The sequence below is a fragment of the Rhodococcus ruitaii genome, from assembly GCF_055230935.1.
This window is the reverse complement of record NZ_JBUYWC010000002.1, coordinates 399663-457333: the sequence shown is the minus strand read 5'-3', so window position 1 is coordinate 457333 and position 57671 is coordinate 399663. Positions and strand designations below refer to the sequence as shown.

Annotated in this window: 33 protein-coding genes and 3 pseudogenes (2 of these 36 cut by a window edge); 7 read left to right on the top strand and 29 right to left on the bottom strand. The window is 64.4% G+C overall.

Going from position 1 to position 57671, the window contains the following annotated elements; translation table 11 throughout:
* Together ACZI8W_RS03015 and ACZI8W_RS03010 are read left to right on the top strand one after the other, a co-directional pair.
* Window positions 1-5234, top strand: partial view of an anti-phage protein ProA gene (locus ACZI8W_RS03015; RefSeq protein WP_463366986.1) — the 3' portion only. 778 nt of this gene lie to the left of the window's left edge; 5234 of the gene's 6012 nt are visible here — the last part of the coding sequence; the start codon falls outside the window, past its left edge; its stop codon occupies window positions 5232-5234.
* A 216-nt stretch (window positions 5235-5450) separates the two neighbouring features.
* Entirely contained in the window at window positions 5451-6221 is a 771-nt protein-coding gene (locus tag ACZI8W_RS03010; RefSeq protein ID WP_463366985.1) for a replication protein, read from the top strand.
* A 16-nt stretch (window positions 6222-6237) separates the two neighbouring features.
* Here ACZI8W_RS03010 and ACZI8W_RS03005 read toward each other — a convergent pair whose 3' ends face one another.
* Window positions 6238-6471, bottom strand: a complete 234-nt coding sequence (locus tag ACZI8W_RS03005; RefSeq protein ID WP_463366984.1) for a hypothetical protein — start codon at window positions 6469-6471, stop codon at window positions 6238-6240.
* A gap of 20 nt (window positions 6472-6491) precedes the next feature.
* On the opposite strand from ACZI8W_RS03005, the gene ACZI8W_RS03000 reads away from it, so the two are divergent.
* Complete coding sequence (locus ACZI8W_RS03000; protein WP_463366983.1) at window positions 6492-7787, top strand: IS256 family transposase; 1296 nt, start codon at window positions 6492-6494, stop codon at window positions 7785-7787.
* Window positions 7788-8582: 795 nt separating this feature from the next.
* Here ACZI8W_RS03000 and ACZI8W_RS02995 read toward each other — a convergent pair.
* Window positions 8583-9920 carry a phospholipase D-like domain-containing protein gene (locus ACZI8W_RS02995; protein WP_463366982.1) on the bottom strand — a complete coding sequence of 446 codons (1338 nt, stop codon included), beginning with the start codon at window positions 9918-9920 and terminating at the stop codon, window positions 8583-8585.
* Window positions 9913-13314 (bottom strand): AAA domain-containing protein, encoded by a 3402-nt coding sequence (locus ACZI8W_RS02990; protein WP_463366981.1) that lies wholly within the window; start codon window positions 13312-13314, stop codon window positions 9913-9915. Before ACZI8W_RS02990 ends, ACZI8W_RS02995 begins: the two co-directional genes overlap by 8 nt.
* A gap of 1164 nt (window positions 13315-14478) precedes the next feature.
* On the opposite strand from ACZI8W_RS02990, the gene ACZI8W_RS02985 reads away from it, so the two are divergent.
* Window positions 14479-14634 carry a hypothetical protein gene (locus ACZI8W_RS02985; RefSeq protein WP_463366980.1) on the top strand — a complete coding sequence of 52 codons (156 nt, stop codon included), beginning with the start codon at window positions 14479-14481 and terminating at the stop codon, window positions 14632-14634.
* Between the two features lie 140 nt (window positions 14635-14774).
* Window positions 14775-15104 (top strand): annotated as a pseudogene (locus ACZI8W_RS02980) (DUF1016 N-terminal domain-containing protein); the annotation flags it as partial.
* A gap of 153 nt (window positions 15105-15257) precedes the next feature.
* Here ACZI8W_RS02980 and ACZI8W_RS02975 read toward each other — a convergent pair.
* From ACZI8W_RS02975 to ACZI8W_RS02955, 5 genes are read right to left on the bottom strand one after another with little or no spacing between them, the layout of a single operon-like run.
* Entirely contained in the window at window positions 15258-15479 is a 222-nt protein-coding gene (locus ACZI8W_RS02975) for a hypothetical protein (protein ID WP_463366979.1), read from the bottom strand.
* A complete protein-coding gene (locus ACZI8W_RS02970; RefSeq protein ID WP_463366978.1) occupies window positions 15463-16089 on the bottom strand; it encodes a hypothetical protein in 627 nt (208 codons plus the stop codon). The genes ACZI8W_RS02975 and ACZI8W_RS02970 overlap by 17 nt, the downstream gene beginning before the upstream one ends.
* Window positions 16090-16136: 47 nt before the next feature.
* On the bottom strand, window positions 16137-17972 hold the full coding sequence (locus tag ACZI8W_RS02965; protein WP_463366977.1) for a tyrosine-type recombinase/integrase: 1836 nt from the start codon (window positions 17970-17972) through the stop codon (window positions 16137-16139).
* The gene (locus tag ACZI8W_RS02960; protein ID WP_463366976.1) at window positions 17969-18736 is read right to left on the bottom strand and encodes a tyrosine-type recombinase/integrase; all 768 of its coding nucleotides are present in this window, start codon (window positions 18734-18736) and stop codon (window positions 17969-17971) included. The genes ACZI8W_RS02965 and ACZI8W_RS02960 overlap by 4 nt, the downstream gene beginning before the upstream one ends.
* A 43-nt stretch (window positions 18737-18779) precedes the next feature.
* Complete coding sequence (locus tag ACZI8W_RS02955; protein WP_463366975.1) at window positions 18780-19115, bottom strand: hypothetical protein; 336 nt, start codon at window positions 19113-19115, stop codon at window positions 18780-18782.
* Window positions 19116-19219: 104 nt separating this feature from the next.
* On the opposite strand from ACZI8W_RS02955, the pseudogene ACZI8W_RS02950 reads away from it, so the two are divergent.
* Both ACZI8W_RS02950 and ACZI8W_RS02945 read left to right on the top strand, forming a co-directional pair.
* Window positions 19220-19990, top strand: a pseudogene (locus ACZI8W_RS02950) (PDDEXK nuclease domain-containing protein); the annotation flags it as partial.
* Window positions 19991-20459: 469 nt separating this feature from the next.
* Window positions 20460-20750 carry a hypothetical protein gene (locus ACZI8W_RS02945; protein WP_463366974.1) on the top strand — a complete coding sequence of 97 codons (291 nt, stop codon included), beginning with the start codon at window positions 20460-20462 and terminating at the stop codon, window positions 20748-20750.
* A 5-nt stretch (window positions 20751-20755) separates the two neighbouring features.
* Here the strand turns inward: ACZI8W_RS02945 and ACZI8W_RS02940 are convergent, their stop codons facing one another.
* From ACZI8W_RS02940 to ACZI8W_RS02840, 21 genes and pseudogenes are all read right to left on the bottom strand, one after another.
* Window positions 20756-21694, bottom strand: coding sequence for an HNH endonuclease (locus ACZI8W_RS02940; RefSeq protein ID WP_463366973.1), 939 nt, complete (start codon window positions 21692-21694; stop codon window positions 20756-20758).
* Between the two features lie 1245 nt (window positions 21695-22939).
* Window positions 22940-23605: a recombinase family protein gene (locus ACZI8W_RS02935; protein WP_463366972.1), complete on the bottom strand. Its 666-nt coding sequence runs from the start codon at window positions 23603-23605 to the stop codon at window positions 22940-22942.
* A 64-nt stretch (window positions 23606-23669) separates the two neighbouring features.
* Window positions 23670-23744: pseudogene (locus ACZI8W_RS02930) on the bottom strand (recombinase family protein); the annotation flags it as partial.
* A gap of 257 nt (window positions 23745-24001) precedes the next feature.
* The gene (locus ACZI8W_RS02925) at window positions 24002-25087 is read right to left on the bottom strand and encodes a UvrD-helicase domain-containing protein (RefSeq protein ID WP_463366971.1); all 1086 of its coding nucleotides are present in this window, start codon (window positions 25085-25087) and stop codon (window positions 24002-24004) included.
* Window positions 25077-26687 carry an ATP-dependent nuclease gene (locus tag ACZI8W_RS02920; RefSeq protein WP_463366970.1) on the bottom strand — a complete coding sequence of 537 codons (1611 nt, stop codon included), beginning with the start codon at window positions 26685-26687 and terminating at the stop codon, window positions 25077-25079. The genes ACZI8W_RS02925 and ACZI8W_RS02920 overlap by 11 nt, the downstream gene beginning before the upstream one ends.
* Window positions 26688-26887: 200 nt before the next feature.
* Window positions 26888-30001: a type I restriction endonuclease subunit R gene (locus ACZI8W_RS02915; RefSeq protein ID WP_463366969.1), complete on the bottom strand. Its 3114-nt coding sequence runs from the start codon at window positions 29999-30001 to the stop codon at window positions 26888-26890.
* A gap of 3 nt (window positions 30002-30004) precedes the next feature.
* Window positions 30005-31363 carry a restriction endonuclease subunit S gene (locus tag ACZI8W_RS02910; RefSeq protein ID WP_463366968.1) on the bottom strand — a complete coding sequence of 453 codons (1359 nt, stop codon included), beginning with the start codon at window positions 31361-31363 and terminating at the stop codon, window positions 30005-30007.
* A complete protein-coding gene (locus ACZI8W_RS02905; protein ID WP_463366967.1) occupies window positions 31360-33333 on the bottom strand; it encodes a type I restriction-modification system subunit M in 1974 nt (657 codons plus the stop codon). The genes ACZI8W_RS02910 and ACZI8W_RS02905 overlap by 4 nt, the downstream gene beginning before the upstream one ends.
* Before the next feature lie 140 nt (window positions 33334-33473).
* A complete protein-coding gene (locus ACZI8W_RS02900; RefSeq protein ID WP_463366966.1) occupies window positions 33474-35507 on the bottom strand; it encodes a hypothetical protein in 2034 nt (677 codons plus the stop codon).
* Window positions 35508-35617: 110 nt separating this feature from the next.
* Entirely contained in the window at window positions 35618-37729 is a 2112-nt protein-coding gene (locus tag ACZI8W_RS02895; RefSeq protein WP_463366965.1) for an N-6 DNA methylase, read from the bottom strand.
* 9 nt (window positions 37730-37738) lie between these two features.
* Complete coding sequence (locus ACZI8W_RS02890; RefSeq protein WP_463366964.1) at window positions 37739-38275, bottom strand: PIN domain-containing protein; 537 nt, start codon at window positions 38273-38275, stop codon at window positions 37739-37741.
* 325 nt (window positions 38276-38600) lie between these two features.
* Window positions 38601-41447, bottom strand: coding sequence for a TM0106 family RecB-like putative nuclease (locus ACZI8W_RS02885; RefSeq protein WP_463366963.1), 2847 nt, complete (start codon window positions 41445-41447; stop codon window positions 38601-38603).
* Between the two features lie 60 nt (window positions 41448-41507).
* A complete protein-coding gene (locus ACZI8W_RS02880; protein ID WP_463367044.1) occupies window positions 41508-42215 on the bottom strand; it encodes an ISAs1 family transposase in 708 nt (235 codons plus the stop codon).
* Window positions 42161-42637 (bottom strand): transposase family protein, encoded by a 477-nt coding sequence (locus ACZI8W_RS02875; RefSeq protein WP_463366962.1) that lies wholly within the window; start codon window positions 42635-42637, stop codon window positions 42161-42163. The genes ACZI8W_RS02880 and ACZI8W_RS02875 overlap by 55 nt, the downstream gene beginning before the upstream one ends.
* 231 nt (window positions 42638-42868) lie before the next feature.
* Window positions 42869-44032, bottom strand: coding sequence for a TRAFAC clade GTPase domain-containing protein (locus ACZI8W_RS02870; protein WP_463366961.1), 1164 nt, complete (start codon window positions 44030-44032; stop codon window positions 42869-42871).
* Window positions 44029-45045 carry a hypothetical protein gene (locus tag ACZI8W_RS02865; protein ID WP_463366960.1) on the bottom strand — a complete coding sequence of 339 codons (1017 nt, stop codon included), beginning with the start codon at window positions 45043-45045 and terminating at the stop codon, window positions 44029-44031. Before ACZI8W_RS02865 ends, ACZI8W_RS02870 begins: the two co-directional genes overlap by 4 nt.
* Window positions 45045-47771, bottom strand: a complete 2727-nt coding sequence (locus tag ACZI8W_RS02860) for a GAP1-N2 domain-containing protein (protein ID WP_463366959.1) — start codon at window positions 47769-47771, stop codon at window positions 45045-45047. Before ACZI8W_RS02860 ends, ACZI8W_RS02865 begins: the two co-directional genes overlap by 1 nt.
* 1 nt (window position 47772) lies before the next feature.
* A complete protein-coding gene (locus ACZI8W_RS02855) occupies window positions 47773-49770 on the bottom strand; it encodes a SaeA-related protein (protein WP_463366958.1) in 1998 nt (665 codons plus the stop codon).
* Between the two features lie 14 nt (window positions 49771-49784).
* Entirely contained in the window at window positions 49785-52511 is a 2727-nt protein-coding gene (locus ACZI8W_RS02850) for a magnesium transporter (protein ID WP_463366957.1), read from the bottom strand.
* 1 nt (window position 52512) lies between these two features.
* Window positions 52513-56085 (bottom strand): tubulin-like doman-containing protein, encoded by a 3573-nt coding sequence (locus tag ACZI8W_RS02845; RefSeq protein WP_463366956.1) that lies wholly within the window; start codon window positions 56083-56085, stop codon window positions 52513-52515.
* 45 nt (window positions 56086-56130) lie between these two features.
* Window positions 56131-57671: the 3' portion of a vWA domain-containing protein gene (locus ACZI8W_RS02840; RefSeq protein ID WP_463366955.1), read on the bottom strand. Its footprint extends 1183 nt past the window's final position; 1541 of the gene's 2724 nt are visible here — the last part of the coding sequence; the start codon falls outside the window, past its right edge; it ends in the stop codon at window positions 56131-56133.

Below are 57671 nucleotides of genomic sequence, written 5' to 3'. Positions count from 1 at the left end.
GTCATGCCTTCTCCGGCTTCCTACGAGACGACGTTTCCCTTCCTCATCCGACCATCACCGAACCGAACGCACTCGTCAATCTCGTCGAGTCCGGCAAGGCCGTCGCCGTGGATGCGGTCTACTACGACCAGACCGGCGCCGGAGACTTCAAGAGTGCAATGAAGCGCGCTCGGGAGTACTTTGCATCTCCCGACACGCTGAACGGTGTTGTCGATGTCGCTGCGGCGAGGAAGAGCGGTATCCGTCCGCTGCTCTCGACCGATGACGTTGCGCCCAAGCCCCAGCCTCGGCCGACGGATCTTCACGACGTCGTCCTAGCCCTTCCCGACGAGCTGAAGTCCCGTGGGAATGCCGACGACGTAGTCCTCGACACCACCGATCACGCGCCTGCGCGGGTGCGCAAGTGGAAGCGAGCTCTGCTCGATCTGAGTACCCGAAACCGCCTGTTGAACTTGAGGCCGTCGGCGCAGGTCATCGACCTTCATGTACCTCAGGACGGGCTTCCGTGGCTCGACGACATCATCCATGCCGGTGACGCGATCACTCTCGTCCCGCACGACGAACTGGCGTCGATTCACGAACTGCAGGGTGCGCGGCGCGCGTCCGAGATCGAATCCGACGTGCTGCTGTCCTATCTCACGGACGACCGCCGCATGTACGGGGCGATTTCGCGTGACCTGTATGCGAAGCGGTTCAAGGAACTCTCTCGCACGGCACGCACCATGCTCGAGGAAACCGGCAGCGCCAACCTCTACTTGACGCTCGGTGCGCTCATCCACCGAACGTCCACGGGTGCGGAAGCCCGCGCTCCCCTCTTCTTGTTGCCGGTCCGTATCGTCGGCGGAACCGGGCGCAAGCCGTTCCAGATCACCGTCGATACCACCGAGGTGGCCACCCCCAACCATTGTCTCGTCGAGTGGCTTCGTCTCAAGCACAACGTGTCGATCGACGCTCTCGAATCCCCGAAGCTCGACGACAGCGGTCTCGACATCGTTCATGCGCTCCGCGGTATCCGAGCGGCCCTCGTCGAGAACCACATCGACCTGCGGGTCGACGAGGTTGCCACCGTCGCGATCTGCCAGTTCGGCACCTTCGGGATGTGGAAGGACCTCAACGAGCACTGGGACGTTCTCGAGCAGAGCCCGATCGTCCGACACCTCACGCACCATGCCGGCGAGTCGTTCCGCGACCCGCACGGCGACGAGAGCCTCGACAGTGCGAAAGTGGACGAGGCGTCTGTCCCCGTCCCCATCCCTGCGGATGGATCGCAGCTACGGGCGGTCGCGTTGGCTGCATCCGGACGCACGTTCGTCATCGAAGGCCCTCCCGGAACCGGCAAGTCCCAGACCATCACCAACCTCATCGCTCACGCGCTCGAACGCGGAAAGACCGTGTTGTTCGTGGCGGAGAAGCAGGCCGCGCTTGACGTGGTCAAGAAGCGCGTGTCGAAGGTCGGCCTGAGCAACTTCACGCTCGATCTACACGGCAAGAGTCAGAGCCAGAGCGCAATTCGCGAACAGCTCAAAGCTGCCATCGACAACAACGTCTACTACAACTCCCACAACTGGGACGCGAAGGTCGCCGAATACAGGTCGAAGTTGGTACCCCTCGCCGACTACCCCAACAAGATCCACAGCCGTAACGGCATCGACCATTCTTTGTGGCGGGCGTTCGAGTCGATTCTGGAGGTCCGCGACGGACCGCTTGCTCCGATCCCCAGCTGGTATGTAGCGCGACCCACTCAATCCTGGGCCACCGTTCGCGACACCCTCGAACTCTTCTCGCGTGCCGCCCAGACTCTGGAGATCCGCCCCGGCTCGCCATGGTCGCTCGCCGGGTCCATTCCGCAAGGAATCGAAGACCAGCACGTCTCCCTCGCTGTGCTCCGCTTCGCGGATGCGATCGACGCAGCTCTGACGAGTTCCCGCACGCGCGCGCTTCTCGAACGGGTGCAGGCACCGGACGATGTCGTCGCACTGCTCCCCCAGGCACGCCGTCAGCTCGGCCGTCAGATTCCCGACGGGGCAACCCTCGCGTGGATGCGTAACCCGCAGTTCGCTGCGGCACGTGAAGCTCTGTTCGTCGACATCGACCGCGCACATCAGAACTGTGCGCCCGTATTACGCACCTTCGTTCCGATGTTCTTGGAGTCGGGCGACGTCGATTTCTTCATCGCAGAGGCGGAGGAGTGCGACAAGGGTCTCTTCGGCAAGAAGAAGAAGGCCGAGCAGTTCCAGCGGAGCCTCGCACCGTTCGCCAACCCGGATGCCGACCTCGCACCCCAGGCCGTGCTTCCGTTGCTGCGGATGATCCCCATGGCCCGCGAGCAGGTCTCCCACCTCCGTACAGCCGTGCGCGATCTCCTCGGCCCTTTTGCTCCGGCCACCTGGAATCCGCTCGCTCCCACATGCGCCGACGAGCTGCGGCCGGTGTTCGAATACATCGACGACACCATCCGCTTCGTCGACGAGGCACCGGGGTTGTGGAAGGAGCTCGAATCCGTCGGCTTCTTGACGGAGCACGAGATTCGCGCGCTCGACGAAACTGCCGGCGCCTGGGTGAGCGTGCGTTCAACTCTCGGAACGTCCGATGCCGATGTAGCGCGTTGGGCAAACGGCGACCACTGGCTCACGGCATGGCAGCGAGACAACCGCGCCGTGCGAGAAGAGGCGCAGTACGGCGGTTCTCAGCGATTCTTCGCGTGGTCACGCATGTCTGCATATCTCGAACCTCTGCGTCACGCAAAACTACACGACTTCGTCGAAGCCCTGCTCACCGGACGGATTCCGGCGGCAGAAGCGCCGGTCGCATTCATCCGCGGCGCGGCGCGCGCTTCACTCGAGGAGCGGCGACGTACCACCGGCGTCGTCAACTTCACCACCGCCCTGCGCGACGGTGAGATCTCGGATTTCGTGCGGAGTGCAGAGGCACTACGCGACGAGCAGGTCAAGGCGCTGCCGGCCACGTTGCTGTCGCGGCGGCCGTTCCAGGCCGGTGCGCTGCAGGGTGAAGTCGGCGAACTGCGCCGGGCGCTCGAACGTAAACGCGGCGGCGCGACATTCCGCAACCTCATGGCTCGGTACTCACACCACATCCTCGCCGCGACGCCCTGCGTCTTCGTCAGCCCGACGTCGCTGGCTCAGTTCATCCCACCGGGCTCGGCCACATTCGACCTGGTCGTGTTCGACGAGGCGTCCCAGGTGACCGTCGCGCAGGCCATCGGGGCGCTCGGCCGGGGCCGCGCAGCTGTCATCGTCGGTGATTCACAGCAGATGCCACCGTCCACGTTCGGCCAGGTCAGCGCCGTCGATGACGACGAGGCGGACGAAGACGGAACGATCGTCCCGGAAGACCTCGAGAGCATCCTGACCGAGTGTGTCGAGTCCGGCGTTCCACGCCTGTGGTTGTCGTGGCACTACCGCAGCCAAGACGAGACTCTCATCAACTTCTCGAACCAGAAGTACTACGAAGGCCGGCTCGCCAGCCTGCCGTCTCCCGGAGGGGACGACACGGCAGGTGTCGAGTGGCGACGCGTCGATGGCCACTTCAACCGCGAGAACCGCAAGGAGGGGTATCGCACCAACCGCGTCGAAGCAGAAGCCATCGTCGAGGAGATCCGCACCCGGCTCGCAACCCCACGCCTGGCGGGTCAGAGCATCGGCGTTGTCACCTTCAACCTCCAGCAACGCGTCCTCGTTCAGGATCTCCTGGAGGCATGCGACGACCCCCTCGTCCGCGAACAGCTCCGTCCGGACAAGGAAGAGGGCATCTTCGTCAAGAACCTCGAGAACGTCCAGGGCGACGAGCGCGACGTCATCCTCTTCACCACAGCGTTCTCGAAGAAGCCCGGTGAGTCCCAGCTTCCGCTCCAGTTCGGTCCGTTGAGCCGGTCGGGTGGCGAGAAACGCTTCAACGTCGCCATCACGCGGGCGCGTCGCAAGGTCGTCATCTTCACGTCGTTCGATCCGTCCGACATCGACCTGTCGCGCACCAAGTCTGTGGGACTCGCGCATCTGCGTGGCTACCTGGAGATGGCGGCGCAGCGGGTGGCTCCCAGCCCGTCGGTGACCACGAACGACAACGTCGACGCCGTCCAGCGCAGCATCTGCGCGGCCCTCGCCGACCGCGGGTACGACGTCGCCACGAATTACGGCCTGTCCGAGTTCGTTCTCGACATCGTTGTGCGAGAGCCTGATTCCGCTCACTGGCAGGTCGCGGTGATGCTGGACGGCCCGCGTTGGGCCGGTCGCCCAACTGTGTCCGACCGCGACCTCACTCCCCGCTTGCTCGAAACTCTGATGCACTGGGGTTCGTCGGTGCGGGTGTGGCTTCCCGAGTGGATCGAGAATCCCGGAGCGGTACTCGACCGCATCGATGCTGCTGTCGATACTGCGCGCGAACGCCGGCGTCAGTACGAAGAGCAGCTCGCAAGGGAAGCCGAAGCACGCGCGATCGAGATCGCGGAGGCGGAAGCGCGCGCTGCCGAAGAACTCGTCGTCGAGAACCTGGAGGTGCTGGCCGACCTCTGCTTCGAGAAGGACGAGCCCGAACAGGTGCCTGTAGCCGGCACGGCCCTCGAAGAACAGCGCGAGCTCGTCGCAGGTGCCGCGACGATGCCTGCCCCGGCACTTCACTTCGACGAAGATGTGGTGCCGTCCTCCACCGAACGCGACTGGCACGGTCGAGGTGTCGCATACACCTGCGCCCCGAGCACGCCTCTCGGAGAACGCGAAGATCTCGACCGCGTCAACTCCGCGTCGATACGACGGATCATCACCGACGCGGTGCGTGAAACGGTGGAAATCGAAGGTCCGATCCTGCTGGACAGGCTGGCAAGAGACGTTGCGAGGCGGTTCGGTTTCGACCGAGTGTCGGCGGCGCGTAGAGAATTCGTTGTCGATTGTGTGCCGACCGAGTTGATGTCGACAACTCCGCTCGGAACGTTCGTATGGCCTCGGCAGATCAACAAGGCCGACTGGCGCGGGTTCCGTAAGACACCCGACGACGTCACTCGTCCCGTCAGCGATATCGCACCGGAGGAGATCCTCAACACGATGAGCTTCGCGTGCGAGGGACGAGAACTCGGCGTCGAGGCGCTCATCCGAGAAACGCTCGCCATCTTCAACCAACGGCGGTTGACGGGACCAACACGTGAGCGTTTGGAAGAGTGCCTGAACCTCGGGTTCAGGAGCGGCCGGTTGATTCCGGTGGGGTCGATGATCCGCTCCGGGTAGTTGACTCGCAGACTCGGCATCGACAGTCGAGGCTTCACGGTTCTATACCCAAACACGTTGCTCGCGCACAATATTGACGATTCTTCTTGCATCGAGCGCTATTCGATGCCAAGATTCCAAGATCGTCACCGATCCGCGTGGCGTCACAAGTGAAGAAGGCCCGCCAGGAGTTGCCGCTCCCGACGGGCCGGATGTCCGACTTACAAGGAGTCGAACGTGGCCAAGAATACCTTGGCTGGTGGTGTGCGTCGTGGACCGCGCCTGGCCAGCAACTTCACCATCCTCAGCAATGCCGTCATCAACGACGAGCGTCTGTCCTTCCGCGCCCGTGGCGTGCTCATCTGGTTGCTGTCCAAACCGGACGATTGGCGTACCCGGTCCGACTCGATCGCAGGCCAGTCGCCGAAGGAAGGGCGCGACGCGATCCGCTCCGCTCTGCGCGAGCTGGCCGAACTCGGCTACCTCATCCGCGAGAAGATCCAGAACGAGCGCGGCCAGTGGATCACCATTCAGACGATCTACGAGGAGCCGCATGTCCAGCCGGGGCCTGAAAATCCGACCCGCGGCAACGCGGACGTCGGAGAGTCAGGCGGTCTTTTAAGTATTGATTCACCAAGGACGGAAACCAACCGCACGTCCCGGGTCTCGAACGCATCGCACAGTCCCGAGGTCGCCCGATTGGCGGCGGCATGTAAAGAATCCGGCCTGACAGCAACATTCGCGTACCTCAGACCGGATGCCGTAGCCGCGATCGAAACGTTGATCGCGATGCACGGCGTCCCGACACTGGTGGCCGCAGCGAAGGCGGCGCACCGCCCCAGCGATCCGATGCGATACGCGCACGCGTGGCTACCGATGTGGCAGGGCCTGTCCGCTCCACGGATTCGACCGGCGAAGTGCGGGGAGTGCGACGAGTACGGGTGGCTACCCGACGACGAGCACGGCAGGGCGGTGAGGTGTCCCTGCCGAGCTGCTCAGGCGGCGTGAAGAGCCGAAACTGTGGCTACTCGCACAGGTTCATTTCGTCGAGATTCTCTGCCTCACTGATGCAATCGCTGTAGTCCTGTAGATCGGTCCCGATCTGGTCGAGATCGTTTCCGAGCTGGTCTACGGCGGTGAAGAACATGACGATGCCGACGATTCCGAAGGAGGTTGTCCCGGGTCTCGTGGAAGTTGAGGTGGCGGTCCCCAGCTCGAAACCTGCCGTGTGGTAGGTATCGGGCGTCTGCCAAGACACACCAACAGCAAGGGACCGCCATGAGCAAGAGTAGCCAGAACCAACCCGTGCACGCGACACCACCCGTGATGCCGGAACAGGTGAGTGTGGCGATAGCCGAGATCACCGAAAACATGCAGGAAGGACTGCTCCTGGCCGTCGGCGCCGGCCTGCAGGTCATGCAGGCCCTGATGGACGCCGACGTGACCGCACTGGCCGGCCCGAAAGGCCGCCACGACCAGGCCCGCACCGCAGTACGACACGGCCGTGAACGCGGCTCGGTGACCCTCGGTGGCCGGCGGGTGCCGGTGACCCGGCCGCGGGTGCGGGCCGCCGACGGATCCGGTGAGCTCCCGATCGACTCGTACGAGTTGTTCAGCTCAACCGAGATCCTGGGCAGGATGGCGATGGAGAAGATGCTCGCCGGCCTGTCGACGCGCCGCTATCCGGTCGACCTCGAACCGGTCGGTGAACGGGTGAACGAAACATCCTCGGCGACAAGCAAGTCAGCGGTATCACGGAAGTTCGTGGCGATGACCGAGACCGCCCTAGCCGACCTGCTGTCGAAGGATCTGTCCGGGCTGGACCTGGTCGCGTTGATGATCGACGGGGTGCACTTCGCCGAATCATGCTGCATCGTCGCCCTGGGCATCGACCTCGACGGGAACAAGCACCCCCTCGCGTTGGTGGAGGGCTCCACCGAGAACGCCACCCTGGTCTCCGGGCTGCTGGTGGATCTGCGGGAACGCGGCCGCGGCGTCACCCGTCCGATGCTGGTCGGTCTCGACGGATCCAAGGCGCTGCGCAAGGCGGTGGTCGACGTGCTCGACAAGCCGGTGATCCAACGCTGCCAGCTGCACAAGATTCGGAACGTGAAAGACCATTTACCGCAGCGCTTTCGGAGTAGTGTGGGCCGCAAGATGACCGACGCCTACCATGCGGACTCGGCGCTCGAGGCCGAGGCTGCGCTGCGGGCGCTGGCGACGGAGCTCGACCGTACCCATCCTGGGGCGGCGGCCAGTCTGCGTGAGGGTATGGACGAGATGCTCACCGTGCTGCGATTGGGTGTGCCGTCCACCCTCGCTCGTACGCTCCGTTCGACGAACGCCATCGAGTCGATGATCTCGGTGTGCCGCGAGCACGCGAGGAACGTCAAACGCTGGCGTGACGGGCAGATGGCGCTGCGCTGGTGCGCCGCCGGGATGGTCGAGGCCGGCAAGCAGTTCCGCCGCGTCAATGGTCACCGGCACCTGCCGACACTCCGCGCCGCACTGGAGCGCCAGTTCGCTGAAACCGTCGCATCGATAGTGCACAATAATCAGGTGAACGCAGCCTGATACTCATCGGGCCGCCACCGAAGTTCCACGGAACTCGGGACATCCTCAGGATATCGAGCGCTTTACCGTGGCAGGTCGGAAGAACCCGTCGCAGTACCTTAATTTCCGATGCGTTCAAAGACAGCCAGACGCCGCGATCCTCGGTACTGAACGGCACATAGTGTGGCCCGAGCTGCTCATACTTCTTTACGCGACCCAACGTTGCGGCTGTATCTGGCACGGTCCGTGCGACGCGAACCACGAAATTGATTAGCCGATGTCCGACGCTCACTGCGGTGTCGACGGCGCTGTCCGCCAAGTACCGCTGCGCAATTGCCATTCCGTTCGGCTCCTCGTCAGCTTCGAGCAGTTTGCTGTGCCAAACCGCTTCGACGTAGGCGGCGGCGCTGAGCATCAGAGATTCAGCCATCGATCCGGCGAGTGCGCACGTTTCGCGCCACTGGCTCCGTTTGAGTTCGACGTCCATATATGGCTCGAAATCGGCGCGGCTGTAGGTCCAGACCCGATTGCAAGATGCGTGCACCTCGACAAGGCCTAGATCCTTAGGATCGGGGCGTAAGTCAACGCGTCCGGCGCCGGCGTGCGCACCGATATGCGCAAGACGTGACCAAGCTGGCACGGACTTGCCAGCCGAGTTGCTCACTCACAATCCTTCACTGCCGCACCATTTTCTACTTACCGATAATCTATGCTGCGCCGACCTACGGCCACCGCCTCGTTCATCGGATACATCATCGCGCATCTGAATCGGGATGGGACGGGCCCTCCGATAGCACCTTGAGAGTCGTGAAGCCGCTACACGAGCCGCTGGTCGTCGATAAGTGCCCGGTATCGCTCGTACTCTTGCTGAACCCGGCTCGGGATGCTCACCAACGTTCCCTCCTCCATCCGGTAGGTCCGGTCGGGGTCGCCCCGGAAGGACAGCCAGTTGAAACTGGTGCTGACCCAGTACCCATCGCAGATGAGGATCTTGGCGTGGGTGTTCTTCACTCGCACGAAGGTGAACTTGTCGTCGAAGCGGGAGGCGAGGTTCTTGAGCCGAGTCAGAGCATATTCGTCCGACCCCGAGTCGTCGATGCCGTATCCATGGGCGATGGTAACCTCAACGCCTGCCCTGAGTCGTCGTTCCAGCTTCCCAAGGAAGTCAGTGGTTACCACCGCACTGCGAACCCACGGCGAGATGATCAGTAGCCGTTCTTTGGCGGTGTCGAGGGCTTCGGCGAGCAAATCAGCATGCTCGAACACGCTGACACTGCGGACCAGGGACGTGGCTCCATTGCCTGTCGGGGCTTGGTCAACCTCGTCGGCTGCGTCTGCCTCCGGCTCGACGTCCCTGGTGCGCTGATATTCCAACTCCTCGTCGAGGACCGGACGAGGTTCTGCCTCTCCGATCGTGAGCCCGAGCCGCTTGACCGCCTCGATGCGGTCAAGGGCAAGCCCGTGCTCAGTCGCCAAGTCATCATCGATGCAGACTGCCAACTCAAGCTCGCGCCGGCTTTGGTCGCCGTACACCAACAATTGCACCGGAAGGTAACTGTGCTTGGTGCTGATCACCTTGTGGATACGCAGCACCTGAATCTTGTCGACCTTGTCGTTCTTCAGGAGAGCGTTGAAGCCGGAAGGTGTGACGTCGTCGAGTCCGATCCGCGCATTGCGTTCTGCCGGAAGGATGGTCATGCCCAGTTCTTGGGCCTCCTTCTTACTGATCAGCGCGCGTTTCGGATAGTCGGCGAGAGTCCACGTCAACCGATCGAACACAACCGGCAACTGACGCAGTACCGGCTGAGTCGCCGCAAGGTTCCGGACGGCTTCGGTCCCGAGCTGGGTCAGTGCGAGCCGGCCGCCGGAGTGGCGACGTCGCAAACGAGTCTCGCTCAGCTGCGCGGCGGAGGCGTCCAAGACGTGCGTCGGCTCGAGACCCAGGTAGGCAGCGATCTCCTCTGGGGTGTCGACACCGAGGCCGACGAATCGCAGGGTGAACTCCTCGGTGATCGGAAGTTCCTTTTTCTCCTGGGCCAGCACGTCAGCGCGTACGACCGTCACCGGGATCGCCGCGTCTTCAACAGCGATGAGTTGCAGACCCGGACGAGCGTCACCGAACCGACGTTGGAGGATCTGAAACTGCCTAGTCACGGTCCGTTTTCCTCACTTCGCAGTCGACGGGGTGCTGCTCGATGTATTCGAGAACGGTCCGGAGAGCCCCGTCCGTTCCCCGGATGAACTCGGCATCCCCGATGATCGTCAGCCCGTAGCGCGCCCGGGACAGTGCGACATTGATGCGGCGCCAGTAATCCGCCCCCAAGAAGCCGAGCCGACCCTGTGGGTTGCTTCGGGTCAAGGAAAGGAGTGCCAGATCGGACTCGCGTCCCTGCACCGCGTCGACAGACAGAACGCTGGTAGTCAGATGCCGGTACGACTTCGGCGCAAGCCGACGCCGAAGCTCTTCGACCTGGCTCTTGTAGGGCGCGATCACCAGGACTTCCAGTCGCTTGTCGTCGGGAGGCTGGATGAAGCCGACGTCGATCGCCTTGTCGATGGTGTCCAGCTGCGACATCAGCAGCTTCGCCTCGGCACGGTTGGCGAAACTGTTGGTTCCCTGCTCCCGGCGACGTTCACCCAACGGACCGGTGTCGATCCACGTCACGGTGTGCCCCATGACCTTGTCGTAGCCTTTCAGGCCCTCGGCGCGGGGCGAGCGGAGCCGACCGTCGTAGAAGCAGGTCGAGATCAGGTCGCCGATGGGGCGAACCATTCGATACTGCTCCTCAAGCATGAGCTGGGAATGCTCGGGGAGGCGGTCGACGAGCCTTTGAAACAGTGTCTCCGTGACATCATCTGCGCTCAGCCCGTGCTCGTTGAGCACCTTGGTGTCCCGGAGGAGTTCTTCGTCCGTAGGAGGTAGTTGCCGGGTGTCACCGACCAGGATCCACCGCTTCGCGCGGGACATCGGCACGAGTGCTTCCGTCAGGGTGGCCTTGGATGCCTCGTCGACGATGCAGAGGTCGAATTCGAGTTGGCCGACCGCCCTGTTGCGGAGGAATCCGGTGCAGGTTCCTGCGAGGACGGACGTTCCTGCCAGGAAGATCGATGTCAGGCTGTCCTGCTCGACCTCGATTCGCTCCAGCCAGGTGGCCTGGAGTTCCCACCTCTGGAGCAACTCGCGAGCCTGTGGACTATCGCCGACCAGAGCGTCGATCGCGTGGCGCGCTTCGGCGCTCCCCATCTGGGTTGAGATGGTGAGATCACCGACCAGGTGGGCTTGGGCCTGCTCGGCGAGGTCCTGCCGCCGGTCCGAGAGCTGGTCGAGCTTCGACTGATACCGCTCGGCGGGATCTCCGTCCTCGACCACCGTGAGCAACTCCGACGAATCGGATCCGGCCGAAGTCAGGTTCGCGACATGCTCTTGTACCAGTTCGAGGTCTTTGGAGACAGCGGCGAGTTGCCCCAGAATCAGCGCTGCTTTGAGGTGATCCGGTTCGAGCTCCAGTTCGGTGGCTCGACGCATGATGTTGGCTTCAGCACGGGACCGAACACCATCGGCCCAACGCCGTATCTGCTTGTCCAGCAGAAGATCACGCACACCGGATTGGACGACTGATTCATCTGCACCCGCGAGACGAACGAGACCGCGAACTCCGGCCTGGTGCAGCCGCTCGACCGCGTTGTCCACGGCCACATGGGTTTGCGACGCAATGAGGATGCGTGCGTCCGGCTTCCTCTTGAGCAGCTGAATCACCGTCTCGGTGATGAAGCGGGTCTTACCCGTTCCGGGTGGTCCTTGAATAACCAATACGTCCGACACACCCAGGGCTAGTTGGACAGCTCGCTCTTTCAGCGAGTCGAGCTCGGAGTACCATTCGCTGACCTCTTCAGCCACAGGCTCGGCATTGGATGAGGGATCAATCAGCACGGCTCGAAGGTCGGGTCCTGGTGTCGTACCCTTCTTCACCGCGGTGACGGCACCGCGTTGCCTATCAAGCGAAGTCGCGGACGGCGCATCGTACGGAACGAGCGTAGCCGTCCGGGGCGATCCCACAAGCGGCTTGTTGGAGAGCAGGGTGAGCTGGTCGGCTTCTTGGTCAATGATCTCGCCATGACCGAATCTACGGCTGGACTGCTGGTCGACTATCTGCCAATCCGTACCGACAAGGTCGGTCTCATGTGCCTCGGTCAGCGTGAAGGTGCTCCGACGGCCGTCAACGCTGACCTTCTTGTAGTTCAGCGGCTGGTGTTCTCCACGGGTCAAGTCTTCTCGGGCATCGAGGACGCGGAGCCAGAGTTCGAAGAGCTCGTCTCCATCCTGCTCGCCGAGTTCGGTCGCTGGGTGGTCCTGGCGCTCGTAGAAGTCCTCAAGCAGTTCGAGCAGGGTGTCCCGAGCGCGCTCGCTGAGGGCCGGGTTCACCGGCTGCCGAACGGTCCAGCTGAAGATCGGTGGCAAAGCCAGGCTTCGCTTGCGGCCTCCTTCCAACTCTTCCAATTCCGGCGCAGGCGCTGCCGTCACCTTGAAGCGGGCACTGCCTTCGTCGGGCTTGAGGGTGTATCGATGCTCGGAACCGAACAGCAAGAGCATGTTGCGGTCACGGCGACCGGTCTCCCGATCGGTGCCGAACCGCACGAACACCTCCCCCGCCACGTCCTTCTGTAACTTGGCGGCGGCATGCGCCCGATCGACCGGTTCCCCTGCAAGGTGCTTCTGAGCCGCGCGGGTGAGGTCCAGCCACAGCAGGTTTCGGGGTTTCTCGTGCCTGGCGATCCGCCGCTGCTCGATCCTCTTGAACCTGTCTGCCAGATCACTTCCGTTGACGGGCCGCTCAGTGGGTTCCGGATTCACGCAGGCTTCGAGCAGAGCACGCACTTCCGGTCGCACGTTCACCGACTCGAGTGCTCGCCGCACATCGGGGAAGTCCCGAATGGGTGAGTCACTCAGACACTGCAGGAGCACTACTCCAATGCTGTAGACGTCGCGCACGTACGGGATGGGGGCATCAAGTTCCGGGGGTGCGTACGGACCGGAGCGGTAGTGCTGCACGGTCAGCTCACTGTGCGGTTCGTCTCCGCGAATCTTCGCGATCCCGAAGTCGGCCAGCAGCGGCGCGCCGGAATCGTCGATCAGGATGTTGCCGGGTTTGATGTCCCGGTGTTCGAGTTGCTGCAGGTGAGCATAGGCAAGTCCATCGACGATGGGCTTCGCGATTGCGTCGTAGAGATCGTCCCATCCCTGCCACGGCGGATCCTTGAGCAAGTCGTTAAGGTCCCGATCCACCCAGTCGAGTACGAGGTAGTAGGTCCCGGTCTCATCGACATCCGCGTCACGGAAGCGGACGATGTTCCGGTGGCTGAGGCTCCTGAGTGCACGGACCTCACGATCGAAGACCTTCCGCGCCAACTCATCGGATGAGCCGACCACAAATTTTACGGCGATAGACGAGCCGTCCCTGGTGTCGATGCCCTTTCGGACCATCGACAGTCCTCCGGAACGCTTGTCCGTATCCAACAGGACGAAGTGCTTACCGACCTGCTCCGCCATCCATTCCCTCCCGGCTCACCCGACTCTCAGCAGACTATCGGGTGCCCACGACAGCCCTGCGTGTCAGGGTGAGTTGAGTCCAACGGTTCACAGCAAACCCCGCCTGCAGGGTGAGATACGGATCAACCCCACAATGACAATTTCCAGCATGCTTCCGGTCGAGGACAATGACCGGATGGACCCCTCGCACCCCCGCGCCGACGGCCCCCGGCGGCGACGCACCTTCAGCACCGCCGACAAGCTCGCCTGAGGGACTGTCGCCCTCCCCGCCCGGCCAAGGCACTACCGCTACCCTCTGCGCGGCACCTCGAAGGCGACATCGTCGCAGCCGCAGGGGAAGCCATGAGCGACGCGGAACTCTCCGCCGCCATCGCCGTGCTGCATGCTCAGAACGGGAACACCCGCCGGTCGGAACCCCAGAACTGCAACGTTTGTTCGGGGCACGCGGCAATCAGCGGCACTTGAAGGTGCTGTTCTTTGCTCGGTCTGGCTACGCGCGGGGCGCGATCGGCTATGCCGACGAGCATGAAATGTCCCTGTTTACCTTTGACGATGCAGGCGTAATCCGACCGGTAAACCTGTCTGCTCGTACTCTTGCGACACCTCGAAGAACAGCTCAGACGACAGGAAGATCTACTGCCAAGTCAACGAAAGCCCTTACGCCTTACGAGGCCGAACGGAAAGCTTCGCTTGAGCGGCAGCACCACTACTTCGAAGTCGGATGCCAGATCGCAGAACTCCGAATGCGCGAGCTCGGCTTCAGCAGCGGAAACATGGTGAGGGGATACAGACCAGGCGAGTTCATGGTTCTGTTCGTCGACCGTGCGCTTGCGGGGATACGGGTCACCCGTGGGGCGGTAGGACATTTCACTCTGATGGATCTGATGAAGGTCGACCCGCGGCAGAGGCGACCAACTGTTCTACTTCAGCTGCGACGGATACAACCAGGATGCGATTGACTATGCCGATTCGTACGGCGTAGCGCTCTTCACCTATGGCCGCGCTCGCACGGCATCCCCGACCAACGGTCATGCCCGTACGCTGGTCCGCCGGACGCGCTGACCAAGTGTTGCGCATCATTACGGTTCACGCCTGAGCAGGGGCGGCTGGTCGTGGCCCCCGACCTGCAGGGCCGGGGACCAGGGCAGTCGACCGCTTGATGTGGTGGAAGAGCGGTTGCCGGAGCAGGTCACCGATCTGCGGTTGTTCACCGGTGAGCGCAACCTGCGGCTCTACTCCCGATTCGGGTACCGGGAAACGCACCGCACCCCGACCCCGGTCGGCTACGCACTGATCCATCTGGCGAAACGAGTGCGTTAACCGAACGACACCGATGGTGTGGGCTCGGCCGCCGGATGCGCCGGTATGCATCGGCCGGTCGTTCTGGTCGACGAGAACGTTGAGTTCAGCGAGGCTGATGGCGTTGGATCGACACGGTCGACTCGGTGCACGATGGTGCGGTGACCGATCCGACCGCCGCACTGCCCGACGATTACCCTCAGTTCCTCGACCAGCTCAAACACCAGGTCCAGCGCGCCCGGATCCGGGCAACACGGGTGGTCAACACCGAACTACTGCTGCTGTACTGGGACATCGGAGACGCCATCGTCGAACGCCAACACGTGCAGGGCTGGGGCGCGAAGGTCATCGATCGTCTCGCCGACGACCTGCGGTCGGCGTTTCCTCAGATGCGAGGACTGTCCCGCAGCAACCTCAAGTACATGCGGCAGATGGACTCGTCCTGGCCTCGATCGGCAATTGGTCAACGACCCGTTCTCGGTACTCTTCCTCACCCAACGCAGGCTGGCCAGCGACCCCACGTCGATGGGAGGGCTCATCGACGCGGGGCTGAGTGTGTATCCGACGCTCGGACCTGAATGACGCCCCTCGCCAGGGTTGTTCCTGAATGTCCTTGGCTGCCAGACGTGGAATCCCCTGCCTGGTCACTTCCCGGCGCCGCGGTGCAGGATGTCGAGGAGGTCCCGCACGGCGAGCATGAGTTCCCAGTAGGAGTGTTCATAGAACAGGGGCGTCATCTCCGCGGGGAGCACACCGTCGAGGTCTGCAAAAAGTTCCTCTACCTCGGTGATGCGGTCGTCGTCGGAATCGGCGGGCTCGTCGTCGTTCACTCGATGCGATCCGGGTTCATCAGCTGCTGAGGTCATCGCCGCATCCTGTCTCACGCGTGGACGGAATATGTGCCGGGCGTCGGCCGAGGTGAGCGCTCTGCTCTGTGCTGTTGATTCGTCGGGTGAGTTCGGTGTTGAGCCGGCGGACCGCGTCGAGTTCCTCGTTGCGGTCGGCGAGTTGTCCGGCCAGTGACCGATTCTGTTCGGATAGCTCTAGAATCCGTTGAGCATCACCAGATTCCGAGACGTGGGCGAGTCGGGCGAGCTCGGTCATGTCGGTGCGTGATTGCGTGCCGAGTACCTCGCCGAGACGATGTTCGAGGGCATGTATCTGCTGGCGCAGGCGTTGGTTGGCGGCGCGTTGGTTGGCCAGGTCGGCACGCAGCGATGCTGTCGTGACAAGTCCCTCGCGCGTGACGCCGGAGTCACGTGCCTCGGCGATGCTCTGCATCCGACTGCGGAAGTAGTTGATCGGACCGCCACCGAAAGTGTCTTCACAGAGTGGGCAGGGCTGTGCCTCGTGCCGGTAGAGGAAGGTCTCGGTGACTCCGGCATCGCGGGCGAGTGCGGCTGCGGGGACGACCCGACCGCGGGCCACACACCGGTCGACGGCGGTGCGCACCGCCCGATGCTTGTCTGCGCTCACGGCGGCTCGGTGGCGTCGCATCCCGTCGGTTCGTGGGTTCGACGCGGTCACCGCGCCACCCCGGTCGATGCTGTGGTGCCGGGTGACCGCAGCCGCTCGAAAGCCGAGGGGAACACGTCCGGGTCGTTGTGGCGGACGATGCCGGCCAATTCGAGTGGCACGATCCGGGTGACCTGGGCGCGGGCGGTGCGAACCTGGGTGATGCATCGGACGATCTCGTCTCGTTCGGTCGGTGTGAGCGCGTCGAGTTCGCCTTCGCAGCGCCGGATCAGGTGTCGGACGCGATCGATCTCCTCGTCGGTGGGTGTGGCGCTGCTGCGCACCCACGGCTCGATCTCGGCGGCATTGGCGGCGCGTATTCGTTCCCGGGAGATCAGGAGCTGGCTCAGGTGTTCTCGCAGCTCGGGCAGATACGACGGGTCGGTGCGGAAGTGGGTGCAGCCCAGGCACCGCATCCGGTAGGGACAGGCATGACCCCCGGCCTGCACGTTCGCCGGTTCGATGCAGATGCCGAACGGCACTGTGGTGGAGCCGATCTGGGTTCGCAGCTCCTCGGCAGGCTCAAGGGTTCGGAGTCCGGCCGAGGTCAGTGATCCGCGGTGGGTCAGCTGCAGCCGGCTCAGCCGTAGTACCGCGTCCCGTCGCCGAGTGGGGGTCAGCCGGTAGTAGACCTGTGTCGTAGTTGGTTTGGTGTGGCCGAGGAGGTCCTGCAGGACCTCAAGACTCGTGCCGCTGTCGGCGTGGTCCTGTGCCCACGTGTGCCGCAGCGCATACGGATAGATCTTGTCCCGCGGAAACGGCTGCCGACCCCCACCGACGGCACGGCCGGCACCGGCGACGCGACCCTCCTCGTCGAGGTCCGGGCACCATAGTTCGGGCAGGTCCATCACCCAGCGTCGGAGCACCGCGTGGACATGCCACGTCGGGACCGGTCGCTGACCGTCCGGATTTCGGTGTGGGGTTGGGAACAGTGGCAGCCGAGCCGGGTCGGTCATCGGGTAGTGCTGCCGCACTCGATTCTGCTGGTCTTCGATCACCGCCGCGGTGGCTGCGCTGATCGGCAGGCGGTAGCCGGTGACGGCGATCTTGGTCATGTCGTGCACGAGCACCGGGTGAATGTGCTCGCCCCCTTGGTCGTCGCGATGGACGCTGCGCTCGAGGCATCCGTCGAGCGGCAAGGCGCACAGCTCACCCGGGCGTCGTCCGGTGCCCAACGCGAGCGTGAACCAGTTCACCGCCCACGCTCCGGCAAGGTCCTCGAGCCGAGTCAGCGCCGCCGGATCGAGTAGCTGACGGATCACCGCCCGCGGTAGTGCCCGACTCGGCTCGTCGACGCTTCGGGCCCGGCCGGCCGGGAGGTCCGCTCGCAGCACCGCGAACGACGCAGGCAGACCGGCCGCGACGGCACCCGGCGCACTCAACCCCCATGCCTCGGCGTCCTCGAGTACCCGGGCGAGATACCGCACCATCCGCTGCTGGCCCTTGCGGGTCAACCGGCCTTCCTCCCGCAGGTGACCGAGCCGAATGAGATGGGTGGTGATGTCCGCCCGGCCGAGTGCGGTCGGGTGCACGCCGTGATCCTCGCAGTCCTGCAGCGTGGACGACAGCAGCGCCACCGCCAGGATCACCTCGTCCAGATACGCTGGGCTCACCCTGCGCAGTGCTGCGCGCAGCACCCATTGCTTCACCATGTCGAGAAGCCAGCCCTGGCCGATTCCCGTGGCGCCACGCTGTGCTCGATCGGCCCGGCCGCGGAACCTCGCCCACTTCCCCGGGTAACCGAAGGACCTCAGATCCCACACATCACACTCATATTGGGTGGCAACAGCTTTGGTTAGATCTGTATCGGCCGAGTCGAGTCGGACAAGGACGGGTTCCGTCATGATGTGGTCTCCTCGGACAGTCTCGTGGCCAGCCGGTCGACGGCGGCTCGGGTGCGGTCGGCCCCGACGTGGATGTACGGATCGGCCGAGGACGGTTGGCTCCACCCGAACAGTGCCTGCAACTCGTCGCGGCTGGTGCCCGCCGCCAGGTGTTCCGAGGCGGCGAAATGGCGCAGCATGTGCGGATGGATCGGCCGTAGTCCGGCGTTCGTCGCGAGACGTTCGACGATCTTGTGCAGGTTGCGGGGCGAGATTGCGTTTCCCTGCGTCGGTCCTCGCAGCGCCACGATCAGCATGTCGTTGTCGGCCGCCGTGGGGAAGCGGTCTCGCTCGTCCAGGTACCGGTCGTAGAGTGCCACCACGATCGGCGGCACCGGCACCACGAAATTGAACCGGGCCTTCGACCATGCCCCGTTGGGATTCGTCCGGCGCACCACGTGCAGATGCTCTCCGCACGTCCGGCACCGCGGTCCGGTGTCGCCGGGTACCGGAAGGCCCAGCGCGCCGGCGTCGGGCACGAAATGGATGTCCTGACGGCGCAGGCCCAACACCTGGCCCACCCGCAGCCCGGTCACCGCCATCAGCACCAGCATGAACCGGTCCCGGAAGGTGTGCGCCGACTCGACGAGGGTCACCACCTCGGCCGCGGTCGCCCCCTCGGGCGGGCCGCCTCGTCGCGTCTCCCTGCGTCGGTGCCGTACCCGCGGACCCGCCCGGCCCCGGAAGTCGGGCTCGTCGGGTAGGTCGAACAGATCACCGAGCACTGCGGCAGGAAGTTACTGCTCGGCCACGGCGAACCGGTAGAACTCACGGACCGCGACCAGGATCCGGTTGACCCGGCTCGCGCAGCGGGGGCGAGTCGCACTGCGTCCGGCAGTCAACGGAGTCGTGGCCAGATACCCGGCGAACAGGTGCAGATCCTTTTGCCGCAGCCGGCAGGTCTCGACCGGTCTGTTCTGCCCAGGTCAGAAACAACGCCACCGAACTCGCGTACGCGGCGCTGGTGGTTTCGGCCTGCGCCCGACCATAGAACCGAACCTCGAGCCATCGGGAAGCGAGTTCGTGGGGGCGGTAGTCGTCATCGACCACGCCGTAGTACGCACCCAGATCGGGGGTGGTGATCCGCAGTCTGCGGTAGCTCACGCCTCGAACGGTAGCCGCGCCGACCAGCGGTTCCGAGAACCATTGACGGTGTGTCGCCGAATCCCGACCTCAGCCAGTACCCGCCAGTCCCACCAAGGTACCGAGAACAGCCTGTTGGCCAATTGCCGTGGGGACACATCACCGTGCTGCTCGACAAGCTCGATGCTGCCGGAGACCGCGACTGGTACGCCGCCCAGGCAGCCGAACACGGCTGGTCCCGCCATGTACTCGCGCACCAGATCGCCGGAGGACTGCACCGGCGGATCGGTGCTGCCCCGTCGAACTTTCCCGACCACCTACCCCCACAGGACTCGGATCTGGCCCGGCAACTCGTCCGGGACCCGTACATCTTCGACTTCCTCGATCTCACCGGCCGGGTCGCCGAACGCGACCTCGAAACCGCCCTGATGACGCGGCTCGAGACGTTCCTGCTCGAACTCGGACACGGTTTCGCGTTCGTCGGCCGCCAGTACCACTTCGCCGTTGACGGCGACGACTTCTACATCGACCTGCTGTTCTTCAACTGGATCCAGTCACGATTCGTCGTCGTCGAACTCAAGATCGGCCGGTTCGAACCCGAATACGCCGGCAAACTCGGATTCTACGTGTCCTGGGTCGACGAGAACCTCCGGATCCCCGACCGGCATGCCCCGACCATCGGGATCCTGCTGTGCGCCGGCCGCAACGACAACGTCGTGCGGTACTCCCTCGCCGGGACCACCGCTCCGCTGGCGGTGGCGAACTACACCTACGACACCCTGCCCGACCCGATCCGCGCACTGGTCCCCACCGACAACGAACTCGCCACCGCGGTCGACGCCATCTGGGACGAGCTCGAGCCCGACACCACGCCCGCACCCACGGACGAGGAATAACCCCTACCCCCCGGCTCGCTCGACCGGCGAACTCACCGACGACACGACCGGTCAGGTGTGCTGGCCGCACACCAGAGTCGTGCCGGTGGCCCAACCCCGCTCCTCGAGCCACCGCACAATCACATCAGGCAGCGCTTCGCCGGCGTCGATACCGCTGATCAGCGGCCCCTGACCGCAACGCGTGCAACTGACCACCACGACCTGCTCGTGGGGCTGACATGGGGTCCCGGACAGCGGGAGGTCCTCTCGGGTCGGTCGCCGAACCACCCCACACACAGAACCCACCGGTGACCGTCCGCGCGGAGCACCCGTGCATGATCAGATGCCATGAGCACCCCCGCCCGACGACCCCCACCTCGTCGTCGTACCCAGCGAGACGGTCAACACCCGCCTGATCCTCTCGACGGCCTCGACTTCGAACCCGAACAGGACTCGGCCACCCGCGGCGCGATGCTCTGCCGAGTCCAGCGTGGACCTGTCCGAGCAACTCCGCCGCCGCTACGCCGACCTCGATGCCACCGTCGTGCAGCGACGAGCACGACCGGCCCCTCGGACTCGCAGCCACCGACGCTGCCGTGATGCGGATCCGGTGAACTTCTCTCCGTACTTCACCGAGGCCGTCCGGGCAGACCAGGCCATGTGCGAGGCATTCACCACCGGCGGCGTGACCAATCCGCCCGACGCGGCCCTCACCATGCTGCGGCAGTTCACGAAAATTGGGGGACCGCTGTGCCACAGCGGCCACGCGTCGGGGCGATGAGAACGCTATCCGCGATGCTCGGCCCAGTGGAGTCGCAGCCAATCTTTCTGCTTCTCGGTGAGGCCGACCTGCATGGGTTTGCCGTGCAGGTCAGCATAAGTGGGGAACGCTCGTACATCTTCGTCGACGTCGATAGCGCCGGAAGCATCGATGGCGATGTGCCCGAGGTCGAACAGTCGGTGCAGATCACGGCGGATCAGCAACCCGCCCTGGTCCTTGTGTTCACCGACCGTGGCATAGCTGTAGAGATGCGCTGCTTCCAACACAGCAGACGGGGCTGGGCCCGACAACGCACAGTGCTCGCCGTACTGATTGACGAGGGCCGCCCGGAAGGCCGGCTGCCCGATCCTCACGCGGACGGGCCGTGTCGTATGTCCGCCGGCGATCTGTTGTTCGGTGGCGGTAAGTGCACGAAGAGGGTCGCCGATGGTGACCTTGGCCAGGGCTGATGTGAAGAAATCCCAGCGGAGTGGACGGAAGCTGTTCTGCGACTTCGGTTGGACGCACAAGCTCCGCAGCGTGGCTCCATCGAGGAGCCCGCCGAGGTCTACCCACGCCTGATCGTGTGTGGACCTGTACGTCACGACCTCTTTCTCGACCTTGGTCGGGGCGGCGAACTCTGCGCGGCAATCGTCGCATCGGTACTTCGGCGTCATGGTCTTGCGGGCAACGACATTCGCGCGTGTGCAGCTCGGGCACCGGAACCCGGACTTGACCGTAGTTCCCGTGTCGATCCGTTCGATGACCGACGCTCCGATGAGCGTCGTCTTGTCCCACAGCACGACCACGTCACCCGGCCGAACATTGGCATGGTTCGGGACGGTGTTGTCCCAGCTGTAGTGCGATGAGGGATTGTCGTCGTACTTGTCGCTACCGACGATTCTGCGGTAGTCATCGGCGCTCGACAAAGTCAGCCACGCGCGATTTCCCTCGGGCAGGTCCACAGATCACATTCCTTCCTACAGCAACGATCCACACCGACAGACGATGTTGTATGCGGGTCGTTGTGTTCACCCGATGCCTCATCGCCTCCAGTAGTAGACACCCCACCTCCGACAAAGCAGACACCTATGCCCGCACCTGGATACGTCCATGAAGGTGACATCACCCCTCGCGCTCCCTGCGACGACTCTCGATCGGCCATGAGTGACCTGGGAGAACACGTCGAAGTGTCGGATGGCCGAGAAAGCGATGCGTCACTCGTCGAATCCACATGACCGGAGGTTCCGGTCGGAAGTGCAGCGTAGTTACCTGAACCGAAAACGGGTCGGGACCGTTGGCGAAGTTGCGGGCGTTCCGATTACTTGGCATGCAGGTCCGTCCGAAATCAGCACACCCCGATACGGTCCCGGTCCGGTCGATGGTGTGCTCAGTCGGATCGGCGAGCGAGTTCGAGAGCGCGCCGCAGATACGCTCTGCCCACCGAGTCAGGACGCTCGAAGCAGCTGACGAATCCGCCCGTAAGCCAGTGGTCGTTGCGGAAGATGCGATACAACACACGGACACAGTCCTCGGGTGTGGCGGTGGAGGCTTCTCCGATCTCCCTTCTCGGTGCGAAGGCCAGGGATCAGCCCTGCACGCTGCAGAATCCAGCGCAGGTCGTCGATGACGGGACTGTCCACGAAGTACGGCGACTCCTTGATTCCGGAGCTTCCTCGCGGCCGACGATCTCGTGCAGCGGCCCGTCATGGGTCTCGATACGTTCGAGCAAAAACTCCGGTACCAGTCCGCAGGGGCGACCTGGTCGAATGCGGCGCGAAACGCCGCGTCGTCGTCCTCGTTCACCCATTCCAAATCTCGCCACACGAGCTGGCCGAATCGTTCACCCCGACACCGGACGAGGTCGCGTGGACACGCGGCGGATCGAGATGACGCCGTCGAACTTCCCCGAGCGTCAACCCCACAGGACCCGGACCTGCCCCAGCAACTCGACACCACACACGCGGTTTCCGACAAGGCATAGCCCCACCCGGAGCATCCGGGGCAGCGGCGCGCCGGATCAGCGGTGGCGACCGCACACCAAACCCGCACCGGTGGACCACCCCCGCTCCGCGAGCCACCGCACCACCGCGGCCGGCAGCTGCGCCCCGGCCCCGACACCGGTGACCAACGGCCCGACCCCGCACCGCTGACAGACGATCTCGGCGATCGCGACGTCGTGCGGCTGACAGCGCGCACAGTGCCGCTGTTCACCGATCCGACCGTCGCTGTCGAGGTGCAGCCACACCGTGTCCAGGTCGTCGAGGTGCGGGATCATCTCCCGCCGCGTCGACGGACGATACCCGCAGGTCGGGCACTCGAGCCGATCCTCCGGCCCAGCCGCCGCATCCGCCATCGGAGCAGCAGTCGACGCCGACTTCGACGCCACGGCCGCAGCAGCCGGCGCGGGTTCGGGGGGATTCGGCGGCGGTGACCGGCTCGGCCGGCCGCGGCGGCAGACGCCGATACAACGTCGAACGGGTCAGACCGGTTCGGGCGACGATCTCCGCGACGGTGGCGCCGCCGTCACGCAGCGCGACCGCGTGCGCGAGCTGCGATTCGGACACCACCGAAGGTCGGCCGATCCGGCGGCCTTTCGCGGTGGCCACCGACCGGGCATGCGCGGCCCGTTCGAGACTGTAGGTGCGTTCCATCTGCCCGAACAGTGCCAGCAACACCACCGCCAGCTGCGCCATCGGATCCTCCGGATCCGACGAGTCGATCCGGATCGGATCGGCCAGGTTCCGGACTCCGACACCACGCTCGTGCAGGTCGTGGATCAGGTTCAGGGTGTCCCGCACGGTGCGGCCCAACCGGTCCAACGCATGTACGACGATGACGTCCCCGTCGCGGGCGTACCCGAGCAGCGCTGTCAACCCGGGGGCGGTCGGTGGTGGCCCCGGACTTCTTGTCGACGTAGATGCGCTGCGGGTCGACACCGGCCGCGGTAAGGGCATCGATCTGCCGGTCGAGGTCCTGCTTGGTCGTCGACACCCGTGCGTAGCCCAGCTCCATGCGTTGGAGCGTATCGAAAGCTGTGTCCGCATCATCGTTTCGACACACATTTGTGGACTCGATTTTTGAGACGCGTTCTCCTGGTATTTTACGCAGGTAGACGAGCGCAAGCGCACCGTCCCACTACTAAGGTTTTGGGACTGGCGTCGATACGGATTGTCGTGGTGAACCGCTGAGCCCCTCGGGCCCGAGGGGTCAACTGGCGTGTCCCGGATCATGGAGCAGACTTCACGTTTGCACGAGGGCACTATTTGAGATCACGGAGCCCAGATGGGAAACGGACTTTGTCCAGGCTTGTCCATGATGATTGCCACGCTTTGTTCCGCGCGAGTCACTGCGACATAGAAGCGAGCGGCCTGCTGAGCTTCAAGCACAGTTCCACGCTGTAGGAACTTGGTGATCGCGCCGGTGGGGTAGATCAGCACGCGTTCATGTCCGAGTCCCTTGGCCTCACCGAAGGTCATGAAGTCCAGATGCTCGAATGTCTTGCCTGAGCTGGCGGAGTAACGCAGCAGGAGAGGCGAGAACCTCTCGATGTAGTCCCCTACATGCTCGGTTGCAACCAAGTAGATGCCATCATGCCCGGTCACCCGATTATTCAGCGACACAGTGGGGTGGAAACCCCATTCATCGCCGAACAGAGAATCAGCGAGGGATGCGACGGCCGAGGTGCAGCGCCATGTCTCGCGTCGTTGCTCGATGACCATGCGGTCTTTCTTCTCCTCGATCTGGAACCAATTCCAGATGTTCATATACATGAACTTCTTGTTCTTGCGTTCTCGTTCGTTCGTGGCCAGGATGGCCTGCCTGATATCGCCGACCATTTCGACTGGGACGCTGGACTGCATCAGCAGCTTTAGTATCTCCAGGTCGTACCCACACAGGTCTTGGACCTCATCGATGTAGATTCGGTCGTAGATTCGTTCGATCCTCCGGAGACCCGCGCCCCTGGATGCCTCTTCAATTCGCACCACCAGTTGTGGCAGATGTACCTTTCGTGCCTCACCGTGCTCGTTGAAGTAACGCGTCCAAGACTCAACGTCGGAGTACTGCTGTGGCGCACTGTGGAAGTCGAATCCTTGGACCCGCTTGCCGTCAAAGAGAAATGGCAAGAAGGGGCGCACAAAGTCGTTGAGCAGAAAGGAGAACCATCCGCTCACCTCGATATTGGCGTGGTCGCCGGCCAATGTCGCTAGCCGATTGCGCAGTTCGGCTTGGTTGGCGTTCGTGTATGTCACGACCAAGATGCGGTCCGAGCGGTCAGCCGCAGCGCAACTGTCCACGATGCCTTGTGTCTTGCGTGAACCAGCGACCGCGAGGGTAAGGCGGTTCTCAGCTGCCATGGATGAACTCAATCGCGTCCGCAAAGTATTCGGGTGGCGCCAATTTTTCATCAGCCTGAGCGATCCGCAGTGCTGCCTCAGTCTTGTTGTTTGTCATCCAGGTCATCAGATTCGCTCGATCCGTTATCTTCAGCACACGCCGCATCTTCAGCTCGTCGGGATTGGCGGTCAGCACCTGTGGTTCGAGCGTCTGACCTAGATACAGGTCGCCAATGAACACGCGTCTCGACGTGTCTTCAGCCAAGTCACCGAGATCAGAAATCAGCTCTACAGCGGCGATGCCGTCGTTGTCTCGGAGCGCTGCGCAGCGCTTTCCTAGGGCTTTGGCCAGTTCGAGGCAACGGCGTAGGGAGAGTCCTCGCATGCTGATGACGTCGATACCGTTCTCGATCGGACGTTGGCCGTAGGTGTCCTGGTAGAACTTCTCGAACAAGATCTCGTCCGAGGGCCCCTCCACGAGTACAAAGCGATCTGCGAGCACCATCCTGAGGGTGTCGTAGCCGGGGAGCTTCTGGAAGTAGGCCACCGTGTCTGGAGTGAGTTCTTCCATCGAAGCGGCTTGGCCACCCGACAGGAACGTCAGTCCATCCAAACCGAGTCGGTTGAGGACGAAGGAGCTATGGGTGCTGACGAACAATTGCTGATCGTCACCGGCCAGTTCCTTGGTTCGTCGCAGGAGGGTGTTCAGGCTGGTATGAGAGAGGTGATTCTCCGGCTCTTCGATCATCACGACGCGTGCCGAGCTGGCTTCATTGCCCATCGCTAGCGCGATCTTGATGGCGGCCTGCTGTCCTTGGCCGGCCATTCCGAAGGGCAGCTCAGCAACGTGTGGGACTACGCTTGTATCCCACGAGCCCCGCGCTGACTGATCCATCGCGAGCGAAAGCTGCTCGTCACCGAGTGCCCCCTCAAGCTCCGCCATCTTGGTATTGACATCCTGGAGATGCTCGTTCGTCATTCTCTCCTTGACGGAACGGAAAGCAAGGGAGACAGCGGCCTTTTCGTCCGGCGCCAAGTGTCCATTGAGGATCTGTCGAAGGTGAAAGTCGACGCCGTTACTTGAACGTACAGTTCGGGAGTCGATGATCGCGGTGGTCAGTTCTTTTGGACGGGACGTAAGCACGGTGTCCCCGAACGAGCGCCACTCAACTTTGTAGTACTCGACCGGGAGGATCGAGCTGTCTGACTTGAGATGTGCCTCAATTTCCTTGGAGTATTCCGGATTGGGCACAACTCGTAGAGTGACGCCAGCACACTCGCGTGTTGGATTCTCGGAGTTGTGCGCGCCGAACAACGTCCGTTGGAACTCGTCCCGATCTGTAAGGAACAGTTCGATGCTGATTTCCGGCGGCGCGGCTGACTTCCCGTCCTGTCGATCACGAAAGAACTGGACAACCGTCTCACGATTGAACCAAAAGGGGTTCAGCTCCTCAGCGGCCGGTCGTCCGTTGATCCGGCCGGTCAGCGCCAAACCGACGGCTTCCAGGAGCGTTGACTTTCCGGACTCGTTCTCTCCGACGAGAATATTGAAGGTCGGGTGCGGCTCGATCTCGAGATCTCGGAACTTCCGGTATCCGCATATACGTACTTTTTCGATCACGACGCAAGGCCCTCGCAAATCTCGATCCGCAGTCTTCCGCGGTGCATCGACGTGCTTGAATTACACATCGGCCTCTCCAACGTCGTCATATTGGATTTTTCTCCCACCTCTGTGCCACGCTGCAACGTGACTATTTATCGCAAGTTAGCGCAGCCATCCGACAGGCCAGAAGATTCTTCAGAGAACAATCTTCTGGGCTGTCAAGCGTCGGAACGCTGCAGGGTGCTGTACAGCGATGGCAGTAGAGCCTCCAGGAGCTTTTGGGCGAGATCGGCGTTGTTGAGGATCTGTGCAGATAGGTCCATCGAGGAATCCATCGCGCCGATCACTGCACTGGTGAACTCACCCTTCAGGTCGGGGCTGGCTGAGAACTGCTCGAGGCTGTTGTGTTGGGCCTGTTGTTGCAGCGACTCGGACTCTTCGAGTCGGTCCTTCACATGGATGACGACGTTGCGGACGCTCGCATCCGGATGGTCACCGGAGAACAGGTCATTGATTTTTGCGATGACCTCGTCGAGCGCGACCAGCTCAGGGTCCTTGACCGTGCCAGTGCCGGCTTCCTTCGCAGGCTCAAGCCGCACACCAGTGGTGAGGGCGCCGTTCTGCTCCGCCTGCTGGTGATGGCCCAGGTAGTCGATGGTCACTGCGGACAGATCGATCGGGGTCTGCTGCTCGCCACCGGTCAGTTGGGGGACGAGGAGTTTGAGGTAGATCGCGAGCTTCTCGAGCCACGGGTTCTCGTAGTCGAACAGCTGGGACAAGAACTCGTACTGCCGCACGTAGGTGCGGGCGTCTTTACGGAACATGTCCAACACGTCCATGGCGGCGGTGTCGGACGCGTCGACGGCGTCCTTCATCCGCACGGTGTACCGCTGCGCGGCCGGGGCAATCCACTTCTCGAGGGCGCTGTTGCCCTTCTTCGCGAGATAGTCGGCGACAAGTCCGCCGACCTCAGAAGCCTCGTAGATGCCGGCGACGGCGAGTTTGCGTTCGGTGTCGTGGACGATGTTCGGGTCGGTGACATCGGCGAGGGTGGTGACCTCGTAGTACGGGGAGAACGCATCGACGATCTCAGTAACCTCGTTGGCGAAGTCCAGCACGAACGTCTGATCCTTCAACGGCGCGAACGTGCGATTCAACCGGGAGAGGGTCTGGACGGCCTGCACCCCGCCGAGCTTTTTGTCGACGTACATCGCCACCAGCTTCGGCTGATCGAACCCGGTCTGGAACTTGTTGGCCACCAGCATCACCTGGAATTCGTCGGTGGCGAACGCATCCCGCAGATCACGCCCCTTCAACCCAGGATTCATGTTGGATTCGGTGAACGGCTCATCCGTACCGGACTCAGAATCCTTGACCTCGCCGGAGAACGCGACGAGGGCAGCGACGTCGGTGTAACCGTGGTCGGCGACATACTTGTCGAACGCGAGCTTGTAGCGGACGGCGGCCTTGCGAGAGTTGGTGACGACCATCGCCTTCGCCTGTCCGTCCAGTCGCCCGGCGACGTTCTGCCGGAAGTGCTCGACGATGATCTGCACCTTCTGGGAGATGTTCGTCGGGTGCAGCTTCACCCAGTTCATCACCGACTTCACCGCCGCCGTCCGATCCACCAGGTCCGAATCGGATCCGGTGGTGGTGACGGCGACGGTGCCGTCACTGGTGTCGTCGGTGGCGTAGGTCTCGCCGTTGTGAGAGAGCCGGAATGCCGTTTTGTACGGGGTGTAGTTGCGCAGCACGTCGAGGATGAAGCCTTCGTCGATGGCCTGCTGCATTGAATACAGGTGGAACGGGCGGGGGAGCCCCTCCGGCCCTGGCCGGCCGAACGACTCCAGCGTGGTGGCTTTCGGGGTCGCGGTGAACGCGAAGAACGAAATGTTCGTTGCCTCTGCCCGGGCCTTGGTTTCCGCGGCAAGGATGTCTTCCGCGGACACGGTGGCTCCCTCGGCGATCTCAGCCAGTTCCTTCTGGGTGAGGACTTCTTTGAGCTTGTTCGATGCCCCGCCGGTCTGCGAGGAGTGGGCTTCGTCGGCGATGATCGCGAAGCTCTTCCCTCGTAGGGCTTGTTTGTTGGAGATCAGGTCCAGGGCGAATGGGAACGTCTGGATGGTGACGATGATGATGTGGGTTCCGGATTCGAGCGCATCGGCCAGCTCTGAGGACTTCGACCCGGTCAGCCCGTTGATGTGCGCGACGACGCCGGAGGTGCGGTTGATCTGGTGGATCGCCTCCTGAAGCTGCGCATCGAGGACGGTGCGGTCGGTGACAACGATGACTGACGAGAATACCTTCTCATCCGCCTCGTTGTAGAGGCTGGCGAGGCGCTGTGACAACCAGGAGATCGAGTTCGTCTTCCCTGAGCCGGCGGAGTGCTGGATCAGATACTTGTGTCCGGGACCTTCGCTGCGAGCAGCGTCGACGAGTTTGGTGACAGCCTCCCACTGATGGAACCGCGGGAACAACAGCGTTTCCTTGCGAGGCTTCTTTCCTGTGCCCGGATCCTTGGATTCGGTGATCTCGAGGTGTATGAACCGGTCGAGGATCTCGAGCCAGGTGTCGCGCTGCAGGATCGTCTCCCACAAGTACGATGACGCCGACCCATCCGGATTCGGTGGGTTGCCCGCGTGGTGGTTGTTGCCGCGGTTGAACGGCAAGAACCTCGTGTCCGCGCCGGCGAGCCGCGTGGTCATGTGCACTTCCTTGTTCGACACAGCGAAATGCACTAGCGCCCGGGTGGCGAAGGTGAGCAGCGGCTCGCCCTTCGGTAGGCGGTCCCTCTTGTACTGCTCAATCGCGTGCTGCACCGACTGCGTGAAATCGGTCTTGAGTTCCGCGGTGGCGACGGGGATCCCGTTGACGAAGAACACCAGGTCTACGGCCTTCTTTGGGGATGTCTTGGAGTAGTGGACCTGCCGCAGCACCCGCAGCCGCACCGCCTGATACTTCGCAGCAGTCGTCGCGTTCAGGCCCGAGTTCGGTTTGAACTGGCACATCGCGAACGACGCGTTGAAGTCCTTAAACCCACGCCGTAGCACCGCCAGGGTGCCACCGTCGGCCTTCAGATCCGCCGACAGTGTCTTCGCAAGACGCTGTAGCAGAGCAGCTTTTCCCTTGTCCTGCGCCACCGGATTGTCGGTGGGTTTAACTCGCTTCTCCCACTCTAGCGGCTGAGTCTCCGCAAGCCACGCGAACACATCTTCCGGGAATAGCGCGAGATCCCGGTCGTAACCGGAGTCGTCCGGCGAGTACAACCAACCGTGGGCGGCGAGGTAGGTGCAGATCTCGGCCTCGAGAACGGACTCGTGATGCTGCGGCATCGTCTACGCCACCCCCCGCACGTCGATCTTCCCGGTCACGGCGTCGGTAATGAGTGCGGAGCGGTACTCACGCAGAGCCTCGATCGACTCGGTCGACTTCGTGATCAGAGCGTCGATCTCGGTGCAGCGGGTGTTGAGGAACGTGACTGTTTCCCGCTGCTCATTGAGTGGGGGCTCAGGAATCTGGAAGGATGCCACCTGGTCAGGGCTGACATGAGGGACACTCACCCCCGTGAACATTGGAGTGAGGTGATAGACCAGCCCCTCCCCAGTCAGCAGGTACATCAAATAGTCCTGATCGAAGCCAGAGGTGGCTCTAAGTCGGAGAACTCGTTGTAGGAGGAGAGTCGGCACATCGCCAGAACTAACGCGAGCTATGCGCGTTCCCGCGCCAATGAAGGGGCGGTCCAGTCCCATCACGATGTCACCGACCCGAAGCTCATACTCGGAGAACTCCAGTGATGCACTCGCTGGCCAATAGACCACTGACTCCCAGTCGAGCCTCCCTACACCCACATTGATCCCTCGAAGAAGCGGCAGATCACGCGAGTTGTCGGTGAAGCCCTCGCTCTTGAAGGGGAAGCCTGTGAGCATCGTGCATGCGTAGCCAATCCGGGAAGAGCTCCAGTGAGCTGGGATCTCGCCGATCCACTCGACTCCCGAATCCTTCATTTCGGCGTTAGGGTCGAGGCCTTTGGTGACGGCCTGGGTGATCGTGGCGGCACGGTCCTCACGCAGGGTGGCGATGAGCTGCTCCTGCTTGGCGATCAAGGCGTCGATCTTGGAGGTCTCACAGTCAAGGAAGTCCGCTATGAGAACTTGCTCGTCTGCGGTAGGAAAGCACACGCGTTCGTCGAAATAGCTCTGCTGGTCAAGGTTCTGGATGCCGGATGTCTGTTTTATGGATGGCTGGGTAAGACGTGATGAGTACAGCCAGTGATGAAGGTAAGTCCAGAACCGTGGTTCCATTCCCGATCGAAGCGTAACCTTTGCAACAAAATTGGAGGTGACGGCAGGCTCATCCCGGTCGTATAGAACTACGAACCCGACTGGATTCTTCTCGCCTCCACCGGACTTCTCGAGGATGAGGTCGCCGTTGCGAAGCAGTCGCCCCGTTCTCTCGGACTCGCTCACCTTTCGATACGTGACATCACGATCATGGACGCCGAAGGTCGGCCGATCAAAGTCGGCTACACGGACACACCGAATGTCATCAGAGCCCCCATCAGCCTCGCTGCCCCAAATCCCGTTTTGGCTGCTCTCAACCGACCACTTGATTCGGTCGACGACCCAGTGATGAGGTACTTCACCGAGCCAGGGCGCGCCGGACTCCTTGTACTCTGCATATCCTGGCCAGCTCACGCGCCGACCTCCGCGAGCATCGTCTGGATTTCGCTGACAAGGCTGCGGAGGTCCTTCTGGATCTCTTCCAGCGGTCGGGGCGGGGTGTAGCGGTAGAAGTGTCGGGCGAATGGGATTTCGTAGCCGGTCTTGGTCTTGTCGTGGTCGATCCACGCATCCGGTACGTGCGGGAGGACCTCACGAGCGAGGTATGCGTCGATATCCTCGCTGAGAGGCACGTTTTCGGTGTCGCGGAGCGAGGAATCGGATTCGGGCTTGCCTTTGGTGGTGACGATGTCGGCGTCGGGGTCGTGCTGCCCGACGGTGGTCCAGATCGCCTTGACGACCGGTGCAGCGGGTTTGGCCATGCCGGCGGTCTTGAGGGCGGCTTTGAGGCCGGTGACGAATGTGTCGCGGTTGGACCACGACCGGCCGGCCAGCGCGGTCAGCGCGTTCCGGACAGCGGTCTGGTCCGGCTCAGGAAGCCTAGTGATGACCTTGACCGTGAGGACCTGCTCGACGGTGTCCTCTTGGACGTGGAAGGTGAGCTGGAGAGGGCGCTCGACGGTGATGGTGCGGTACCCGAAGTCGGTGTTGGCGAACACCTTCGACAGCGCCGGCTCGTCCGGGTTGGTGTCGCTGCGGAACTGGTCGTACAGCTCGCAGATCAGCGTGATGTCCTCGTCGCGCAGTTGCTTGCGCTTCGACCCGAGAGACTTGCGCATCTTGCCGAACATGTCGGCGGCGTTGATGAGCTGGACTTTGCCCTCGCGCTGGGCGGTCTTCTTGTTGTCGAGGATCCAGATGTAGGTGGAGATGCCGGTGTTGTAGAACATGTCGGTCGGCAGCGCGATGATCGCGTCGAGCAGATCGTTCTCGATGATCCACTGCCGGATGTTCGACTCGCCGGACCCGGCGCCGCCGGTGAACAACGGCGAGCCGTTCAACACGATCGCCAGGCGGGAGCCCTTGTCGTCGGGGTTGCGGACGGGACGCATCTTCTTGATCAGATGCAGCAGGAACAGCAGCGACCCATCCGAGACACGGGGCAGGCCGGGGCCGAAGCGGCCCGCGTGACCCTGCTGCTCGTGTTCGGCAATGACCTTCTTCTGCTGGGTCTTCCACTCGACACCGAACGGCGGGTTCGACAGCAGAAAATCGAAGTGATGGCCACTGAAGCCGTCGTCGGCGAGGGTATCGCCGAGGTAGATGTTGTCGACACTCTGGCCCTTGATGACCATGTCGGACTTGCACATCGCGTAGGAGCGGGGGTTGATCTCCTGCCCGTACAGGACCGGCTTCGCCTGGTGGTTCATGTCGACGAGGTGGTCGTAGGCGGTCGAGAGCATGCCGCCGGTGCCGGCGGCGGGGTCGTAGATGGTGCGGACGATGCCGGGGGCGGTGAGCTCGAGGTCCTTGTCCGCGTAGAGCAGGTCGACCATGAGGGCGATGACCTCGCGGGGGGTGAAGTGGTCACCGGCCTGGGCGTTGTTGGATTCGGCGAACTTGCGGATGAGTTCTTCGAAGATGTAGCCCATGTCGTGCCCGCTGACCCGGTCCGGGTGCAGGTCGACATTCGCGAATTCCTTGACGATCAGGAACAGCCGGTCCTTCTTGGCGAGTTCGTCGATGAGGGTGGGCAGGCCGTAGCCCTCGAACACGTCGCGGATGTTCGCGGAGAAGCCCTCGATGTAGTCGAGCAGGTTGTCGGCCAGGTCGTCCGCGTCGGCGGCGAGCTTGCCGAAGTCCCAGACGGAGGTGTTGAAGAACGGCAGCCCGAACTTCGACTTGAGCACCACGAACGGGTCGATGCCGAGGCCCTGGGTCTTCTTGTACTCGGCGAGCACCTCGGCCTTGTTTGGGGCGAGGATGGCGTCGAGCCGGCGCAGGATCGTGAACGGCAGGATCACGTCTCCGTACTGGTTGGGCTGGTAGGGGCCGCGCAGCAGGTTCGCGATGTTCCAGATCAGGCTGGCGTTGGTGGTGGTCATACAGGGCTTGTCCTTCGTGTTCAGATGAGGTTGCAGGCTATCTTGGGACACCGACAGCCGTAGTGGTCGATGGTGTCGGTGAACCCTCTGTTACTCGTCCCGCTCCATGACGTCATGACGGCATGGAGCGGGGTAGTCGGTCATGTCAGGGATGCGGTGACCTCACCGCCGGCTGCCTCGATCACCGTCATCAATGCAGCGATAAAGCTGTTCGAGTCGGACGGGGAATCGGAAACGTAAGAGTCGAAGATGTACTGCGCAATGTGCTCGGCGCGTAGTTGAGTGGACCCGGTGCCGTGAAGGACGTAGCTGCGCTGCCACTGCGGCTGCGCTTCCACGGAGAGTCGTTCACGGATCGGGTTGTTCAGTTTCCGGGCCACCGCTTGGGCGAATTCGTTGACGATCGCCGATAGGGCGGTGTCGTCGGGACACTGGCCTATCCAGCTGTGGGGATGTTCGAGCTGCTTGTAGAGCTCTTCCTTGATGAGCTCCCGCAGCTCCGCCGACGGTCGGAGGGTGTCGTACTGATCGCTGCTGGCTTCTGCGAAGCGTTTGTTCAGCGCTTTGATCCGCGTCCAGTGCTCCCGGGCCACGCCACGTTCGACCTTGAGTCCGAGTCTGGCGTCCCAGCGGCGGTGAAACTGACCGATCGCGGTGGTCACGGCGCGCCGTAACTCCGCCCTCTCGTACACCGGTCGACCCGGACCCGGGTCGGGGCGTTCGGTCGCGGCGTCGACGACAGCGAGGAGCTTGTGGAAGGACCGGATCGAGAATTTTCCCTCCGAGTCGCGGGCATCGAGCGGCTTGTCGATGCGGGAGAGGAACAGCGTGGCGGTGTCGAGTCGCCGGCGCAAGGCGTGTTCGTCTCGGGGATGGAAGTCGGCGCGGATGCTGGCGAGCAGATTGTTCGCGCTGCCGAGCACGTGCTGGGCCCGCTCCTTTCCGGTGGTGAGGTTGTCGCCGGTGACCTCGTCGAAGTGTGTGAAGCAGAAGACGAGTTTGTCGACGTTGCCGGAGGTGAGGATCGAGCGGATCGCCGCGGCGGGTGCAGCCTGCATCGGTTGGGCAGCATTGTCGACCAGAAGGACCACGTCGACGGTGTTGATCCGCTCGGCAACGGCTGTCGACAGGGCCGCCGCGGAGGTCGGGGTGTGGCCCAGGCCCTCCCCGTCGATGAGGACCAGCGGCGGGATCGCACCGTCGTTCCACTCGGGCACGAACGGTCCGGCGACGCGGATGCCGTCGACCAGGGGTGAGAGCAGGTGCCCGAACAGGGGGGCGTAGTTCGAGGAGAACCGGTTGACGGCCCGCAGGAATGCGGTGCGGTCCTCACTGGTCCAGTTCCAGGTTTGCGGCCAGCCGTTGTCACTGCGGTCGATCCGGCCGACCGACAGTGCCGTGAACCGCTTGTCGATTTCGGTCATCAGGGACGCGATGATCCGGTCGAACCGCGGATCGGTGCGCAGCAGGCGGTCCAGTTCTTCGCCGAGGAGATCGTGGAGTTCTTGCTCGTCGTCGGGATCGGTGACGCCGAGGTCCCGGCGGGCGGCGTCGCGGTGGGTCGCCACGAGCGTGTGCAGGGTGTCGATGGCGTGGTCGATGACCGCCTCGGTGCCGGCAAGGTCGATCGTGGGCAGGGTGCGAGGGTCGGCGCCGAAGTCGGCCGCGGCGGTGTCTGTGAGATCGGGTTCGGGGTCGTCGAAGATGTCGAACGGATCGCTGCCGGCGGGTTCGCTCGTCTCGGAGGGGTTTGAGGTGCGGCGTCCCAGAACGTAGCTGAAGCGGAAGCGTTGCTGCTCGTGGTCGAGCAGGTGCTCGCGTACCTGGGTGCGGTCGAGTTCGCGCAGGATCGACACTGCAGCGCGGCTTGCGCATTCTTCGAGATGGCGCACGACCTCGTCGCGGGGAAAGAACGTGACCACGGCGCGGAACGGTCCGGGGGTCAGCACGATCTCGGTGTCGGAGACGGTGGTCTTGGCGGTCGAGGTGGACGGGAACCGGTCGTTGTCCGGGTCGGTGCCGAGCAGTTGCCGCACGACGGTGGTCTTGCCTGCACCGGTGGTGCCGAGCAGCAGGATCTGCCGGTAGCCGTCGTCTCGGGTGGGCAGGGGAAGAAGCTGCTCGCGTACTGCGATGTTCGGGCGGGCTCCGCCGTCGGTGGTGGTAGTGACCATGGAAAGGCTCGTCCTTCGTGTTCGGCAGGGTGCGTACGTGGGTGGGCACTGGCAAGCGACACCGATGCTGTGGGCAATGACAGCGGGCGCCGCCGGGTGGTGGATGGCGGTCAGTCGGGGAAGGTGAGCGCTCCTGCGCCGGCTGCCGTCTCGAGCAGACGTGCCAGGGCGTGCCGTTGCTGGAGGTGGTGTTCGAGTGCAGCGGTGGTCTTCGCCAGGTGGCGGATCGTCTCGCCGAGCCGTTGCTGGGCCGATAAGGGAATGACGGGGACATCGATTCCCGACGGCAGGGTGCGGGGCAGTCGGATCCCTTCGTCGAGCTGGGTTCGCGTGGCGGCATTGATCACCGCCATCAGGTAGTCGGGGTCCGTGGCGGCCGTGGTGGGGTCGACTCGGATCAGAAAACCCGGTGCGGCGACCACCCAGCCGTCGAGTTCGATCCGTCGTGCGGTACCGGTCCCGGTGACGACGATGTCCCCCGGTTGGGTCAGCGTCGTATCCCGCACCTCACTGGGGGAGACGAAGTCCGTCGGCTCGGCAGTGTCGGTTTCGTGGAGCTGACGTAGCAGTGTGCCGGTCAGCAGGGGAACCCCGGTCCCGGATGCGGTGCCGGATCGGGCGGCTTTCCGCGCCTCGGGGGTGAGTGGGAGTCCTCGGTGGACGGTGACCCCGGGCAGCGCGGTCAGCTTTTCTCGGCGCACCGTTGCGGCTGGCCGAAAATCCGGCAGCACCGGTGTTTCGGGAATCGCTTCGTCGGCGACGAGCCGGTGGGCGGCTTCAATCTGGTCGAGGAGCTGTTCCGGTGTGGGGGCGTCGCGTCGCTTGAGCCAGGCTGTAGGGGACAGACCCGCCCCGGGTTCGAGCAGGTCGCGTACCGGGACGACGACCGAGTGCTCGGTGTCGTGGACGGCGCCGTTCTGCCGCCACGTTCGATACTGCTCGATCGCGGCGTCGAACACCGGCACACCATCGGCGTTGATCGGGCCGGTGACGTTGACGAGGAGCACCTGGTCGCGGTCGACGGTTTGTCCTGGCCGCGTCAGTACCCAGATCACGGGTGGGACGCGCGTGTAGGGCTCGAAAATCCCCTGGGGTAAACCGATCACTGCCTCGATTGCGCCTTGGCGCAGCAGTTCGTGTCGCAGCTTTTCTGACGAACTGCGCCACAACTCGCCCGGCGGGGTGGCGACGAAGGCGCGACCGCCGGCCTTGAGATGCCCGATCGCGTGCTGCATCCAGATACCCTCGGATCGGGGGCTGGGGCGGCCGAATGCCCAGCGTGGATCGTGTAGATCGACGTCGGGGCCGAAGTCCCGAAGGCCCCACGGCGGATTACAGATCACGACGTCGGCGAACACCCCGGCTGCCGGGTCGTCCCCCAGAGAGTTCCCGACCCGCAGGTCGACGGCGCGATTGGTCAGTACGGCGCGCCGTACTGCGGTGGCATGTGCCCAAGCGTTGAGATCGACACCGATGAGGGCGATGTTTCGGTGGGCACCGACGGTCAACAATGTGATCCCGGTGCCGACCGCCGGGTCCAGAACGGTGCCGTGGTCGATTGCGGCGAGATCGGCGAGGAATTGTGCCAATGCAGGTGGATCTGCATAGGTACGCCGGTAATCCTTGTGGAGAAGCGCGTCGTAGATCTCCACGAATTTCTCCGCAGCCAGATCCCGAAGCCCCCCGGTGAGGGTGATGACAAAGTCCAGGACCCGCCCGGTGGGGTCGGAGAGAGGTTCGAGCGCCAAGGACAGCTCCGGCGAGGCGGCACCGAGGAAGTTCAGCCACTCGGCCAGTTCCTCGTGGGACAGATTCGCCAGCGTGGAGGGTGCTGGTCGCTCCGGCCGGTCGACCTGCCCGACCACGGTGGCGGGTCCGTCGAGGGCACTGCCCGACTGCAGAGCCCGGGTGATGTACTCGGCCGTCAGAGCGGCCCCGACCCGGTCGGCGGCGTGCTGTTCGTCGGAGAGTCCACGAAGATGATCGGTCGCACGCTGCCCGAGTTCTTCGGGTGTGGGCTCGCTCCGGCGCGGTGTACGCAGGCGATTGGTTCGCTCGAGCCAGTGTTCGACCTCGGTGCGGTCGAACAAGGGACTGTCGGAATCGAGGCCTTCCTTCGGAGCGGGAAAGTCCTTGTGCCGCTTGCGCCACTGTGTCACGGCAGCGCGCGAGACACCGGCAATAGCGGCGATGTCGGCGGAGCGAACGAGAGGGATGGTCAAGACGATGTCCTATGCGTGTGATGCGGTGGGCAGAGTCGTCACTCGGTGAGCTGCCAGACGCAGCGCGGCCGACAGGCTGTGCTTGCGAGCAATGACGTGGGTCTCGGCACCGCCGTTAGCGAGAAAAGCCAGGTCGGCACCGAATCCGCCGTCGCCGGAGGCGAGGTAGACAACATCGAATCGTTCCGCGATTCGTTCGGTGCGGATTGCTTCACGCAGGGCGATGTCGGCCCCGTTGAGACCGGATTTCGGGGCCAGCAGACGGGCCCCGGGCCAGGCGGTACCGGCCGCGATGGCGTTGTGGTGCGAGCTGGCGATGATCACGTGGTCGCCCTCGGCGATCCCGGCGACGGCGTGATAGTCGCGCATCGCACGCTTGGCATCGAAGATTCGCACATGAGGTGCCCCACGCAGGTTCTCGATATCGATGAAGTGCACGGCGCGACCGCAAGCGCGGGCCGGAGCCGGGATCGGCGGCACATCCAGGGCGAGTGCCGGCGCACGACCGGACAGTCGCGTCACGATCGCTGCAGAGCTGAGCGTCATGGAGCCCTCCTTCGTCACATCCGTCGATGTAGACCGTAGCCGGGCAAGCAACATCCCGCAACTGTTAACCAGTTAAGCCTGCTATTGATCAGTTTATCCGGATGTATTAATCTCCTGGAGAATGGATAAATACCCCCAGACCTTCAGCTGAGTCCGCACCTTGCCCTGCATGGATGCTCTCCGCACGCCTGCGGACTGTTAATAACCCTTAGGGCTCGGAAGCAGTACTCATCGAGCCCTCGGCGCCTGTCCCGTTAACAGAACGCTGAAGTTGGGAGCAGGAATACGGCCGAGCCCTGGAAGCAGAAGCGCGACCCTTCCACGTTCAACAACGTGACCGTGCCGTCGGCGGCGTGCAGTCGATACCGGGGTCAGGGTCGGGGGTACGGAGAAGGATTACGCCCGGTGGCTGGTCAGACGCAGAAAGGCTCCGAGTTGGGTCATGCCTGCGGGGGTGGGGCAGGTAGTTGGTCAGGGCGTGTGAACGGATCACGACGGCTTTCCATTTGCCGCGGGAAATGGCGACGTTCAATCGGTTTCGGGACAGGAGGAAGGTCATGCCGCGGGGGATGTCTTCGAGTGCCGAAGCGGTCATCGAGACGATGACGACGGCGGCTTCGCGGCCCTGGAATTTGTCGACTGTGCCCACGTCGATGCCGCCGAGTCGTGCGTCGTCGAGGTGTCGGCGGATCAGGGCGACCTGCGCGTTGTAGGGGGCCACGACGAGGACATCGGATTCGGTCAGGGGGCGTGCGTTCTGCGAGTGTCTCGGATCGTGCCAGGCGGTGCCGAGCAGTTGCCGGGCGACGGTGAGGACCTCGGCGGATTCGGTGGAGTTGCCGTGATGTTCGACGAACACGGTGTCGACGCCGGGCGTGTTGTCGGCCAGTGAACGCTTGGCTGCCTCATCGTGGGCGTGGAGTTGTCCGTCGTAGGAGAGGTCCGATACTCGTGTGCACAGGTCGAGGTGCATCCGCCAGGTGCGGTCGAGGAAGTAGCCGTGTTCGGCGGGCAGGGCCCCGTTTCCGTGGGCCAGCCAGGCCAGGGCCGATGTATCGACCGGTTCCGGGTGGGTTCCCTGCGAGACCTGCGGGAGCTGTTGGGGGTCGCCGAGCAGTAACAGGTTCCGGGTGCTGGTGGCCACGGCGACGGTGTTCGCGAGGCTGAACTGTCCGGCCTCGTCGATGACCAGTAGGTCCAGGCTGTGCCGTGCGACAGTTCTGGTATTGGTGAAGTCCCAGGCGGTACCGCCGACGACGCACCCGGTCGTGGCGTTGTCGACGAAGTCGATCATGGCCGCCGACGTTTTCGCGGTCCAGCGGTGGTCCGGTGTGCGGTTCTTGCCCTTGGCGATCTGCTCGCCCGGTAGTTCGGCGTCGATGATCGCGTCGAGCATGTGTTCGACGACCGCGTGGGATTGTGCGACCACACCGATCTTCCATCGGTGGCGCCGGACCAGGTCGGCGATCACTCGGGCGCCGGTGTAGGTCTTCCCTATCCCGAGCGGGCCCTGTACCGCGACATACGAGTTGTCCAGGTCCAACAGGGCGTCTGTGATGGCGGAGACATGGTTGGCCGGTGCGGCGTCGGGCAGTCCGGTACCGGAGCGGGTCCTGGGGCGGCCACGCCGCAGCACGTCGACGGCTGCGGTGGCCGGCAGGGTCGGTAGCGACCGGCACATCTCGTCGGCGCACTCGGCGATGGCCGCCTCGATGGTCTTCGTGGGTGGCGGCGGTCCCGGGGCCACCGCCACCGGGAGATCGGTGTATTCGTCGGTGACGGCGTCGTCCAGCAGTTCCTCGACCACGAGCACATCGCGGAACGAGTCGTCGACGGACCGCTGTGTCACCGTCGCGGTCGTCCACGCGCGAGTGAACGGGCCGGCGTCCTTGAATCCGTCCGGGTGCGGCGGTTCGTAGAGCAGGAACACCGTCGCCCCGACCCCGATGGTGTTGCCAGTGGCGAACTGTCCGGTCATGCGGACGTGCCGGCGCTGCTTGCGCTGCCTCGGCGTCGAGGTGTGCCAGTCACGGTCCAGCTCGGCGTGCGAGGCGATCAACGTGTCGCGGGTATCGGCCCATTCGTCGACCGGGACGGCCAGTCGATCGAAGTGGGCCCACCAGAACGGCTTGTGTTCGCGGCGGTGGTAGCCCAGTGCCGCCGCCATCAATGCGGCAGCGTGTCGATCGTCGATGCGCTGTTCGCAGGGCGCATCCCCGACGTATTCGGCGAGCTTGATCTCGGTTGGATTCGGGGTGGCCGGCTCCGTGTCGCCGGTGAAGGACGGTACGACTGCCGGGGTCACTGCGTGCATCGATGCGCGGGTCAGCATCCAGTTGCGCAGACGCAGCGTGGAGATGCAGTCGGCCTTGTTGTAGTCGCCGATTCCGGCGAGCAGGTCGGCTGCCTCCGCTGTGCGGCCGTCGTCACGCAGTTCGCAGTAGTCAGCGTAGGCGACGATGGATGCGGCCGCGTTGGTGACGTCGCCGTCCCTACTGTCCATGTACAGCGGTTCGAGCTTTTTGATGCTGTACGAGCGTTGACCGATCCGCATCGCGCCTCGCACGATCGGATACAGATCCACCAGAACGTTCTCCCGCAGCAGGGTGTCGACGATGTCCTCGCTGACACCGTACCGGCCGGCCAGACGCAGTAGGGCCGTCTTCTCATACGGTGCGTAGTGGTAGATATGCATGTTCGGGTACCGCCGGCGGCGGACGGTGACGTAGTCCAGGAAATCGATCAACGCCTGCCGTTCCTCTCGGCGCGAATGCGCCCAGAACGGCCGGAACCGTGGGGCCTCGACCGGGCCTTCGACGACCCCGAACAGGTACTCCAGTCCCCAATCGGTACTGCCGTCCTCAGCCCACAACGGGTCGCCCTCGAAGTCGAAGAAAATGTCGCCCTCGTCGGGGTGCGGTACGGCGGCAAGCGCCTCCGGGTCGAAAACCTCGACCACCGGGTCGGTGCTCGTCTCCTGCCTGATCTGTGCCCGGGCCTGCGCGTGGAGCGTCTCGAGCGTGCGGTGCGGCAGCCCCGGCACCGGCTCCCGGTGTGTGGCAAGCTGATCGACGGTGCCCACCCCCGCCGTGATCAGCCGAACCCGCTGACTGGCCCGCATTCCCGCGACCATCAGCAGATCGCGATGGGCGACGACCTGTTCCTCACACATCTCGCATCGACCGCACGCCAGATGGCCCGGATCCCCCCAGGGTCCCGGAATTGCCGGGTTTCACGAGGTCAACGCCAGCGCGAGTGCCTGATCGGGATGACGGGCATGGTGCCGCAACCCGACCGCGATGTTGCCCCACCCCGCCAGACGCAACAGACCGACCGCAATGTTGCGGCACGTAGCCATGATCCGAGGGACTTGACCGGTACGAACCTGCGACAAATCCTCCCCGAACGTGACATCACGAACCCAATGGAGCCGATTCTCTATGGCCCAATGTTGCTGCACCCACGACGCCAAGACCTGCGGTGATGCCGCAGTGCGGTCGGCCGAAGTGATCAGGTAGACCACCTCGACGGTCCTCTTCCCGTCCTTGTTTGTGATGGTGCGCCGCAGCTGGGCGACCTGCGCGGCACCGGGAAACCCGACCCAATCGGGTACCGCAGCGACCTTGATCGTGCGGGTGATCGTGCGTCCACGGTCACGGGCCGTCGCCCGCGTAGCGGGGATGTCTTTCCACGGCAACGTCTTCAACTCATTGTGCAAGGTCGGCATATTGCCCTTGACGGTGAACACGTAGTCGCCGCCCGCATCGGTAATCAGGGTGGCGGTGTCGGTCTGGGTGTGCATCGCATCCATCGTCACGACCGCACCAGCGAGATCGAACTGCGCCAACAGTGTTCGTGCCGCCGGTATCTCGTTGCTCTTCTCCGCTACGGACACCTGTCCGAGGACGGCTCCGGCGTCGTGGTCGAACGCGGCGACCAGGTGCGGGGCAGTGCCACCGGGTCGGCGGCGGGCACCACGGACGGTTTGCCGTCCAGGGCGATCACTCGCGGCCCGTCGGCGACGAACGTACGAGTCCAGAACCATGATCCGAGTGCGGCGTCGAGAGCGTCGGCGTCGAGTCGGGCGAACAGCTCGCGCAGCGTCGACTCGTCCGGCGCCGAAGCTCCGGCAAGACCGAACGCGGCCAGGTGCTCGCAGGTGGAGGACGTGGCCCATTGGCCGATCGCAGCGAACGAGCGGGCGCCGGCCAGGGTCGCGGTCACGGCGAGCGCGAGGATGCCGGCCAGTGGATAGCGGACTCCACGTCGGTCGCGTGGGTCCGGGACGGTGGCGAGCACCTCGAGCAGTTGTTCCCGGCGGGTCGGGTTCGCAGCAACGGTCGGTGTCGCCGATGATGGCATGTGGATGTGGTCTCGGGGTTGGTTGGTTTGGTGGCGCAACCCCCATTCAATCCCGTAGGTCACATCCGTTCACAGTCGCCACGCCGATCGCATGGGCCGTAGATCCCGAGGTCACAGGGCTACGATCCGACCTTTCCGGAGCCCTGGGTCGGGATCCTTGACCGATCCAACGTCAACGGGTATGGCTACGCCATGCAACTACAGCAGCACGGACACTTCTCGACTTCTCGGCTACACCCACACCCCCCGCTGCGCCAGAATCCACCTCACCGGATCCAAACACCGAAACGGCGAGATCCCGTTGTGGTGCAACCTGTCCCCCACCGGCGACTCTCCCAGCGCCGAAACCGCAAAGAACCTGCTGTTCAACACCGCCCCGGTGTGTGGTTGATCCACCGCCATCACCATCGCCTTGGCTTCCAGCTTGTCCAGCAGGCTCCGCACTTCCTCGTGCAACAGCCGCCCGTCCATCTCGTTGTACGGCGCGTATTGCAGGCTCGGATCGCGGGAGAATGCCGCACCCGGGTGCCCCATGATTTCACTCCAGTCGCTGCCTTCGACGTGGTGGAGTGACTGCAACGCATCGAACTTCGACAGCACTACCGCGAGACTGGGTGTTTCGTCCCCGATGATCGACAGCACAGTGCGCAGCACCGACCGCGGATCGCCACCCACCCGATCCTGCACGGGCACAAGGTCGTGCAGCTGTTCTCGTACCGACTCAACACGGAGCGGATCGAACATGAACACCACGCCGTCGGCGTGCGCGAAGAAACGCATGTGCTGGACGTGGACGTTGTTCGGGTTCTCCAGGTCCTCCCCCGCCACATCGCGCAACACCAGGAATTGGCGTCGCCCGTTCCATACTCCGAGCGAGAAGATCAGCGGCTCCCGCTGGTACTGATTGCTCGTGTGCGCGGCCGGCGTCGGTTCGAGGATGCCGCGCTCCTCGTACAGCGGCTTCTCATACAGTTCCCGGTACACCATCTCCGTCTCGGAGGTCACCGGTTCCACGACGCAGTTGAGACGCTCACCGAGCAGCTGCAGAGCTTTGACGAGCACCGCGATGTACACGGTCTTTCCGGTTGCCCGGGCACCGGCCATCGCGATGCAGGTGGTCTGCGCGCCCCGCAGCCCCGCGGGGAGCCTGTAATGGCATGTCGGGCACGCCTCCACGGCCGGTCCGCCTGCCTTCTCTTCCACTACGTCGCTGTCCGGCGTCCAGTCGTCGCCTGCTGCGGCGGGCCGGTCCAGGTACACGACCTGACCGGAGCGCACAGGCGCGCCCTGGTACGCGGTTGCGATCGGGTCAGGCTCCACCTCCGAGGGCGCGGTGGGCACCCACGCGGTCTGTTCAGCAAGAAGCTCAGAGAAGCATCGGGGACATTTCGTCATCGATTCGCACCTTCTTGCTCGACACCGCTGGGCAACCCCGCCACGAGCGACTTCACCGTCCGAAACAGATCCTGGGGATCATCGAGCCACCCACGATTCACCCGACCGGCACCGGCCGACACCACGCTGTCATCCCACTCGAGCTGCTCTACCGGCCCAGCGCCGGCCTGCAGGACGATGGGACGACGTCGCACCCCTGGTGTAGGCGCGAGCGCGTGGTCTGCGGGTACAGCATCGGTGATCGTGAGGACCAGCGTGGGTTCGGTATACCGCGACCGGTCGACGATGGCCGATCGGAATCCGATTCCGAGTCCGGCCGCGTCGAGAGCGGACTGCACCGACTGCGCTGCGACTCGCAGTTCGCCGGTCGGCACGAAAGTCGCTCGGTGTCCGATCAGATTGACATACAGCTCTTCTCGACTCCCGATCACTGCGGTGATGCCTGTCAGCAGGTCGACGACGTCGCGCACGCTACCGTCCTCGATGTGCGGCAGCATCGACATCGTGGTGTCGATGTCGACGTCGACCCGAACCTGTTTGGTCTCCGGCAACCTGTCGACGCCAAGGACGCCACGGGCCGCCGAACGCGCCCTGGCACCGAGTTCGTTGAGCGGAACATCGACAGCGGTCTTGCGTGCGTGGACAGCAAGACGGTCGCCGACGGGTGCGATCGTCGCGAGTTCTACGTGGTGCAGACCCGACACGTCGAGCGGCGTCAATTCTGCACGGTCGGGATCGGCGCTTCCGGTCGTATCGACCGCGACCGTAGCTTGGAGGACCGTGCCCTGCGGAAATCCCCGCTCGTGGCCCGGCGTTGCCACGACCACGATCTCGGCGTCGATACGCGGCAACACCAAGAATCCCGGCTTGGGATGCAGCGCCGAGGGCACCTCTCCCCCGTCTGACGTGAGTGCACGAACCATGATAGGCAGGTCGAGCGCGGTCACCGTGACCGCGAGCGGTTGCCTCGGCAACGCCACCCGTCCGGCTCCATCAAGTACGTAACCCGGCATCAGATCGATCCTCTCGGTCCGGAAACAACACGGTCGGCGTCGGCCAGTCGCTGGTCGAACCACCACACGACGAAGGGCTCGTAGGGTTCACACGCGCGGTCGATATCGCGATCCCCGCGAGCCCGGAGCTGGGCACGCACCATGGCCATTACGGCGCCCGGACCACGGAACCAGGGCGCAGGCAACAGTCGTGTGACCACTTCGTCGAGCAGCCCTCGACTTCTCGAACCCGATCCGATGACGAAACGATCCAGCACACTCGACGAACTGAGAGGCATGGATCTCCTCGGTGCCTGAGGCGAGCTGAAGACCGCGTGCGCCACCAGCCATTCCGGCTCCACCACACCCGAATCCACCAGATCCGCAAGCGCATCCACCGCGTACTCCGATTCGGCCGTAGCCGCATCGGCCAGTGCATCGACGTGCTCGTGCGGCATGACAGGCATGGAGGACAGATTTCGCGAGTCGCGAGCGATCACGCCGACAACGAACACCACGAGCCGAACGAGGAGATCCGGTGGAAGGCCGGCCTCGTAGCGGCGGGCATAGTCGGCGACGACACGCACGCCGTGGTTCTCCCATGCCCGATCGAAGTCGTAACCTCCGACGTCCTTCCAGCTTCCGTGACATCTGACCGCAGCCCAACTCGCCGCGAGGTCGTCGTGAGCCGGCCGGGATTGCCAGATCCCGTGTAGTTCGCCGCGCCGAACTCGAGTCAGGTGCTGGTGGAGTGCCGCGACGTCTGCTCTCGACGCGTCGCACACCACCGCGTCCAACAGGTAGCGGGGAGCGATCACGCTCGGATACACCTCGACCATCCGGCGCCACTGGGCAGCGGTCCAGTCGAGCGACTCGACGACCTCGTCCAACCCCGCTATCCACGGGGCCCCTTGATCGACCTCCGAAAACGCCCGCCACACCGCAACTGCCGCCAACTCGCTGGGCACTCGCCCACCGCGCGTGGATAGCTCGAAGACGCCCTCTGCGACGAGGACGCACACGGGAGAAGGCACGGTGGATCGCTCGGCAGCAAGCTCGTCGAACGTCGGCGGTTGCTTCATGCTGCTCGCAAGCCACTCGAACACCGACTTGTCCAGCCGCCTCCCGAGCGACCGCGCAAGGAAGTCGGGGTGTGTGACCACGGCCGGCTGCAGGTAGTCGACACACGTCGTCTCTCCGAGGCGGCCGACCTCCGCGGCCACCGCGGGCCCTACACTGCCGTCGCACAGCACCGGCACCACGCCGAGTTCGAGGATCTCGAAGGCCAGATCTGCGCCGCGCGCCCCGACGAGATCTGCACGCAAGATGGCGTCGAGTATCCGCAGGGCCTCGATAGCAGCACTCGCGTGCCCACGACTCGTGTGCGCATGCCTGCGAAGTTCTCCGAGCATTTGTTCGGCGTCCGCGACAAGGTCGAGACTGCGGTCGCAGTACTCGAAGAGTGCGCGTCGCGCCGAATCTGCTCTGCCAATCCATTCGCGGTCGTCGAAGGCCCGGTGTGCGAAGACCCTCCCCGCGAGTGCGCGCACTGCTGGTGCGAGGGTGTCGTCCAGGGCCCATCGGCCGAGTGTGTGTGCCGCGTCCTCTGTGGTGTCGCCCAGCTGGTGGTCGACCACGCTGACTATCAGTGCTGCGAACTCTGTTCTGGCGACGTTGTCGGGACTCTGCTCGAGCAGCACCGTCGTGGCTTCGTCGAGAGCGTCGTGCAGTGCACTCTCTGCGACCACCGCCATTGCGAGCGGCCACATCGGTGCGAGTCCGTTGTCCCCGACCTCACCCGCGATCTCGTCCTGGTGTGCCAGGGCACGACGCGCGATGTCGGCATCGACGAGAACTGTCTGCGCAAGCAACGACCACGGACTGACAGGTACGATATCGCCGTTCTCGACGCAGTGTGGTTCTCCGTCCAGTTCCCCGAGATCGGGTGATTCGAGTTCACCGAACACGACGCAACCGGGCCAGTCTCCCGGGAGGTCGTCGAGTGGAACGGCGATCAGGTGCGCGCCACTCGCAAGGGCGTCATCAATGGCGTGGAGGCGGTCGAAGGTCGACCAGCTGAATCGGCGAGCAGTGCCCGGCGACATGAAGTGCGAGACGGCGGCGATCCAGTGTGCTGCCCTGTCCGTGTCGTGGCAGCCGAGCACAACCGGAGGCCCACCAGCGAGAGCCCGGCCTACGGCGTCCAGCAGCACGCTGAAGGTGCCGATGCGCCAGGTGGTGGGTTCGAGGAGGAAGTCCAGCACGGCGTCGCGCGAGGCGAGACCACTCGGTGCGGGTTCGATAGAACCGATGGTGGACGCCGCCACCTCGTCGGCACCGTACGGGGTGAGCCAGCCCTGGGAGCCCCACCGCTCGATGGGACGAACAATCGACGAGGTAGCGAGCCTGTCGATCATGCTGTGCGCGAACACATTTCCTGGTCTCCCTGAAGCGTCGGCACCTGCGGGCACCGTGTGCCAGTAGAGACCGGTCCGGCCCGGACCCAGGGTATACATCAACCGACGAGGACGCTTGCTCAGCTCGTCGACACTCGGGAATCGCGGAACCGGCGGTATCGCCTCGAACCGCGTCACGACACCCGCGCGCAGACGTTCTTCCTCATCGCGGTCGACGTCGCCGCTGAGGTCCTTGACCTGCCATCCGCCGGCGGTCGCGGTGTCGGGACGGTCGAAAGAGGTATAGGTGAGCTGGCCGAACCTCTGGCGTCCGGCGTCCTCTACGGCCACGTCACTGCACCTGATCGTCGAGCGGTTGCCGTTCGATGAGGTCGAGGTTGATCTGCTCGATGGGAGGGTCGAGCAGCGCGATGGTGCGAGCCCTCTCGGGTGGCACGTCTGCGAACACCCGGATGAATCCCGTCTTGGCGCTCACGTCGACGAGCCAGGGTTGTCCCCACTCACGCCGAAGTCCGCCGGGCTGGAAGTTGCGTGCGCCCGGCTGGGTGCCTGCTCCCCCTCGGATTTCGAGCGGCTGCCCGTCCCGCGCGCTCAGCGGCAGTCGCCTGGCGTTGTGGACAACGACGAACGGTGGCGCGCTGGTCAATTCGATCTGAGAGACGAGACGAATCGCGAGTACCAGACCGCCGGGTGTGTGACGAGGTTCAGCACTGTACTGCACTCTGAGAAGCCCCGGGTAGTCGACGGTGGCCGGCTGACCGACGATCCGTTCTCCCGCGGTGTATGCGATGGCCACGACGTGCACGGCACATCCCAGCTCGGGGAGCTGATCTATCAGGTGCAGGCCACCGTCTCGCTCGTACTGGGATCGGGAGATCTCCGCGACCGGTCGCTGTTCGATGGCGTGTGCGGCAGGGACCTGGGCTGCACTGACGTAGACGGAGACCGACGCAGCGCCTTCCGGCCAGGGGAACGTCACGACCTGCTCGGTGTGTCGTTCGATGATCCGAACACCTTTCAGCGCAGGCAGCGGACGAGTCGCGATGACTGTCCGCCCCACCTGCACCTGACCGTCGAGGACGGTGACCGGAGTGAAGTAGGCGCGCACCCACCCGCGGGGCCACGACACGGTGGTCATGCTGTGGCGGCCGCTCTCGTCGACCACAACGGGGTGCACGAGCCGCGCCGAGGCAGGCAGTCCGCCGGAGACGTCGAGCGCACTCGCATCCAGAAGCTCCCGATCGATTCCCGCTCTGGGCGCGGATTCCGTGCGGTACATGACGACGGCACCGATCTCCGGTGGTGTCCATCCCAGATCGAAGTGAAGGTCATCGTCCTGCCCGTAGGTAGTGACCTGCAGGTCCGTTACCGGTTCGAGGACGGCAGAGACGAGTACTTCCGCCTGTGCTGCCGGAGACAGACGGGTGTGGCCGTCCACCTCGATCTCACAGATCGCGCGGAAGAGGTAGCGGTGGCCGCGATGCGGGTCGCGGTCGACGAAGCCACCGAGATTGGGTTGGTCGGCGAGGATCCGGTGCCGAGGGTCGTTGGTCACCGGCGAACGTCCGTCGAGTGGGATGCGCAGCACCCGAACACGGGACACGCCCGGCCACACCGACCATTGACCGATGACGGCACCGTCGTCCTCGATGACGACGAAATCCTGAACGGCGCTGAGCAGATGCCCTTCGGCGACGAGTACGGGTTGACGTGCTCCCGCGTCCCGGTCGTTGCTTCCGATGTGCGCCCACACCTGCAGGTAGCGGACGGCAGCCGCCGCCGGAGCAGTATCGATGATCATCGTGCCGCGTGTGACACCGACAAGTCGGCCTGCTTCCGGCTTGTAGGCGCGGTGGGTCTCCCCCGAGACAACCCGGTACAGAACGGTCGAACCCGTTCGTTCGGGCAACCCGGTCCATTCGAGCCGATATCCGCCGGTCGGTTCTGGAGTGATCGTGAGCGGTCCGGCCTCGAACTCCGACTCGCCGTGCAGGTATTCACAGAAATCTTCGGTACCCAGATCGACCAGGAACTCGCTACCGGGGAGCGGTTCGGCGACGGGCACAGAGTCCGAATCCGCCGGCGGGGTGTCAGCCTCCCCGCCTCCGTCGGGGTCGTCTGCAGTTGCCGACGTCAGCGCACCGACCAACCCTTCCACCAGCAACTTGGCGTGGCGCGGCAGCATCGGTTCGATCTCGTCCACCGTCCGTCGGTTGGACCGGATGATCTGCTGCAAGTGCGTGTCCTTGAGCAGGCCCGGCCGCAGTCGACCCTTGTCGACCTCCTGCTGCCGCCACTGCTTCAGCGCCTCGAACACACCTTCCGACACGGAAATCCTCGCTCTCAGAAGTTGATGCCGTCGACGGCGGGGGGCACGTACGAACCCGCACCGGACCGGCGCATGGGCAGATCCTCACGCTGCGCGGGGCGCATCGCGAAGTCCGGAACATCCGGAAGCTCGAGGGGTGCGCCATTCGACGTGGACCGGCGTGCGAGATCTTCAGCCGAGACCCCCTCTGTGTACTGGGTGGTCACTGCGACGAGCCCACATCCCACGCGCGTCGTCGTGGGGACTTCGCCGACCACAGCGGATGCTCCGCGCATGATCGCGGTGTCGCTGAACGCCGCGCGGTCGAGACGCCCGCCCTCGGTGGGGCGACCGACCCCGGCGAGGAACTCGTCCACTCCGGCGCGCCGGATGGTTCCGTCCACACGGAATTCGATGACGTCGAGCAGTTCTCGCGCGAGATCGGTGCGAGGACCCGTGAGTTCCTCCATGGCCCGCTGCCAGATCACGGCAGCCCCGGTGGACTGCACCTGTCCGCGGTACAACATCAGCGACCAGTCATCGAGCGGCGAACCGGACCCGGCGCCCGCCTTCGTCGCCAGCAAGCTCGGTTCACGTTCGACGTCACGTGCCGATCCGCCGAGCGCTGCCCCCGCTCCGTTCGACACGGTGTCCCACGGTTCGGTGAGCCAGCCGACGGTGAACAGATCCTGGCGGAGTTGATCCGCGACCCGCTCGATCTTCTCGTCGTCGGGGCTTCCCGACCCGATGGCGCTGTGCCGGGGCAACCCCCATTCGACCCGCCGGTGGATGGTGAGGACGTGCTCGGGCACCCCGAGCGGCCGAGCGAGGAACGCTCCGAGAGCACGGCTCCACGACAGGTATTGACGGTATGCACCTGTCAGTACCTCGATCTCCCGCAGGGCCGCGCGGAGGTTGACCCGGTCGGCGTCGTGGGCAGCCGCCATCGCTTCGCGCTGGGCGAGTGAGTCTTCCAAGTACTGTTGCGAACGCTGGCAGATGAACGTGACGGCGACGCCCCACCCGAGAATGCAGAGCGCGATCAGCGGGCCACCCCACCACCACGAGATGACGTCCTTCCAAGCCAGCACTCCGGCGACGACGCCGAGCAGCACACTGACCAGGGTGGCGATGTGCACACGCCGGAACATGCGTTTCTGCACTTCGGCGCTTTCTTCGGCGGGATCACGCAGAGCTTCCATGCCCTTGATCCGCGTGAGCAGTGTGCTCGCTTCGGAAATGTCGGCGGTGAGTCGAGCCGTGAGTATGGAGCCGAATGTGACGGCGTAGCTGTGTCTGGTTCGGCCCATCCATGCCTTCAATGCGGCGCCGGTCCGGCGGGCGTCCAAACCGATCACCTGGTCGTGTTCGAGTCCCTGCAGTTCGTTGCGGAACTCGTCGATGCCGAGGAGGTCCGGTGCTTCGGCGACGTGGGCTCGGGTGGTGGCAGAGACGACGCCCGGGATGTCGGTGAAGTCGTCGCCCGGACCGGGAATGATATCGGCCGCGGATCTCAACACCGCGCGGTGGGCGCCGACCTGGATAGGTGGCAGACCCGCCGACCGTTCCGATGCATCAGCCAGGGTGAGAGCGCCGCGCGCGTAGTCGCGCCAGAGCGCCGACAGATCCGGCGCGGGTTGGGAGGATCCCTTCCCTTGGTCGAGTGCAACGCCGATCTCACGCGACGCTGATTCGTACGCCGTCCACGACACACGGTTACCGTCGCCGTCCACTCCCCCGACCACCACCGCGTACGCAGCAGGAGACGATCCGAACAGCGCCCGCTGCGCTGCGGACGCCATGGACGTCGACGCGCGGAATACGACCCGGTCGAACAGAACGGACGGCGCGTTCTTCAGCACCGCGAGCAGGAACCGTCCGGTCATCTTCAGGGCGTCGAGCAACGTGATGGCACGCGGTTCCCGCTTCGGCGGTGCACTTTCCCGCGGGCCGATCAGCAGGTGCTGGTGCTTCTTCCACACCGCGTGCGCCATCTGCCTGGTGGCGGCGGGCACGTCGTCCACATACAGGACGGCTGTGCCCGCGTCACGCGGCAACGGCAGTTGACCATCGAACTCCAACAGTTCGGAATGAAGGCGGTGTTCGGCGTGCGAGGTGTCGAGACGGCGGTAGAACGATCGCACCACCCGCAGCGAGTTGCCGGGGAGGACGGGTTCGTCGTCGAACGGGGTGTGCTCGATATCGGTCCACAGACCGGTGATTCCTGCAATGACCGGTGCCGCCTGGCGTCCCACGTCGACCGGGTCAACAGTCATCGTCAGGGACTCGTGCCCCATGCCGGGACCACGGGAATCCTCGGGGGCGACGAGCAGGTTGTGCCAGCCGGCGAGCGCGACAGTGGCCGAGGCCGGATGTTCGTCGGCAGGTCGCCGAAGCAGCACCCGCATGCGCACGCAGCGCGCGCCACCGGAGTTCGCCGACAACAGTTCGGCGAGCATCGTTTCCGTCGCGAGGCGGACGGGCACCGCATCTGTGCCGCTGGGAACCAGCACGCACAGCCGGACGAGGTCGTAGTGGCGGGATGCCAGGACATCCTGGAGGGTGACGGTGTGGTCGACACCGCGGTCGGTCTCCGCAGCGGAGATCCGCGCGCCCTGTCCGCCGATGTCGGTGTCGTCCAGCCACACGAACGACCCCACCAGCTCGGCGGCCGACAGATCCCGCAGTACGTCGCGGACTCCTCGGGCCGGCCCCGGAGAGCCGACGAACACAGTCAGTGCGGATGTGCCGTGCGTCGCCATGTCAGAACTGCCCCATGTCCGGGATGCGGAAGGTCTGCGCCGTGGCAGTGGGAACACCCACCGCCGGAGTGTGTTCCGGGTGGACCGGTCGCTCGGCGCGCACCTTGCACTCCTCGATCAGAGCAATGAGCTCACCTGCCGCCCAGTGCACGTCTTCAGCGAGGTCGCGGAAAATCGGTGTCTGCGAGGCCTGTTCGCGCAACGTGATCGTCGAGAACACTCCGCCGCCGATCGCTCCATCGCGTCCCGGTGCCACGTAATGGTGCCCGGTGAGGTCGCGCACGGTCGTGAGCCACGCGATCGCGTTCTTGGCGCGGGCGTCGATCGACACGTCGGATCCGGTGTCGGCGACCTGCGACTGCCAGCCGGTACCGGTGTCGCCGGTGCGCAGCCAGTCGGTGAGTACCGTCTTCGCCGACACTTCGAGGATGCCGCTGGCGGGCTTCTCCGCCGACCCGTCGTAGGTCGCCCGCAGCGCGCGGTAGGGCGCCATCGAACTCATCACCGGCGACTCGTGCGAGCGGGCCATGGCGAGCAGGACCGATTCGAGGACCGCGGGGAGCCAATCGTTCTGTGCGAGGAACCGGGCCGGTGGGGTGAGCAGTGGGTTCGGGAAATCCAGCCAGGTCGACGACGCGCCGTCCCACACGCGCACGGGCTCGTCGTACGGCTCCGCGGGAAGCCGCAAGCGCCCGGTGACGAGACCGAGAAACCATCCCGCGGTCATCGCCCGGCGTTCGCTCTCGTGCATCGGCAACGACGCGACGAGCGGACGCGCGCGGCGCCACTGCCAGAACGCCTCCTGCTGGGCGGGGGTGGAGTCGGCCCACTGCTTGGCAGCGGGAACGACGACAGAGTCGTAGGCCAGTGGAGAATAGTTCGGGTACGAACCGAAGATGTCGATGCGGGTGAGCTTGTCTTCTTCGGTCAGCAAGCGGTCGAACGCCGCTCGCGTCTCGTGATCGATCATCGGATTCTTCTGCAGCACCTGCGACAACGCGTCCGCAACAGGGAGATTCTGGAACGGGATCGATGTGAACTTGTAGCGGTACTCGATCTGCTGACCCGGATGCAGCGCCTCGAGTGCCTGCTGATTCACGCTCGCGAGGGGCCGGGCGAGCGAGAGCGCCTCGACGAACTTCGCTTGCACACGATGACGCCGTTCGTCCAGCGCGTACTCCGGAACCGAGACATCCTCGATGTACTCGCGCAGCGACACCCGGCAGAAGCGGTCGAACGACTCACCCGTTCTCGCCACGAACTGCCGTGCCCGCTCGAGCAGCTCCGCGGGTCGCACATGCACGTCGTAGCGCGCCGCGGACGGCACGAGGGGTTCGCGGGTGGCCGGGTCGAACGGGAAGGCGCGGGTCCGCCAGGCCGACGTGCGTTCGAGCACGGGGCGTTCGTCACCGGGCGGGAGACTGCCGTCGATGGTGGTCCAGATGCCGGTGACCACGTCCACCACGGCGCTTTCCACTGCGGTTTCGAACGGCGGTGTGCCCATACTGTCCGAGGTCACTGCCATCGGCAGATCGGTACGGTACTGGTTCATGAACTCGGCCGACGGCGTCAGCATCACTTCGTTGTTCGCTTCCGCGAAGCGCTTGGGGACGCGGTCGCTCTTGTCCGCCGGCCACGCGCCGTACTGGTCGGTGGTCAACCGGGCGAGGCCCACATCGCTCGCAGGCTTGTTGCGATCCTTGCGGAGCGCTGTCTGAGAATCATTGAGCGCGTCCAGCAGTGGCTTGAGGATCTCAGGTACGAATGCAGCGGCGACCTCGGACACCTTGCCCGACAGCGATGCATACAGCTGCCGGTAGACGTTCTGACTGCAGCTGGCGATCACCCTATCGAGGATCTCGGCGTCGCTCTCGATGGTGCCTTTGAGCGCCGCGAGCATCTGGGCTGTGTCTGCAGACTGCGCGGTGATGTCTTCCGGGGCGTGCCGCGACAATTCTTCGGCGCCTGCTCGGATCTGATCCTTGACCAGCACCGACAACCTGTTGACCAGACCGGTGGCGTAGGGCAGGCCGAGCTCGGCCACCGACCTGGCTACCGTCTGCTCGATGCGTTGCGCCAATCCGCGGTGCCACTGGAAGGCGTGTCCGAGGGCATGCTGTTCCGCCGAGTTCGCCAGCGCCTGACGGCGTGAGCCGAGCGCGCGCCGGATCTCCGGAATCCACTGCGCCGCGCTCAGCCCACTACCTGACGGAAGGTACGGGCGAAGCTCGGCCTCCACGATCTGGCGAGCCATCCTCTGGCCGTCCTCGGAGGAGAGGACTTCGGCCGTCAACCACGGCCCCACTCCGGCCTGCGCTCCTCGCGGATCGGCCTGCACCACAGGCAGTCCCATGGCCTCGAGCAACGACTTCCACTGGCTGTCGAGCGTCGCGTTGACCTGATCCTCGTCGGACGCAACGCTGCCGACGGCGCGGTGGCCGTCGAGGAGCCGATCGACGGTGCTGCGGGCGAGTCGCTGAGCCGAGTACTCCGCGTACCGGTCGCGGCCCATGCTCAGACTCGAGAAACCGTAGGTACCCCAGGGCAGATTGTCCCACTGGCCACCCCAGCCCATGTTTTCGCGCTGGCCCGACAGTCCGGCACCGTTGGTGAGGTCGTACTGGACGAACTGGCGGGTCGCCGCGCCGCTCATCATCATTCCGGCGAGACCGCGAGCGAGGCCACGGTAGATCGCCTTCTGCGAGCCGTCGCCGAACGGTGCACCTTCGACGCCGACACGGCGGCCGACAGGGAACACGCGCGCGAACGGTACCTTCTCGCCCTCTCCGGCCTGCTGCCCGAGAGCGCGCAGGATCTCGACGTCGTGTTCGCGTGCGGAGCCCAGCTGGCTCGCGACGATCTCGCCGAGCATCGCGAGGGCATTGGCGCGCACGCCGGTGGTCGCGCTGCGGCCCAGGCCGTCGAAGATGTCGGGGGTCACCATGAACACGCCCATCAGGCGTGGATCCAGCTTCGGGACGAGGGTCAGAAGCCGGCACACGTCCAGTGCCATCGACGCGCCGGCACCACCGGCCATCGAGGAGACCACCAGCACGATCGGCGACTCCTCCTGCTCGAAGCTGCCGCTGCCGGGGATGTTCAACGCCGACATCTCGGTGGCCGTCTGCACGGTGAACAGCTGGTCCCATGCCTGCTGCAGCGTGTCGCGGATGCCACCGGCCTTGCTGAGCGTGATCATGCGTCCGAGCGCGCGGTACTGGCCGGCACCCGAACCGATCGGCACCGTCACCGCCGACGGGTCGCGAGGAGCCCACGTGGCGACCTCATGCAGGCTGCTCCTCGCCCCGAGCTGGTTGCTCAGCGCGTTGTCGAGCACCGCGTACGAATCCCCCTGCGGACCACTGCCGAAGTAGTGACCACCCTGGTCACGCACGTTTCCGAGACCGTCCGGTCCGGCCTCGGGTGCAGTCGGCACGTCGACGCTGACGAACTGCCATCCGCCCGGGATCTTGTCGATACCGGCGGCGGCGAGGTCGGACCGGAGCTGATCCATCATGTACGCGAGGGTGACGGCACCGGATCCGCCGCAGCCCACTATCAGAAATCGCCTCATTGTGGTCCTTCCAAGAAATGCGAGAAAAGTGTCGTGTCGGGGCGGTCAGGCACCGGGCGGTCGGAACGGGTCGAAGGGCTGCGCAGAGCTGTTCGACGGCGGCGATCCGGACGGGCCGCCGCTGAACGGTGGGGGTGCACCGAAGGTCGGGGTGCCGAACGGATCGAACGGCGAGGCAGCGGGAGCTCCGACCGTCGTGTCCTGCGTCGGAGGAGGGCCCTGCGTGCCGTTGGCGGCGGGAGCCGATCGTGTGCGCAATTTTTCGATGAGGGCCGGTGCTCGTCGTCCGGCATCGTCGACGAGTCCCCTCACACGCTCGTTTCGCGTGGTTGCGCCGACGAGCAGCAACAGGGTCGCGTGGTCAGCGGGTCCGTCCGGATCGTGCAGCAGAACCCAGTTGTTGTGCACGGCCAGCGGGAGGCGTGCGGTACCCGATCGTCGGTCGGTGCCGGGATTCGCGCTGGATGCACCCAACATTCCTGGAGCCTGCACGAGCACGTAGCCCGCACCCACCGGTGACGCTCCCATCTTGGCTTCGAGTCGGGCTCCGTCGACGTCGAGTGTGCGAGCCGGCTTGTCGAGGTTGCGGACGATTTCTTTCAGGTCGTTGTCCTGCAGTACGAATGGCCGGCCGTCACGAAGTAGACCGGTGTCGGAGATTGTCACGGCGAAGCTCTGCGTTTTGAGTGTTTCGGCCGGGATTCGGGAGGCCCACCATTTGAGGGCATACAGGATCGCGAACGGAATACCGATGCCCAGCAGGAGCACCACCACGAAGCCCAGGAGGAAACGTGTGCTGTCAAGCGGTTTGAGCAGATCGGCGGTGAACGGGACCTCGACGGGCATGGCGCGGTCGAGCTCGCCGTCCGGCGCGATCATCAGCCGGACGGCGCCATTGAATGCACCGTTACCGGCTTCGGGGACCACGAGTTCGACCGGCAGTGTTCCGGTCGAGCCTTCCGCGACCGACACACAGTTCTCGGGAGTGGTAGCGGTAGCAACGGATACCCGTGCGTCGCCGACTCCGTCAGGAACGGCGTCGACACGCGCCGGTGTGGGGTCGGCCCACACACACCCAGGGCCGCCGATCACGAGGTCGCTCGCGAACGTGCCAGACCCTTCGACCGCGCCGAAGTCGACGCGGCTGGGTACCGTCGGGTACCCGATCGGTGGTGCCAGGGTCAGCGGCACGTCGACGTACTGAGGTGTGAGGTCGGTGCCGGGCGCGATGACACCGCCCCACTCGTTGGTCGCGTCAGCCGTCGTCACTTCGAGGACCAACCGCAGCGTAGCTTCGCCTGGGGCGACGTCGGTCAGATCCAGTTCGATCGGAGCGGCCATCTCCTCCTTCGACACGCTCGACGCCAACGTGTGGTCCACGTTCGCCGCGTCGGTGAGAGACACAGACAGAGATGCCGAACCGAGCAGTTCCGAAGGATCGATCGCTTCGCGGTCCGCATCGACGATGCCGAGCTGGACTGCCGACGTGATCTCGCCGGCGTGGATTGCGGTGACATCCTGGCCCAGGAGGGCAGGAAAAAGATTGCCGGAAATATGGATGTTCGACTTCGAACGCGCGCTCGGGG

Bases quoted from the DNA above. Each gene is read 5' to 3' on its own strand.
- ACZI8W_RS02905 (WP_463366967.1), bottom strand. From the start codon at position 33,333: ATGACCACCACCAACGCCAGCCTGATCTGGAACATCGCGAACCTGCTG.
- ACZI8W_RS02850 (WP_463366957.1), bottom strand. From the start codon at position 52,511: ATGGCGACGCACGGCACATCCGCACTGACTGTGTTCGTCGGCTCTCCG.
- ACZI8W_RS02875 (WP_463366962.1), bottom strand. From the start codon at position 42,637: ATGCCATCATCGGCGACACCGACCGTTGCTGCGAACCCGACCCGCCGG.
- ACZI8W_RS02975 (WP_463366979.1), bottom strand. From the start codon at position 15,479: ATGACCTCAGCAGCTGATGAACCCGGATCGCATCGAGTGAACGACGAC.
- ACZI8W_RS02845 (WP_463366956.1), bottom strand. From the start codon at position 56,085: ATGAGGCGATTTCTGATAGTGGGCTGCGGCGGATCCGGTGCCGTCACC.
- ACZI8W_RS02885 (WP_463366963.1), bottom strand. From the start codon at position 41,447: ATGTGTGAGGAACAGGTCGTCGCCCATCGCGATCTGCTGATGGTCGCG.
- ACZI8W_RS03000 (WP_463366983.1), top strand. From the start codon at position 6,492: ATGAGCAAGAGTAGCCAGAACCAACCCGTGCACGCGACACCACCCGTG.
- ACZI8W_RS02915 (WP_463366969.1), bottom strand. From the start codon at position 30,001: ATGCCGCAGCATCACGAGTCCGTTCTCGAGGCCGAGATCTGCACCTAC.
- ACZI8W_RS02870 (WP_463366961.1), bottom strand. From the start codon at position 44,032: ATGACGAAATGTCCCCGATGCTTCTCTGAGCTTCTTGCTGAACAGACC.
- ACZI8W_RS02965 (WP_463366977.1), bottom strand. From the start codon at position 17,972: ATGACGGAACCCGTCCTTGTCCGACTCGACTCGGCCGATACAGATCTA.
- ACZI8W_RS02990 (WP_463366981.1), bottom strand. From the start codon at position 13,314: ATGGCGGAGCAGGTCGGTAAGCACTTCGTCCTGTTGGATACGGACAAG.
- ACZI8W_RS02865 (WP_463366960.1), bottom strand. From the start codon at position 45,045: ATGCCGGGTTACGTACTTGATGGAGCCGGACGGGTGGCGTTGCCGAGG.
- ACZI8W_RS02925 (WP_463366971.1), bottom strand. From the start codon at position 25,087: ATGGCAGCTGAGAACCGCCTTACCCTCGCGGTCGCTGGTTCACGCAAG.
- ACZI8W_RS02890 (WP_463366964.1), bottom strand. From the start codon at position 38,275: ATGACGCTCAGCTCTGCAGCGATCGTGACGCGACTGTCCGGTCGTGCG.
- ACZI8W_RS02900 (WP_463366966.1), bottom strand. From the start codon at position 35,507: ATGGTCACTACCACCACCGACGGCGGAGCCCGCCCGAACATCGCAGTA.